This is a genomic window from Gordonia cholesterolivorans (assembly GCF_039531975.1).
GTDB lineage: Bacteria > Actinomycetota > Actinomycetes > Mycobacteriales > Mycobacteriaceae > Gordonia > Gordonia sihwensis.
The window spans coordinates 1-48,349 of sequence record NZ_BAAARB010000025.1 but is presented as its reverse complement, the minus strand read 5'-3'; the positions used below and the strand labels follow the sequence as shown (position 1 = coordinate 48,349).

Below are 48,349 nucleotides of genomic sequence, written 5' to 3'. Positions count from 1 at the left end.
CGGTGATGTGGAACCCGGACGTATCCGACGATCGGCGGCCTTGTCGTACCCGACAGGCACAATCAGCTCACAACCATCAATCCGAAACCGCACAGGCCAGGACGTCACCCCGATGAAATTTCGAGGCCAGGGCCGGAGGAACGGACGGTACGGGTACGGCGGGGGAGGACGCGGCGGTCATCGGAGGTTCCTTCTGTCGTTCGAGATCGACTGGGCGATCAGGTAGAGCCCGAGTACGAGAGCGGAGATGACGAACAGTGGTCCGAGCGAGAACCACGGATTGGTCTCCAGGTAGTTGTTTCCGGCGGCGATGAGGCCGCCGAGCGACGGAGTCGGTGGGACGACGCCGATCCCCAGATAGCCCAGCGCACCTTCGATGAAGACCCCGAGCGACAGCGACAGCGCGAACTGCACGCCGAGCGCCTCCACCGAGTTCGGCAGCACATGCCGCAGCAGGATCCGTCCGGTCCCGGCGCCGCTGACCCGCGCTGCTTCGACATACGGCTGCTCGCGTACTCGCAGTACCGAGGTCCGCACCAGTCGGCCGAAGACGGGGATCTCGGCGACCGCGATGACGATGCCGACCGTGAGCGCGCCGGGACCCAGGATCGCGGCCAGCGCGATGCCGAGGATCAGCGCCGGGAAAGCGAGGATCACGTCGAAGACGCGCTGCGCGACGCTGTCGGCGAGCGGCACGGTGACCGACACAAGCCCGACGAGCGTGCCGAGGGCGGCACCGATGGGGACGGCGATGAGAATGATGAGCAGGTCCACGCGGATGCCGACGAGCGTGCGTGCGAGGACGTCGCGGTTCACGTCGTCGGTGCCGAACCAGTGATCGGCGCTGGGCGCAAGCAGATACGCACCCTCGATCTGCTGGTCGGCGCCGTGCGAGAGGAAAAGGGGACCGAATACCCCGGCGGCGACGACAGCGAGGACGAGAACGGTCCCGACGAGGCCGGAGCCGCGTAGGAGGCTCCGGTAGAGCGGCAGCCGCGCGCGTGTCTCGTCACGGTCTGCGGGTGCCTCCGGCAGCAGTCCCGGACCGACGGGCAGGGCTTCGCCGGACGAACTGGATGGTGGCTGCGGTATCAGCACCCCGGGCCTGGGGTCGGATGGTCGGGCGTCGGAAGAACGAGTCACTGTGCACCTGCCAGTCGGATTCGAGGGTCGAGCCAGGCGTGTACGACGTCGGCGGCGAGCTGAATCAGCACGAACGCGGTGACCGACAGGAGCACGAGCACCTGGACGAGGGGGTAGTCGCGGGCGGAGATGCCCTCTTCGGTGAGCAACCCGAGCCCCGGCCAACCGAAGATCGATTCGACGAGCACCGCCCCGCCGAGCAATGCGCCGACGATCAGACCGAAAGCGGTGACGGTGGACGGCAGCGCGTTGCGCAGAGCGTGCTTGAGGACGACATCACGACGGGTCGCGCCGGTGGCGATCGCAGTGGTGGCGTACGGCTGTGCGAGTTCGGTCCGCAGGGCTTCGGTGAGGAACCGCGCCAGCATCGCCCCGGCGGGAAGCCCGAGGGTGAGGGCGGGCAACAGCAGATACTGCGCGGTGATCCCGAGGTCGTCGGTGAGTCCGTTGGGCGGGGTGCCGCCTGCGGGCAGTACTCGCCAGCGGATGCCGAAGAGGGCGATCAGGACAGTGCCGACCACGAAGGTGGGCAACGCTATCGCGACCGCGTTGATCCCGGTGAGGACCGCGTTGAGTACCCGTCCTCGCCAGATCACGGCGCTCAGCGACAACGCCAGCCCGAGGCTCACCGCCACCGCGGTCGCAGCCGCGGTCAGCACGAGGGTGTTGGTGAGGCCGAAGGAGATCAGATCGCCGATGTCGCCGCCCACCTGGTAGCTGGTTCCGAAGTCGAGGGTGACCAGGGCGCTGATCCATGCCCAGTACTGACTGAAGAAACCACGGTCGAGTCCGAGGTCATGACGGATGGCGGCGAGTTGCTCCGGCCCGGCGTCGGGACCCGCCAGAGCCGATTCCGGACCTCCGGGGATGAGCCGGAGCACGGCGAACACGAGCAGAGAGGCGGCCAGCAGAACGACGACGGCCGTCGGAATCCGGCGAATGAGATATCTGGTCATGGTCAGGACCTCCGATCAGAGGTGGCGAGGCTGGTGTGATCGAAATGGAGCTGGTCGCGGCGGTCCCAGTCGACGCCGTGGACCGTCGGCGCCGCGGTCACGCTCGAGATGACGACACCGATCTCGATCAGGAAGAGGTCGTCGAGCCAGACACGGTCGAGTCGGCGGTAGGCGTCCAGAGCCTGCGGAGACGCCGGATCGGCGATCTTCCAGGCGGCGTCGGCCGCCGACGAGTACTCGGCGCTCGAGTAGTTCGAGGAGTTCTTGGCTGCGTTGAACGGATACGCCGAGACCGCCAGCGTCGACGGTGTGAACTGTGCGAAGGCATGCTGCAGTATCCACAGCCCGGAGAACTGACCGCCGATCAGTTTGGTGGCCTGCACGGTCCGGTCATTGGGAACGAGATTCGCGGTGATCCCGACCTCGCGCAGGTTCGACTGGATGATCTCCGCAACGATCCGGTCCGAGCCGCCGGTGGTGTAGTCGAGGTCGATCGGCGGGACCGGCCCGGCCTCACGCAGGAGGTCGCGGGCCCGCTGGAGATCCCGGCGATAGGTACGGTTGCCCGACTCGTCGTAGGCGGGCGAGGTCCGGGGCCACGGCAGATTCACCGGATATCCGGAGCCGCGATAGACGTCCTTGATGATCCGATCCCTGTCGACCGCGTAGGCGATGGCGCGACGCACCCGGGGGTCGCCGAGCGCTGGGTTGGCCACATTGACGCCCACATACACCTGGGACTCGCCGCCGGTGAGCTGAATGTCGCTGAAGCCGTAACGGCGCGTGGCGATCTGGTGGTCGCTGTCGGTCAGTCCGCTGGCCACGTCGAGCTGTCCGGTGCGCAGCCGGGTGTAGAGCGACTTGGGATCGCGGGCTTCGACGAAGGTGACGGCGTCGAGCGGCGCCGCCCCGCCCCAGTACCCGGTGTTGCGGACCAGACGCACCGAGGAGTTCGGCGTCCACGAGTCGAACCGGAACGGGCCGGTGCCGTTGAACGACTTGCCGGCCTTGAGCTCATCGATCTTGGATCCGTCGAGGACGGGCGCGGAGTCGAGCAGGTCGAAGACGTTGCCCGTGGGGTGCGCGAACGTCAGCACGATGCGGTGGGGATCGCTGACGTCGTACGAGGTGATGGCGGCCGCGGTGCGCTTGAACTGCGGTGTCCACGGACCGCCCAGGTACGCCTGGAGCGACGCGCGAACGTCTGTCGAGGTGAACGGGCGCCCGTCGTGGAAGCGGACGTGCTCGCGCAGATTCAGCGTCAGTGTCTTGCCGTCCGGTGCCGTGCTCCACGGGGTCGCCAGTGAGGGCCGCGGCGTGAGGGTGGCGTGGTCGTAGGTGATCAGAGTGTCGTACACGTTCGCGAGAACGTGGCCGTTGACGCTGCCGGTACCGATCTGCAGGAAGGTCTTGGGCGAGAGGTCGCCGAGTACTCCCACGCGCAGATCACCGCCGGCCGCGACGGGGCCGGACGTCGCGGTGGTCTGCTGCGCCTCGACCGCGCTGCGGCAACCACCGAGGCCGAGCACGACGACGACGGTCAGGGCGAGCACCCACGGTTTTCGCGAGCGCGGAATCGGGAACATGCGAAGGTCTGCTTTCTCGAAGAGGACGGTGATCGCGGAAATGCGCGACTTCGAGGAATCATTCGCGGGTGGCGGCCGAATGTAATCGGTTGCGTTCAGCCCGAATCTAAACTTTGACCACAGATCGGAGAGTGAGGCATCTTCGCGCAAGCGCCGAAACGCTGATTCGGCGAATAACACGAACAGGAAGCAGGCAGATGTCCGGCAACGACGGCAATTCAATTCCCGCTCATGCGCGAGGTTACGAGGATTTCGGCGGCGCAGTCGGCCGCACCACCTCGGTGTCGACGCCGTGGTGGCCGCCCGAGCCCGAACCGCCGGCCGGCGCGCCGAACATCGTCGTGGTCTTGGTCGACGATCTCGGATACTCCGATGTCGGTCCCTTCGGCGCCGAGATCCCGACGCCGAACATCGACCGGCTCGCGCGGAGCGGGTTCCGGCTGAGCAACTACCACACCACACCGGTGTGCTCACCGGCGCGTGCGGCGCTGCTGACCGGCGTCAATCCGCACCGTGCGGGCTACGGCAGCGTCGCCAACTCCGACCCCGGCTTCCCCGGGCTGCGCCTGGAACTGGCCGACGACGTGCTCACGCTGCCGGAGATACTGCGGGAGTCCGGGTACGCCACCTTCGCTGTCGGCAAGTGGCATCTGGTGCGGGACGCCGACATGAGCCCGGGGCGATCGCGGAAGTCGTGGCCCCTGCAGCGCGGCTTCGACAGCTACTACGGTTCGCTGGAGGGCTTGAACTCGTTCTTCAACCCGAATCAGCTGATCGCCGACAACTCGGTGGTCGACGTCGACGAGTATCCCGACGGGTACTACGTCACCGACGATCTCACGGACCGGGCGATCGACCAGATCACAGCGTTGCGCGCACACGACTCGGACAAGCCCTTCTTCCTGTACTTCGCGCACATCGCGATGCATGGACCGCACCAGGCGAAAGCCGACGACCTGGCTCGTCACCGCGGCAGGTACGCCGAAGGCTGGGACGAGGTGCGCCGCAAACGCTTCGCGCGACAGATCGCCGACGGTCTGTTCGACCCCGGCACGCCGATCGCCGAGCGCAACACCGAACCCGGCTACGACGCGCCGTGCTGGGACGACTTGAACGACGACGAGAAGCGCCGCTACCAGCGTTACCAGGAGGTGTACGCGGCGCTCGTCGACAGCGTCGACCAGAGCGTCGGGCGGCTCATCGGCCTACTCGAGGATCTCGGTGAGCTCGAGGACACGATCATCGTGTTCACCTCCGACAACGGTGGCACCGCAGAGGGCGGGGCCACCGGAACACGGTCGTACTTCAGCCAGTTCGTGCACGGTCCGGTGCCCGATGACTGGGAGCGCGACGTGCCGCACGACGAGGAGCTGATCGGCTCGGCCGACCTCGGCGTTCATTATCCGCGCGGCTGGGGCCAGGCGTCCAACACCCCCTTCCGCTTCTACAAGGGGCAGACCTTCGCAGGCGGCGTGCGGGTGCCGTTCGTGATGTCGTGGCCGAGCGGGCTGCCGCGGACCGAGGGAGACAACGGCGTCCGGCGGCAGTTCTCGTACGTCACCGACCTCGCGCCGACTCTGCTGGAGCTGGCCGGCGTGCCGACTCCCGCGACACGTCAGGGCGTGCCCGCGGTGGAACGGGACGGCGTCAGCATCGCCGAGGTGCTCCGCGACCCGGCGGCGTCCTCGCCGCACATCGAGCAGTACGCGGAGTTCGGGGGCCATCGCGGTTTCTATCGTGACGGCTGGAAGCTGTTGTCGCTGCACGACCACCGCCCTGACCACGTCGACGCACCCCGCTGGCAGCTGTACGACGTGCGCACCGACCCCGCGGAGACGAACGACGTGGCCGCGGAACATCCCGACCTCGTGGCGGAACTGGCGCGAGCATGGGACGCCGCGGCCTGGCACAACACGGTGTTCCCGCTCTTCGACACCGCGGACGCACCGCAGCGGCGACGCCCGGCCGAGGACCGCCGGTACGCATCGCCGGTCCGGATCCTGGCCGGGACGCCGACGCTCGAACGGTACCGGTCGAGTCGGCTCATCGCCTACCGAGACTTCGACGTGATCGTCGAACTGCGGGGCTGGTCGGCCGAGGACGAAGGGGTGCTGGTCGCGCACGGCGACCAGCAGGGCGGCTACCTGCTGGCGGTGGAGGACGGGCGGCTGACGTTCACCTTCAATTCCTACGGCCGGATCCAGCGGGTCACCGGTGCTCTGCCGCCCGGAACGGACACCGTCACCCTCCGGGCGGCCGCGACACCGCGGGTGAGGTGGGACTTCACCGTGCTCGCCTCGGCCTCAGGCGATGAGACGGTGGTCGCGTCCCTGCCCGATGCGGTGCAACTGGTCGGAATGGCGCCGTGGACCGGGATCTCGGTGGGTCGCGACGCACGCGGCGCCGTCGACCCGCAGCTGCGCCGCCGTCGCGGCGTCTTCCGTGCCGGTCCCGCCCTGGTGGCCGTCACCTACCGGCCGGGCCCGGTGCGGGTCCCCGAAGACGTGCGGCGAGAGATCGACGATCACGCCGCCGACCACGCGGATTGAGGCTCTGCGTCCTTTCGATCAGGGTGAGTGAATATCTCGCGGCAGGTCGAGCCGACTGATTTCATTGAATTACCGAATCGGTATCTCATCAATCAGTTCCTCACTCACAGGCGAAGCATCGGCATTCGCCGATTCAGTGATGAATTCACACCATTCCAACCACATTCTTCGAGAGGGATCTCGCTATGACCGTCACGTCCATCTCCAATCGCGCCGACCGCGAAGAGGCCGCGCGAAAGATCTATTCCGAAGCAGGCATCACCGTCGACCGACTCGGCGAGAACATCGGCGCCAGAATCGGCGGAGTGCGCCTGGGCGGGGAGTTGCCCGCCGAACAGGTCGAGGCGATCCGCCTCGCCCTCGCCGCGAACAAGGTGGTCGTCTTCACCGACCAGCATCATCTCGACGACGACGGTCAGTACGCGTTCGCCGAACTGCTCGGCGATCCGACTCTTCCGCACCCCACGGTCACCTCCCGCGGTTCGCAGCTGTTGACGATCGAAGGCGCCGCCAACAGCTGGCATACGGACGTCTCCTTCGTCGACCGCGTCCCGAAGGCGTCCATCCTGCGTGCGGTGACGCTGCCGGCGTGGGGCGGAGCCACCACCTGGGCCTCGACCGTGGCGGCCTACGAGCAACTGCCCGCGCCGCTGCGGGCGCTGGTCGACGGGCTGTGGGCCAAGCACACCAACTTCTACGACTACGTGACCGCCGAACACGACGGCGGTGACGAGGAGACGCGCCGTCGCGCCGACCACTACCGCGAGTTCACGAGCGCCGCGTACGAGACGCTCCATCCGGTGGTGCGGGTGCATCCGGAGACCGGGGAGCGGAGTCTGCTGCTCGGACATTTCGTCAAGGAGTTCCCGGCGCTAAAGCCCGCCGAGTTCGGTCCGCTGTACCAGCTGCTGCAGAACCGAATCACCCGGCTCGAGAACACCTTCCGGTGGAATTGGAGTCTCGGCGATGTGGCGATCTGGGACAACCGTGCCACGCAGCACTACGGCATCGCCGACTTCGGCGGGCAGAAGCGGGAACTGCACCGGATCACGCTCGCCGGCGACGTCCCGGTGAGCATCGACGGCGAGAGCAGCCGGATCATCGCCGGCGACGCATCGCACTACTCGGTGGTGGAGGAGCCGCGCCGGTTGGGCGTATACGCGGCGTGACCTACGCTGCGTGACCTACGCGGCGGCGGCCCGGCACTGCGGTGTCGGGCCGCCTCGGGCTCACCGCGGCCGGGGTCCGACCGCCGTCTCACTACTCTCCCGCGCAAAAGAACGCCCACATCACGCCGAATCGGTCGAACACCTGGCCGTACCATCCGCCCCAGGGCGCGCGGGCGAAGGGCATGGCCTCGCGGCCGCCGCCCTCGACCAACCGCTGGAGGTAGGTGCGCGCCTGGTCCGGAGTGTCCGTCGTGTAGAGCAGCGAGTAGGCCGTTCCCTGCACGGCGTAGTCGTGACCGTCCGGCATCGCGTCGGCGCCGGCGATGATGCCTGCGTCCGTCACCAGAGTCGCGTGCGCTACCGCCTGCGGGTCGGGGTCGAAGGGCATTCCGGGCATCGGGTTGTCTCCGTAGCGGAGGATCTGGAGCTCCCCTCCGAAGACGTCGTGCCAGTGCTGCATTGCCTCGGCTGTGGTGCCGGGCAATGCGATGTACGTTGCGATCGACTCTGCCATGTCTCGCTCCTTCGGGGCCGGTGGTCTCTGTAGTATGCGCGCACCTCGAGGGCGCGGGGGAGGTGTCCGGCCGACCTGGCTCATACCGCGGCCCGTGAGTGAAACCGGACTCTTTCCGCGCCGGAGGCTAACGCGTGGTGCGTCGTCGACGACACTCTGGATAGGGAGTGAGCCTACTGCGGGCTCGGAGTGGAAAGGACAGACATGCCGACGAGTCGCCAACGACGCAAGACCCCGCGAACGATGCTCGCGCGTGTCGTCGGCAACTGGCGCCGTGTTCCCCGGGAGCTGTCTGAGCAGCGAGAACGTCTCGTCACTCAGCAGGAGCTCACGGAGTTGAAACTCGCACGCTGATTCCGCCCAGCTCGACCACGTCGCCGTCGCGCAGCTGACGGCCGCGGCGGATCTCCGGCCGGCCGTTGACCGTGACCAGCCCGTCGGCGATCACCGCCTTGGCGTCGGCCCCGGACTCGATCAGGTTCGCAAGCTTCAGGAACTGCCCGAGTCGGATGTTGTCATCCCGGATTTCGATCTGATCCACTCCTGCATTGTGCCGCGCGTCCTTCTCCGTCGGCCGGGCGCCCGGATAATTTGAAGGCATGCCAGAACTGGAGAACGGATCCCGTGACGCGATGCCGAGTGCGGCGACGCGGGAGGCGAGTCGACACGCGACCGCCAATCGTCGATCGTCCGCGATCGTCCGGCGCATCTCCAATCCCAGCGGCTTCGGCCGGCGGATACCGCGGATCGCGGGGACCGTCGTGGGGTTGCTCGCGACCGTCTCACTGCTGTCGACGCTGATCCCGCCGTTCCGGCATCTGATCCGCATTCCGCGGATGTTCGTCGACGACTACCTGTTCCCCATGCCCAGCACCAGCCTCGCGTGGACGGTGGTTCTGGGGCTGCTCGCGGTGTCGCTGTCGCTGCGCAAACGTGTGGCGTGGTGGATCACGGTCGCCTACTTATCGCTCTACACCGTGCTGAACCTGCTGGTGGTCCTGGTCGCCGCGTCGGACCCGGGCTGGGCGGACGAGTGGCGGCAGTCGGTGAGCGGTCTGATCGTCAACATCGCGCTGATGGTCGTGCTGATCGCGGGCTACCGGCAGTTCAACACCCGTGTCCGGCGCGGCGCCCTCCGGTGGGCGGCGGTGGTGCTGGTCGGCGGACTGGCCGCCGGAACCCTCGCCGGCTGGGCGCTGCTCAGCGTCGCACCCGGTACCGTGGCACCGAACGAACGGCTGCCGTACGCCTTCAACCACGTGGTCGCCTTCGCGACCATCGATGTGAAACCCTTCGCGAATCATCACGCGCCCTGGATGGTGAACTGGCTGCTCGGTCTGTTCGGGGCGCTCGCGCTGATCTGTGCGGCCGTCGTGCTGTTCCGGTCGCAGCGGCTCAGCTCGCTCATGACCGCTGAGGACGAACGCTTGGTGCGTGCGCTTGTGGACGCCTACGGCGACGAGGACTCGCTCGGCTACTTCTCGACGCGGCGCGACAAGGCGGTCGTCTTCTCCCCCGACGGACGTGCGGCGATCACCTATCGAGTGGAGATGTCGACAGCGCTCGCCGGCGGCGATCCCGTGGGCGATCCGGACTCCTGGACCGAGGCCATCGCCGAGTTCTTCGCGCTCTGCGAGACCTATGGGTGGCATCCGGCAGTGCTCGGCGCCAGCACCAGGGGAGCCGAAGTCCTGCACGCTGCCGGCCTCGACGCAATCAACCTCGGCGACGAGGCGATCCTGAACGCGGCCGACTTCAGCCTGTCCGGGCCCACCATGAAGGGTGTGCGGGGGTCGGTGTCGCGGGTCAGACGGCTCGGTGTGACCGTCCGGATGCGGCGCATGAGCGAACTGCCGTGGGCCGAGGTGGAAGGAGTGGTCCGGCGCGCCGACGAATGGCGCGACACCGAGCAGGAGCGCGGCTTCGCGATGGCGCTGGGCCGGGTGGGTGACCCGGCGGACGGCGATGCACTGCTCGTCGAGGCGGTGGAGGCCGAGGGCACCGCCGACGAGAAGGTCATCGGCATGCTGTCGTTCGTTCCCTGGGGCCGCAGCGGTGTCTCGCTGGACCTGATGCGGCGCGACCGCAACGGCCCGAACGGCGTGGTGGAGACCATGGTGTCCGAGCTGGCGCAGAACGCCGAGTCGGTCGGCGTCACGAAGATCTCCCTCAACTTCGCCACTTTCCGAGACGTCTTCGAGCACGGGCCGCAGGTGGGGGCCCGACCGGTGCTGCGGCTGGTGTACGCGGTGCTGAAGTTCTTCTCGAAGTTCTTCCAGATGGAGTCGCTGTACAAGTCGAATGCGAAGTATCAGCCCCGGTGGAAGCCGCGCTACATCTGCTACGAAGACGCCAAGGTGATTCCACGCGTCGCTCTGGCCGCGATGGTCGCCGAGGGATTCGTCCAGCTTCCCGGCAAGCACTGGCGGGCCAGGCACTATCGGAGCGGTGCGTCGTCGGTCCCGGACGGCATCGACGTCGACGAACTGGTCGCCGAACTCGAATCGGAGTCGCGGACCCGAGGGATCGCCGAGGTGCGTCGGCCCGAACAGGTGCGCGTGCGGCTGGACAAGCTGGAGCGGCTGATCGACGACGGAGTGGACCCGTACCCGGTGGCGCAACCGCCCACGCACACCGTGGCCCAGGCCGCGGCCGCGTCGCTCGGGACCGTGGTGCGCATCGCCGGAAGGCTCACGCGCAAACGCGACTTCGGTCGAGTCACGTTTGCCGACGTGCACGACCAGAGCGGCGAGATCCAGATCCTCGTGGAACCCGCGGCGATGGGGGAGCACTCGCTCGACTTCGCGTCCACCGTGGATCTGGGAGACCTCGTCGATATCACCGGAACCATCGGGACCAGCCGATCGGGCGAGCTGTCGGTGCTCGCGACGCAGTGGCGTCTGAACGGCAAGTGTCTGCACCCGCTTCCGGACAAATGGAGCGGTCTCACCGATCCGGAGGCCCGGGTGCGGCAGCGCTACCTCGACCTGGCGGTCAACGCTCGCAGCCGCGAACTGCTGGCGACCCGCAGCGCCGTGGTCCGCGCCCTCCGCGATCATCTCGCCTTGGAGGGATTCCTGGAGGTGGAGACGCCGATCCTGCAGCAGGTGCACGGAGGGGCGAACGCGACCCCGTTCCGTACGCACATCAACGCCTACGACATGGACCTGTACCTGCGCATCGCCCCCGAACTGTTCCTGAAACGACTGTGCGTGGGAGGCATCGAGAAGGTCTTCGAGATCGGCCGGAACTTCCGCAACGAAGGCGTCGATTTCTCGCACAACCCGGAGTTCACCAGTCTGGAAGCCTATGCGGCACACCATGATTACGAGTCGATGATGACGCTTGCGCGGGAGCTGATCGTCGCAGCGGCCACCGCCGCCAACGGGCGGGCGGTGATCGAGCGCACCGGGGACGGCGGCGTGGAGACGGTCGACATCTCCGGACAGTGGCCGGTGAAGTCCGTTCACGCCGCGGTGTCGGAGGCTGCGGGAGTGCAGATCACTCCGGAGACGGGGGTGGATGAGTTGCGGCACGTGTGCCGCGGGCTCGACATCGCGTTCCGCCCCGATTGGGACGCCGGGCATCTGGTCCTGGAACTGTACGAACACCTGGTGGAGGCACGGACCACGTTCCCGACGTTCTACAAGGACTTCCCGACCTCGACGTCGCCGCTCACCCGCGCACACCGCCTCGTCGACGGCCTCGCGGAGCGCTGGGATCTGGTGGCCTGGGGTGTGGAACTCGGCACCGCCTACACCGAACTGACGGACCCGGTGGAACAGCGCACGAGGCTCACCGAGCAGTCGATCCTGGCGGCGGGCGGTGACTCGGAGGCGATGGAGCTCGACGAGGACTTCCTCACCGCGCTCGAGTACGCGATGCCTCCGACCGGCGGCCTCGGCCTCGGCGTGGACCGCATCGTCATGTTGATCACCGGTCAGTCAATCCGCGAGTCGCTTGCGTTCCCGCTGGCCAAGCCGCACCAATAGACCCCGAAAACTTTGGCTCCCGGAACGGGCTGTGAGACCGGTCCGGGAGCCAAAGTTTTCGAGCGCGTGCGGTCAGACCGCGGCGAGCGACAGCGTGCTGTCTGCCGCGGCCATCACCTCGGGGTCGTGGGTCGCGATGACCGTGATGCAGCCGGACTCGGCGGTCACCTGCTTGATCAGGGCGGTGATGCGGCCGGCCTGGCTGCGGTCCACCGCAGCCGTCGGCTCGTCGATCAGCAGCAGTCGTGGCTCGTGGACCAGGGCGCGTGCGATCGCGACTCGCTGACGCTGGCCGCCGGAGAGTTCATCGGGCCGCTGCTTCTCGTGTCCGGCCAGCCCCACTTCATCGAGCAGGTGCAGGGCGCGGTCGCGGGCCTGCGACGGTCGGCGTCCGGAGATGACGGCCTGGGCCAGCACCTGGTCGAGAACGGTGAGTCCGGGAAACAGGTTGCCGGACTGGAACACGTATCCCACCCGGGTGCGCCGCATCCGGTCGCGGGCGCGGACCGACAGGCCCGTGACCTCGGTGTCGTCGAGGGTGACGCTCCCGCTGTCGGGCTGTCGCAGGATGCCGCACACACCGAGAAGGGTGGACTTGCCCGAGCCCGACGGGCCGACGATGGCCGTGGCCTCACCGGCTCGGAAGGTCGCGTCGAATCCGTCGAGGACGGTGAGACGCTCCTCACCCGAGTGGTATTCGACGCGGACGTCGCGGAGGTCGAGGCTCATCGGGATGCTCCCAGCATGGTCAGGGGATCGGCAGAGACCACCCAGCGGAGGGTGACGGCGGAGCCGACGAGCGATGCCGCGATCACCGCCAGCGTGGTCGTCGCCAGGGACGAGAACGAGAGGTCGAAGGGAACGGCGTCGCCGAGCAACAGGCCGAGCAGATACGCGACCGCCGAGCCGATGATGGTGGAGAGCGCGACGACCACCGCGGCCTGGGCGAGTGCGGAACCGATCAGCGACCAGCGAGACACGCCGAGCGCCCGCTGCAACGCGTACACGCCCTGACGCTGCAGCACCCAGACGGCGAAGAACGCGGCGACGATCAGCGGAGCGATCACGTAGAGGAAGGCGAGGATCGAGTTCATGGTGAGCCGCTCGCCGGAGTAGCCGGGAGCCGCGGCTAGCAGGACGTCCTCGCTCTGCGTGGTGGTGCCGCCGAGCGTATCGGGCGGTGTCCCGCCGACGATGACCACGGCGGCGGCGGTTCCCTGCTGGCGCGGGCCCAGATCGGTGGTGCCGTACCGGATGGTCCGCCAGGTGTCGAGCGAGGTGTACGCGGCGGGGACGTGTCCGTACGAGCGGGCCTCGGAGATACCGACCACCCGCAGTCGGACGTCGCTGTTGTCGATCGCGAGCACGTCGCCGATGCCGACGCCGTCGTCGTGCAGCTTGTCGGAGACGACCACTTCGCCGGGTGCCGGCGTCAGTCGATCACCGCTCTCGGTGTCCGGAGCCAGCGGACCGTCCGGATCGACGCCGAAGACCGCGAGGTCGACCATCGTGCCCTTCTCCGTCTCGCCGTGCGACATGGTGACGCCCATCGGCGCCGCCTCGACGCCGGACTGGAATCGCCAGGCGTCCACGTCTTTCGCCGAGATCACGCTCCGGTTGAAGTCGGAGGTTCCGTCGGCGAAGGCCACGGACTGGGCGTTGAGCGCACGCAGCGCCGACACCGTGTCGTTGCCCAGGCCGATCGTGAAGCCCGACACCATTCCGACCAGGGCCGCGACCAGCGCGACCACCAGGCCGATCATCGCGAAGCGGCCCCAGGCCGCTCGCAGTTCACGCAATGCGATGAACACCATCGCTCCCATCTTAGAGACACTATGTCGCGAAGGACGGTACATGATCGCGACAGGGTGTCCCTAACTGGGCTCAGTCGGAGTCGACGATCGCCTCCGCGGCGCCGCACATGAAGTCGATGACCGACTCCGAGTCCTGTTCCGGACCGACCAGGGCGAGTGAGGAGTCCACGAGCGCCCCGACCGCGGCGATGACCAGGTCGGGGTGCGCGGCGCCGGAACGCGCGACCGCCTCGTGCAGCACGGCTGCGATCTGTCCGTGCAGGTCGGAGATCCGCTCACGGGCCGACTCCGACAGGCCGGCGTGGGCGAGTGACCGCTGCAGAGCGTGCTCGCCGCCGGCCGCGAGTGTGAGGTTGCTGCGCACGTAGGCGACCACGGCGGCGCGCGGGTCGGCAGCGGCGGCGACGTCCGCGCGGACCTGCGACGCCCACTCCTCGAAGCCTCGCGCGACCACCATGTCCACCAGATCGTCGATCGAGGAGACGTAGCGGTAGATGCTGTTCCGGGCGATGCCCGCCTCGGCGGCGACCGAGGCCGCGGTGAGCCGTTCCCGGCTCAGCAGAATCCGCTCGGTTCCGTCGATCAACGCCGACAGCACTGCCTCGCGGTGCTCGGCGAGCGAGTCGGCACTGATCTTCGGCACGTCGGTCGGCCGCCTTTCCGGAAGTGGAGACTCGGGTCGTACGGATAGAACACGCTACCGCCGCCGCGCGGGCCGCCGAAGCCGGTGCCCGAAGCCGGTGCTCACCGGCTGCGGCAGCTGTGACGTAACCGGGCGTTACAGATAAGAGTCCGCCCGCCTAGAATCGATGGCCATGAGCACGTTGAACTTCACCCCGACCGCCGACCTCGTCGACGAGATCGGCGCCGATGTCCGGAGCTGCGACACCCAGTTCACCCAGTACGGCGGGAACCGTGAGTTCGTCGGTACCGTGACCACGGTCCGGTGCTTCCAGGACAACGCGCTGCTCAAGTCGATCCTGTCGGAGCCCAACCCGGGCGGCGTGCTCGTGATCGACGGCGACGCGTCGGTGCACACCGCGCTCGTCGGCGACATCATCGCCGAACTCGGTCGGTCCAACGGCTGGGTGGGAATCATCGCCAACGGCGCTATCCGCGACGCGAAGACCATTGGCGGCATGGCCATCGGCGTCAAGGCGCTCGGGACCAACCCGCGCAAGTCGACGAAGACCGGTGCGGGCGAACGGGACGTGCCGGTGGAGCTCGGCGGCGTCACCTTCAATCCGGGCGACATCGTCTACTCCGACGACGACGGCATCGTCCTCGTCGCGCCCCAAGCCTGACCGCAGGCCACAGAACTCTAGGAGCACATCATGCCGAAGCCCGCACCCGCATACTTCCAGCGTCTGGCCGCGCTGGCCGCGATCGACAACCCGGCCGACCGCCCGACCCGGCCGGTGCTCGAGGCCTACAGCGGCGTCGAGATGGCGACCGTGCCAGTGGGCACCGCCGAGGATCTCGAGTTGGCCGTGGCCCGCGCCCGCGCAGCTCAGAGCGCATGGGGCGATCGTTCGGCCGCCGACCGGGCCAAGGTGATCAACCGCTTCTCCGAGCTGGTCAACGACCACGCCGAGGAGCTCATGGACATCGCGCAGGCCGAGACCGGCAAGGCGCGGATCTATGCGCAGGAAGAGGTCATCGACGTCGCGCTGACCGCCCGCTTCTACGCGCAGCACGGTCCGAAGATGCTTGCCGATCGCAAGGTGCAGGGCATGCTTCCGGGCGCGACCGACACTCGGGTCCGCTACCAGCCCAAGGGCGTCGTCGGCGTCATCAGCCCGTGGAACTACCCGCTGACGCTGGCGGTCTCCGACGCGGTGGCCGCGCTCATCGCGGGCAACGCCGTCGTCATCAAGCCCGACAGCAACACCCCGTACTGCTGCCTCGCGCTGGCTGAACTCCTGTACCAGGCGGGACTCCCGCGCGAGCTGTACGCGGTGGTGCCCGGTCCGGGCTCGGTGGTCGGGCAGGCGATCGTCGCGCAGACCGACTACGTCATGTTCACCGGATCATCGGCCACCGGGTCGACTCTCGCGGCTCAGGCGGGCAAGCGGCTGATCGGTTTCTCGGCCGAGCTCGGTGGAAAGAATCCGCTGATCATCACCCGCAACGCCGATGTCGACCGGGCCGTCGCCGGTGCCGCCCGCGCGTGCTACTCGAACTCCGGGCAGCTGTGCATCTCGATCGAGCGGATCTACGTCGATCGGGCCATCGCCGACGAGTTCTCGGAGAAGTTCGCCGAGCACGTCAAGGGCATGAACCTGGCGGGCACCTATGACTTCAGCGCCGACATGGGCTCGCTCGCCTCGGCACAGCAGGTCGACACCGTCGACGCGCACGTCACCGACGCCGTCGCCAAGGGCGCCAAGGTGCTCGCCGGCGGACGCAAGCGCGCCGACCTGGGCCCGTTCTTCTACGAGCCGACCGTGCTCGCCGGCGTCACCGAACAGATGACCTGCTACGCGGACGAGACCTTCGGCCCGCTGGTGTCGATCTACCCGGTCGACTCCACCGACGAGGCGATCAAGCGCGCCAACGACACCGAGTACGGTCTCAACGCCAGCGTCTTCGCGGGCAGCAACGACGAAGCGCAGAAGATCGCCGAGCAGATCCACGCGGGCACGGTCAACATCAACGAGGGCTACGCCGCCGCATGGGGTTCCACGGCAGCTCCGATGGGCGGCATGGGCATCTCGGGCATGGGACGCCGACACGGTGAGGAGGGGCTGCTCAAGTACACCGAGCCGCAGACCATCGCCACCCAGCGGTTCATCGGTCTCGACGGCATCCGCGGGATCCCGCAGAGCCTGTACTTGAAGCTGACCCCGCAGATCATCAAGTCGCTCAAGTACCTGCCCGGCCGGTAAGCGAGGGTTCGAGGCCCGGTCGCCTGACCCTCAGGCGGCCAGGGCCGATCGGCCGGGGGCCAGGGACGCCGCCGTGATGCCGAAGTCGGCGAGGTCGGCGGGCAGATCGCCGGTGAGTGCCAGCGACGCTCCGGCGCGCGCGAGCGCCGGAGCCATCTGGATTCCGTAGCCGCCCTGGCCTGCGAACCAGAAGAGGCCGTCGACCGCGGGATCGGGTCCGACCACCGGCGTGCGGTCGGCGGTGAAGCTGCGGAGGCCGGCCCACGACGTCGAGACGCTGCGCACGGCCAGCAGCGTCGCCTCGTTGAGCCGTTCGATCGCGCGGGCGATCTCCAGATCGTCCGGTTTGGCGTCCGAGGGCGGCTGCGGTGTCTCCTCCGCGGGGGAACACAAGAAGCCTGCGCCGTCGGGTTTGAAGTAGAAGTCCTCGTTCGCCGACATCGTCATGGTGCGGCGCGCCGCGATGGAGCGGGCAGGGGTCTCCCGCGGGTCGGGAACCATGAACGCGGTCCGGCGGAGCGGAGCGATGCCGATCGGGGCGGCGCCGAACATGCCCGCGACTTCGTCGCACCACGCCCCCGCCGCGTTGACCACGGTGCGGGCGCGCAGTTCGTCGCCGGCCGCATCGCGCAGCACCCAGGACGACCGCTCGCGGCGGGCTTCGACGATGCCCGCCGACTTGAGCACGGTGCCGCCCCGGCGCCGGAGCCCGCGCAGAAAGCCCTGGTGCAGGCCGTGAACGTCGAGTTCCAGCGAACCGTAGTCGACCATCGCGAGGTCGGTGTAACCCGACCGGAGCATCGGATTCAGCTGTTCCGCCGCGTTCCCGTCGACCAGCTCGATGGTCTGGCTGCGTGGACTCACCGTCTCGTACAGGGCGCGAAGTCCGTCGACCTCGGTCTCCTCGGCGACGATCAGCAACGGCAGTTCGGCCACCAGCGGGCCGTCGACGATGTCGGGCGGCGCGACGAAGAAGTCGCGGCTGGCCCGGGTTAGCGCACGCACGGTGGCGTTGCCGTAGCTCTCCAGGAAGGTCGCGGCCGAACGGCCGGTGGTGTGGTAGGCCAGCGTCGATTCACGTTCGACGAGGGCGACCGATCGGTGGGCGGCCAGTTCGTACGCGATCGAGACGCCGGCGATTCCGCCGCCGACGACGATTGTGTCGAAGTCGGCGGCGGTGATCGAAGCGGTGTTGTCCATGGGGCTTCCCCTCGGCAGGTCGAAGAGGCGAGATGTGTCCTCCCCTCCGAGGGTAGGCACGAGATGTGATCCACGTCTTGGTCATCAGCACGAATCGGTAGGCCGCAGATCGGTGAGATCCACAAACCGACCAGTCGGAGAGGTCAGTCGGGCGGACGTCCGCCGGCGAGGCGCTCGATCAGCGGAAGGGTCCGATACCCGATCGCCTCGTGCATCACCACCGATACCGTCGTCCGTTCCACTCCCGGAACGGCCAGCACATGTCCGGCGATCCGGTAGAGATCGTCGGCGTCGGCGGCGACCACCAGCAGCTGCAGATCGGCGATGCCGGAGACGCCTACGGCTTCGAGTACTTCGGGAATCCCGTCGAGCGAGTCCAGCACCTGCTCCAGGCGATGCTGGTCGACCACCACGGCGATATAGGCGCGCAGGGGGAAGCCGAGGTCGCGCGGATGCACGCGACGGTCGAAAGGGGCCAGCACGCCTTCGGTCTCCCACCGCCCGATCCGCGCCTGGACGGTGTTGCGCGCCATGTCGACCAGTCCCGCCAACTGCACGCCGGTGGCGCGCGGGAACTCGCACAGAGCACGGAGAATCTTCGCGTCGGTTCGGTCCAGCCTGGCCATAGCGCACAGTATCGCTCGTCGAACGGTGCTGATGTTGGGCATTCTGATCAATTTCCCCGATGGACCTTGCGCAGGCTGCAATCTACTGAGACGGTGGCCACACGGACCAGGAAGCGTGCGATCCACGCGGACGTCCCGAAGGAGGCAGTCGTGTCCGACATCGACGAAATCGTTCAACTCGTCACCATCACCGGCGAGCGGCACATCCATCCCGACTTCTCGACCTACGTCGACGACATCGACATGGCCGAACTGCGGAGACTCTACGAGGACATGGTCGTCGTCCGACGCATCGACGCCGAGGCCACGGCGCTGCAACGCCAGGGGCAGCTCGGTCTGTGGGCGCCGCTGCTCGGGCAGGAGGCCGCTCAGATCGGTTCGGCCCGAGCGCTCGACGCCGAGGACTTCGTCTTCCCGAGCTACCGAGAACACGGCGTCGCCTACTGCCGCGGCGTGGCGCTCGAGGAGATGATGCCGTTCTGGCGCGGCACGTCACTGTCCGGCTGGGATCCGCACGAGCACAACATCGCGACTCCGGCGATCATCATCGGGGCGCAGACCCTGCACGCCGCGGGCTACGGGATGGGACTGAACCTCGAGGGTGCGGGCAGCGCGGTCATCACCTACTTCGGCGACGGCGCCACCAGCCAGGGCGATGTCTCGGAGGCGATGGGCTTCGCGGCGAGCTTCGCCGCGCCGGTGGTCTTCTTCTGCCAGAACAACCAGTGGGCCATCTCCGAGCCGGTGACCCTGCAGAGCAAGACGCCGATCGTCAACCGCGGCCGCGGCTACGGGATGCCGACCGTGCGGGTGGACGGAAACGACGTGCTGGCCGTGCTGGCGGTCACCCGGGCGGCTCTGGAACTGGCGCGAGAGGGCGGCGGCCCCACCTTCATCGAAGCGGTCACCTACCGCCGCGGACCGCACACCACGTCCGACGATCCCACCCGCTACCGCACCGCGGCCGATGATGCCGAGTGGATCCGGCGCGACCCGATCGAGCGCATCCGCCTGCTGCTCGAGGCCGCGGGTGCGCTGTCGGACGAGGACGCGAAGCTGATCGGTGAGCACGCCGACGCCGCGGCCGCCGAACTCCGGCGGGGATGCCTCGCGCTGGACGACCCGCCTGCGCTGTCGATCTTCGACGACGTGTACGCCGAACCGCACCCGTTGATCGACGCCGAACGGCGCGAGTACGCCGCCTACCTCGACACCCTGGAGGCATGATGACCGCCGCGGCGCCCGCCCCGACTCCACTCGGGAAGGCCGTCACCGCGGGTCTGCGAAAGGCGCTCGCCGACGATCCGAAGGTCGTCCTGATGGGCGAGGACATCGGTCGCCTCGGCGGGGTCTTCCGCATCACCGACGGATTGCAGGAGGAGTTCGGGACCGGCCGGGTCATCGACACCCCGCTCGCCGAGTCCGGCATCATCGGTACAGCGGTCGGGCTCGCCTTCCGCGGCTACCGCCCGGTGTGCGAGATCCAGTTCGACGGCTTCATCTATCCGGGGTTCGATCAGATCGTGTCGCAGGTGGCCAAACTGCACTACCGGACCGCGGGCCATGTCTCGATGCCCATCACCATCCGGGTCCCCTTCGGCGGCGGCATCGGCGCGGTGGAACATCACTCCGAGTCGCCCGAGGGCTACTTCGCGGCGACCGCCGGTCTGCGGGTGGTGACCTGCAGCAACGCGGCAGACGCCTACACGATGATCCAGCAGGCGATCGCCTCAGACGATCCGGTGCTGTTCTTCGAGCCCAAACGGCGCTACTGGGAGAAGGGCGAGACGGACTACCCGGCTCTGGACGCCGATCCGTATCCCCTCCACAAGGCGCGCGTCGCACGTCCCGGCGAGGATGTCACGCTGGTGGCCTACGGGCCGCTGGTCACCACCGCGCTGCAGGCGGCCGCCGTCGCAGAGGACGAGGGACGGTCCGTCGAAGTGGTCGATCTGCGATCGATCTCGCCCCTCGACACGGACACGCTCTCGGCCTCGGTCCGGCGCACCGGCCGGCTGGTGATCGCGCATGAGGCGCCGGTCTTCATGGGCGTCGGCGCCGAGATCGCCGCCCGCGTGATGTCGGAGTGCTTCTACCATCTGGAGGCACCGATCCAGCGGGTCGGCGGGTTCGCGACCCCCTATCCGCCGGCGAAACTCGAACGTCACTTTCTGCCCGACGTCGACCGCATCCTCGCCGCCGTCGACGCGGTACTCCTCGACTGACTCCTGCGGAAGGACCCGGCATGTCCGTCATCTCGACCTTCGATCTGCCCGACCTCGGTGAGGGGCTCACCGACGCCGAACTGGTGCGCTGGGAGGTGACGGTCGGTGACACCGTGGAACTCAACCAGGTGATCGCCGAGGTGGAGACCGCGAAGGCCGCCGTCGAACTGCCGTCGCCGTATGCGGGCACCGTGGTGAAACTGCACGTCCAGGAGGGGGAGACCGTCGACGTCGGCAGCCCGTTCATCGACATCCGGGTCGCCGGCGACGAGGCGGATGCGCCGGAGGCCGATGCCGTCGAGCCGCAGGCACCCGAACCCGTGCTCGTCGGGTACGGCGTCGCGGCGGAGAGCGGCACCCGGAGGCGGCGGAAGCCCGCGCCCGCCTCCGACGCGCGCGACACCGTCGGGGCGGTCGGCCACAGCGCTCCGGAACGACCGCTCGCCGCTCCGCCCGTCCGCAAACTCGCGCGCGAACACGGCGTGGACCTGACGGACGTGCGGCCGACCGGACGCTCGGGCGAAGTGACTCGAGCCGACCTCGACCGGCATCTGACCGCGGTGAAGGCCGGTGCGGTCGACGAGGCAGCGCCGACCGCGGCGGGGGCCGCCGGGCCGGACGAGGAGCGCACCGCGATCCGCGGCGTCCGGCGCCGCACCGCCGAGGCGATGGTGGCGAGCGCGTTCACGGCTCCGCACGTCACCGAGTTCGTGGACGTGGACGTGACGGCGATGACCGAACTCGTCGACGACCTCGCCGCTCACCGACGCTTCTCCGGAGTACGGCTGACACCTCTCGCACTCGTCGCGAAGGCGGCGCTGGTGGCGCTGCGCGGCAACCCGTCGCTCAACTCGACGTGGGACGAGGACGCGCAGGAGATCGTCACCAAGCACTATGTGAACCTCGGGATCGCGGCGGCCACGCCCCGCGGACTGCTGGTCCCCAACATCAAGAACGCCCACACGATGAGCCTGCTGGAACTCGCTCGGGCGCTGGGCGAACTGACGACCGTCGCGAAGGCCGGTGCGACGCCGCCCGCCGACCTGCTCGGCGGCACGTTCTCGATCACCAACGTGGGCGTCTTCGGCGTCGACTCGGGTACGCCGATCATCAACCCGGGTGAGGCGGCGATCCTCTGCTTCGGCGCGGTCCGGCCTCGACCCTGGGAATGGCAGGGTGAGATCGCGTTGCGGCAGGTGACGACCCTCAGCCTCTCCTTCGACCATCGGCTCGTCGACGGCGAGCAGGGCTCGGTCTTCCTGGCGACGGTCGCCGACGCGCTCTCGGACCCGCTGTCGCTGATCGCCCTGAGCTGAGCGGGGTACCGGGCCGGGGCTCGCGGGTCGCGCTACAGGTGCCGGGCGACGTAATCGGCGGCCTGATCGGCCATGCCGTTCACCGAGTACAGCAGGTGCAGCGCGTTCGGGCCGCCGAGCGGTGCGCCGTTGCAGATCGTGTCGCCCTGGATGCAGTACTCGACGGTCCGGTTCCGGTAGACCGCCTGCGGCTGGACCGGGGGAGCGCCTGCCTCGCGGAGGAAGCGCGCCGACGGCGGTGCGAACTCCACTACGGCGGCGATGTGGGGCGCGACGGCCGCGGGCAGGGGTTCGGGCACGTATGTGCGGTACTGCTGATAGCGATCGGGGACCCGGTAGGCCGAACTGATCGCGTATCCGGCGAGTGCGCCGCCCTGCGAGTAGCCACCGATGACGATCCGCGTGTCCGGGCACGCGGCGGCGATCGACTTCACCCGCCGCTGCGCGGTCTTGACTCCGTCGACGAAGGTGCGCGCGAACGCGAGCCGGTCGGTGAAGTTGCCGCTCGCGGCGTAGTCGACGGCTTCGATGCGGACAGACTTACCGGGCAACCGGTTCCTGACGGCGTTGCCGAACGCGATCCCGGTGACGCCCAGCGGGGGAGCCTCCTCGACGGTGCCGCGCGCGAACAGGACGTGCACGTCGACGCACCGCGGTGCCGCGGTCGAGGGGGCGCGGCCGAGGGTCGCGCCGCCGGTCAGCAGACCCGCGGCCGCAACGATCAGGCAGGACAGCAGCGCGAGTACCCGGCGCGTCACGGCTCAGCCCGCCTGGACCGGATGGACGTTGAGCCGCGCCAGCAGATCGTTGTCGATCGCCGTCAACTCGTTGTCGATGGCGCGCTGGGCGTTCTTGCGCTGCTGAGCGGGCATGGTGTCGGCGGCATCGGCAGCGACCTGGAGGTTGTCCAGGCGGCTGGACATCGCCGAGACGAAGGCCTTGCCCTCGGCCGACTGTTCGAGCGCCGCGACCTCGTCCGCGGTGGCGCGACACGCCGCGATGCGCGCCCGCAGCGATGCGCTGGGGCCGCCGTACTGGGTCAGGAGCGCCGGCGACACGCCCGCTCGGCGGGCCTGGACGGCGGTCACCTGGCTGCGGGCGCCGACCGCGGCCCGATACGCGATCGGAACCACGATCGGGGCCGCCATCCGGGCCACCGCGAGGTACCGCTTCATCTTCGCCGGCGTGAAGAACGCCGCGGCGGCGTCGGCCTTCGCCTGTTCGGCTATCGCCTTGGCCTCGGCGGCCGCCGCCTTCTGCTGGGCCTTGCCGGTGGCCTTGACCGTTTTGCGATCCTGTTTCTGCGCCCGCTTGTGGAACTTGTGCTCATCCTTGAGCCGACGCTTCTGCGCCTTGCGGCTCGCGCGGGACTCGGCCTCCGCCTGGACCTCGGCGCGCTTGCGGATCGCCTTCTCCTCCGCCTTGCGAACCTTCGCATCGGCCTTGCGCTGAGCCCTCTTCGAGCTCATAGATGAGAGCAGTCCCATGGCGACCTTCCCGTCGGATACCCGACACCTGCGATCAGTTGTCTCCAGCTTTGCATAGTCTCTGTGGGTAATGAACAACTCGGCCCCCGTGGCCGTGTTGCCGCTCGGAAACGGAAAGTCGAGGCCGATCACGTGGGATCTGCGATTCTCGGTGCGCGGAATCTCACGGGTTGCGAGCACCGGCTGGCGCTCGACTCCGCGGCTGCCGCGGACGGTGTCGCGAAGCCGGAGACCGCCGAGGCGAATCGACGGATCGAGGCAGCTCAGGCGCATCGACGTCACGTGCTCGATCTGATCCGCGGGTTCTGGAGCGACCGTCCGGAGGGAACGGTGGTCGTGGTGGAGGCGGCCGATCACCGAGACCGGGTGGCGGCGACCCGTGCGGCGATGGACCGCGGGGCGCAGTGGATTCTCCAGGCCGCACTGCCGACCGACGTGGAGCGCGGCCGTCGCGGTCACGCCGAGGCGCTGCTGCGGCATGGGGAGGGCTATCTCCCGATCATCGTCGTCAACCACCGTGTCACGACGACGATCGCCGAACCCCGCGAGGGCGAGGTGCCGACGTTGCGGACCAGTCCGTTGTTCGGCTGGCATCCCGAGCCGGATGCGACGCGGTCGTTCCGCAGCCGGCGCGGCGACGTGATGCGGCTGGCGCAGATCGCGGCGATGCTCGACGACCTCGGACGGCTGCACGCCCCGCGGGAGGAGGCGCTCGGCGGACTGATCGGTCTCGACGCCGACTGCATCGTCGTGGTCCCGCTCGGCGAATCGGCCCACGACTACGACGAGACCTTCGATCGCCGCCGGGCGATCGCCGCGGGGGACATCGCGACCTCGCCCCGACGGGTGAGCGAGTGCCGCAGTTGTCACTGGTGGCCGCGATGCGAGGCCGAACTCACCGAGAAACGTGACGTGAGTCTGGTGGTCGGCGGGAACCAGGGGCAGATTCTCCGCGACATCGGGGTCGTCACCATCGATCAGCTCGCCGATTATCGCGGCGCGGAGCCGGCCGAGTGGGTGGGTGCGGTGCGCTTCGACGACACCGTCGTGTCCGCGAAGTGCTGGGTCCGCGACATCCCGCTGGTCCGGCGGCACGACCGCCCGCGCGTCCAGCGGGCCGATGTCGAGGTCGACGTAGACATGGAGAGCTATTCCGAGCGCGGTGCGTACATGTGGGGCACACTCCTGACCGACAACACCGATCCGGCGCGGCCGGTGGCCTATCGTCCGTTCGTCACGTGGGATCCGCTGCCCACGCGCGACGAGGGGCGGTCGTTCGCGCAGTTCTGGGCGTGGCTGACAGCCGAACGCGATGCGGCGCGTGCCGCAGGCAAGACCTTCGCCGCCTACTGCTATTCGCAGCATGCCGAGAACCGGTGGCTGCGCGGCAGCGCCGACCGGTTCGCCGACATGCCGGGTGTTCCGTCGCGGACCGCGGTGGACGCCTTCATCGCATCCCGCGAGTGGGTGGACGTGTTCGAGGCCGTCAACGACAACTTCGTGTGCCCGAAGGGCAAGGGACTCAAGCGCATCGCTCCGGTGGCCGGATTCAACTGGCGCGACGACGAGGCGGGCGGCGAGGCGTCGATGGAGTGGTACGCCGCCGCGGTGGGTCTGGACGGCGCGGTGCGCGACGAGAGTCAGCGCGAGCGTCTGCTTCAGTACAACGAGGACGACGTCCGCGCCACCAAGGTGCTCCGCGAATGGATCGACTCGGACGAAGTGCTCGAGCTTCCGCTGGCCGCCGATCTGTTGGCCGAGAACGCCGGCGGCGGCGTTCTGCCCGGCGGGCGGTGACGGGCCGGCGTTCACCGGCCGGCCCGCCACCGCTGCGCGAGGTCCTCTAGCGCGGAGCCATGCGCAGTGCGCCGTCCATGCGGATGGTCTCGCCGTTGAGGTAGTCGTGGGAGACGATGAACGCCGCGAGGTCGGCGTACTCCGAAGGCTCGCCGAGACGCTGCGGGAACGGGATGCCCGCCTCGAGCGTCTTCTTGAACTCGTCGGTGACGCCGGCGAGCATCGGGGTGTTGATGGTGCCCGGGGCGATGGTGCACACGCGGACGCCGGCTCGAGCGAGGTCGCGGGCGGCGGAGATCGTCATGGCATGCACGGCACCCTTCGAGGCCGTGTAGGCGATCTGCCCGATCTGGCCCTCGAAGGCCGCGACCGACGCGGTGTTGACGATGACGCCGCGAGCGCCGTCGTCGGTGACCGCGGACTCATGCTGCATCCGGTTGGCGGCCAGGCGCATCACGTTGAACGTGCCGACGAGGTTGATGTCGATGACCTTGCGGAAGAGCTCCAGATCGTGCGGGCCCTCCTTGCCGAGGATGCGTGACGCCCAGCCCACGCCCGCGCAGTTGACCGCCGCGCGCAAGGGCAGACCGGCTTCGGCGATCTGATCGATGACGGCCTGGACCTCGGATTCGCTGGTGACGTCGGCGGCCACCAACTGCACGCCCGGGACGGACTCCGCCTTCTCGATCGACTGCGGCAGGTCGATGCCGAAGACGGTCGCTCCCTGCTCGGCGAACCGACGTGCCGTGGCGGCACCCAGGCCGGATGCGGCGCCGGTGACGATGACTGCGGAACCTGTGACGTCCATGGACGAATTCCTTTCAGGCGGGTGCGGCCCGCACCGGACCGGGCACCGTGACGGATTGATCGGCCACAACCCCGAGCGCTCGCTCGGTAGGGCCGATGCAATAGTACCCGCAAGCCTCTCTCAGTACAGTTCGCGGATCCGGTCGGCTTCGGCGACGTCGTGTTCGGCGACCTGCGAGCGCGCCTGCCTGCGCCGATGCGTCACCCGGATCCAGAACACACCCGCGACGACGATCAGGACCGCGGCCGGGACCGCGACGGCCACGAGGACTCCGGAAGCACCCGACAGACCCTCGACCAGCAGCCAGACGGCGAATCCGAAGAACAGGACCGCCGCGCCCACCGCGATGGCGCGCTCGGGGAGATGCCTGCCGAGCAGTCGGCCGACGGCGATCGCGAGCGCGTCGGCGGCGACCATGCCGACCGTCGAGCCGATCCACACGCCCACCCAGTCGTGATCGGTGGCGAGCGTGATGGTGGCGAGCATCGTCTTGTCGCCGAGTTCGGCCAGCATGAACGAGCTCATCACGGCCAGGAACACCGATGCACCGACCCGTCGCGCCCGGGCGGACTCCTCTTCGTCGAGCTCGTCGCCCCGCAACGTCCAGAGTCCGAAGACCAGCATCGACAGTCCGGCCAGCACCGACATGATGTCGGACGGTATCGACAGGCCCAGGAAATGACCGAAGAAGACCGAGACGGCGTGGACGAGGGTGGTCGCGGTCAGGATCGCGGCCAGTACCACCCACCAGCGGTATCGGAGAGCGTAAGTCATCGCCATGAGCTGAGACTTGTCGCCCAGCTCGGCGACGAAGATGATGCCCGAGCTGAGCATCAGAGCGGCGAACATATCGCTAGGTTAGGGCGGCCTATCTGCCGTACGCAACAGATCGACGGCCTGGAAAATCGCTGGTAGGGAGCCCAAAAGGGGTGATTCGGGTACCCGTACCGACCCGCCCCGGGAGCCCTGAGCGTCGGTGTCCGGCACCCCGACCGGGCACAATGGACAGGTGGTCAGCAAAGCAATCGACGTCCCGGCGACGCCGACAGGGGGCCTGCGTGCCCGTGAGATCGCGGCCATCGCGATCTTCAGTGGTCTGACGGTGGTGCCCGCCGTCATCGTCTCCGTGGTGCCGTTGGCGGCGGCGCTCGGGTTCATGACACCGGTGCCGGTCGCGCTGCTCGCGGCGCGCACCCGCCCGCGGGCGGTCCTGGCGGCGATCGTCACGACGGTGGCGGTGACCTTCGTGGTCGCCGGACTGGGGCCCGCCTTCGCGGTGCTCGTCTCGGCGGTGATGGGCGGATTGATCGGCGAGGTGCATCGGCGCGGCGGGCGGATGCCCGCCATGGCGCTGATGTCGCTGCTGGCCTCGCCGATCCTCGCCGGGGTGTCGGTACTGCTGATGTGGGTACTGGTGCCGCTGCGCAAACTGGCACTCGAAGTCCTCGACAACGTGCTGACCGGAATCGCGAAGACCGCGCGCGCGATCAGACTCGACGCCGTCGGCGACGCGATGGACGCGCTCTCGCGCAATGTGGTCGACAACTGGTGGCTGTGGATGTGGATTCCCGGCGTGATCGGAACGCTGGTGACGCTGCTGATCGCCGGGTGGCTGCTGGGCAAGGTGCTCGACCGCCTCGACGAGGTGCCGCTGGAGGACACCCTGGAGATCGCCGGGATCGCCGACGGCGATCGCCCCGTGGAGCCCCTTCCGCTGCGCATGGCCGGGGTCGGCTACACCTATCCGGGGTCGGACCGGCAGGTGCTCCACAACATCGACCTCTCGCTGATCAGCGGTGAGTTCGTGGCTGTCGTCGGCGCAAACGGTTCCGGGAAGTCGACGCTCGCCAAGCTCTTGGCCGGGGTGGATCCGACCATCGGTATCGTCGACCGCCCGGGTGCGCCCGGCCTCGGCCGAGAGGGCGGAACGGCACTCGTCCTGCAGCGGCCCGAAGCCCAGATGCTCGGTGCGCGGGTCGCGGACGACCTCGTGTGGGGACTGCCCGACGACGCGGAGGTCGACGTCGACGGACTGCTCGCGGAAGTGGGTCTCGCCGGACTCGGCGACCGCGAGACCACTGATCTGTCCGGCGGTCAGCAGCAGCGACTGGCGGTGGCCGCCGCGCTCGCGCGCAGCCCGCAGCTGCTCATCGCCGACGAGGTGACGTCGATGGTCGACCCGGTCGGGCGCGCCGAGTTGATCGAGATCCTCGCTGAACTCCCGCGCCGCCGGGCGATCACCGTCGTGCTGATCACCCACCGCGACTCCGAGGCCCGCGCCGCAGACCGCGTGATCCACCTCGAGGCGGGCCGGGTGGTGGAGCACCATCCGGAGTGGATGCGGCCGGAGGCGATCAGCCCCCCGCTACCGCAACGGCACGACGAGCACGGGCAGGCGCTGCTCGTGGTCCGCGATCTGGCGCACACCTATCTGCCCGGATCGCCGTGGGAGGTCACCGCGCTGAAATCGGTGAACTTCCAGGTCAATTCCGGTGACGGTGTCCTCATCGTCGGCGGCAACGGCTCCGGGAAGTCGACCCTCGCCTGGATTCTCGCCGGACTGATCACCCCCACCCGCGGCTCGGTGCTGCTCGGCGGTGAGCCGACGGCGGAGCGGGTGGGCGACGTGGGACTCGGCTTCCAGCACGCGCGACTGCAATTGCAGAAGACGACGGTCGCCGACGAGATCATGGCGGTGGGCGGTCTCGAAGTCGGTACCGCCGAGGTCGGGCATGTGCTCGACCTGGTCGCGTTGCCGAGGGAGATCGCCGCGCGGCGGGTAGACGCCCTCTCCGGAGGTCAGATGCGCCGCGTGGTGCTCGCCTCCCTGATCGCCTCGGGGCCGGAACTCCTGGTGCTCGACGAGCCGCTGGCCGGACTCGATCCGCAGGCGCGCGAGGAGGTCCTCGCCGTCCTCGCCGGACTGCGGGAGAAGGGCGCGACCATCATCATCATCTCGCACGATCTGGAGTCGCTCGATCGGGTGTGCAACCGTCGGATCGAACTGGTCGACGGTGTGCTGGAAGGCGGTCTGTGATGCAGATTCCGATGCTGCGCGAGATCCCCGGCGATTCGCCGGTGCACCGGCTGTGGGCCGGCAGCAAGCTGATCATCATCTTCGTCCTGGGGCTCATGACGTGGGTCCTTCCCTCCTGGCCCGGGCTCGGCTTCGTCGCGATCTGCCTGATCGCCTTCGTGCTGATCGCCAAGATCCCGCTCGGCGCGCTGCCGCGGCCGCCGTGGTGGTTCTGGGCGCTGATGGCGGCGACGGTGGTGTGGTCGTGGATCGCCCGCGGCAGCGACGGCGGCATCACGGCGTTGCGCGGGGTTCTCCTCGGCCTGCTGGTGGTGTCGATGTCGGTGCTCGTGATCTGGACGACTCCGATGGCCGAATTGGCGCCGGCGCTGGCGCGCCTGATGTCGCCGCTGCGGATCCTCCGGCTTCCCGTCGACGAATGGGCCGTCACCATCGCCCTGGCGCTCCGCGGCCTTCCGCTGCTCGTGGAGGAGATCCGGCTCCTGTGGGCCGCGCACCGACTGCGACCGCGGTCGAGTTCGGACTCCGGACACCCTTCGGCGGAGCTGTCGGTGCTCGACATCATCGTGGCCGCGATGTCGTCGGCCATGCGGCGCAGTTCGGAGATGGCCGAGGCCATCACCGCGCGCGGCGGCACCGGGCGGCTGACCGCGTATCCGTCCCGTCCCGGCCGCATCGATGCGCTGGTGCTCGGGGTGTTCGCGGTGGCGTGTGCGGCCGCGGTCACCGTGAGCGTGATCTACCTGTAGTCAGCGGCGGCCCGTCGAACACAGCAAGAACGGTCAAGCGTCCGGCCGAGCGCCCCGGGGATACTCGGTGCATGAGCGAACCGAGGCCCGATCCGCTGCGCATGCTCCTCGACGCGGTTCTCGACGACGCGAACGACGATCTCGATGCGATGGCGGGCGAGGCGTACACCTCGCAGTTCCACTTCGCGCGGCAGGTGCGGCAGGGAAGTGGCGAGTCGCCGGTGGCGCTGCGGCGCAGAGTGACCCTGGAACGAGCCGCGTGGCAACTGCAGCGCGGCGCCTCGGTGACCGAGACGGCCTTCGCCAACGGCTACGGATCGGTGGAGGGGTTCAGCCGGGCCTTCGCCCGCGCGTACGGACACCCCCCGACGGCTCTGCCGCCCGCCGATCGATCCGGCCACTGGCTGCCGGCCCCGAACGGCATCCACTTCCATTCGCCGACCGCGCTCTACGTGGACGCCGGCGACAGCCGCACGGCAGGCTCCGGACCGGCCGGGGACGTCGTCGAGATCATGTCCAGGCACGACGTCGCGGACATCGGTGTGCTGATCGACGCCGTCGCGCAACTCGGCGACGACGAGTACACGCGGCGCAGGCTGCCCGGGAGCCGTCCGCGTTCTTGGGACGGGCCGGACGAATCACGTCGGAGGTGATGTGGCATCTCGTGGTCAGCAAGCAGCCGTGGCTGGCGACGATCGCCGGCGAACAGATGCCCGACCTCACACCGGTCCGCGAGATCGGGGCGCTGAGGGACCGGCACGCCGATGTCTCCGCGCGCTGGCTCGCCACCGTCCGCGACATCGATCGTCGCGACGCTTGGTCGGACCGAGTGGTCGATGCGCTGTGTGTACCGCCCGAGTCCTTTCTGCTGGGCCAGATCGTGGCTCATGAACTGACGTTCTCGGCACACCGTCGGCTGCTGGTGCGATGGATGCTCCGCGACGCGGGCGTCGACGTCGACGTTCCGGCCCTCGACCCCGACCCGATCGTCTGGCACCGACGCCACACCGGAGGAGGAACCCCATGACCGACTACACGTACTACACCGCTTCCACACTCGATGGATTCCTCGCTGATCCGGACGATTCGCTCGACTGGTTGCTGTCGCAGCCGATCGACGAGGACGGTCCGTTCTCGATCGCCGACCTGATGGCGGCGACCGGCGTGATCGTGATGGGCGCGACCACTTACGAGTGGGTGCTCGAGCACACGCCCGACGAGCCGTGGCCCTATCCGGATCAGCAGACCTTCGTCTTCAGTCACCGCGAACTGCCCCTGGTGCATCCCACGGTGAGAGTGATCTCCGGAAGCCCTGCCGAGCACCGCGAACTCCTGGAGACCGCGGCCGGTGAACTCGGCGTGTGGGTGGTCGGCGGCGGCGGCCTCGCCGCCGCCTTCGCCGCGGACGGGATGCTCGACGAGATGGTGGTCTGCTACGCCCCGGTCGCGCTGGGAGCGGGGCGGCCGCTGTTCACCCGGCCCTTCGACTTCGAATTGCTCGAGACCGCCCGGAACAAGGCCTTCGTGATCGCGCGCTATCGCGTGGTGGGGGCCAGGGGCCCGTCGCAGTGACAGTCGGACCGGTCCCTTCCGGGCCGGCCCCTCCCGAGACGCAGAGCGGCCCGGCACCTTTCGGTGCCGGGCCGCCGTGCCGGGTATGTCGCCGGGCCCAGTGTCAGGCCGGGACGATGAGGCCCGCGCCCTGGGTGCGGGCGCGATCGAAGCGCTCGCCGGCGTCGGCCCAGTTCACAACGTTCCACCAAGCCTTGACGTAGTCCGGCTTGACGTTCTGGTAGTCGAGATAGAAGGCGTGCTCCCACATGTCGAGCATGACGACCGGGATGAGGGCGGCGGAGGTGTTGCCGCTCTGGTCGGTCAGCTGCTCGATGACCAGACGCTGTCCGATGGTGTCCCAGCCGAGGATGGCCCAGCCGCTGCCCTGCAGGGTGGTGGCCGCCGCGGTGAAGTGGGCCTGGAACTTGTCGAAGCTGCCGAAATCGTTGGCGATCGCGTCGGCGAGGTCGCCGACGGGCTTGTCGCCGCCGTTGGGCGACAGGTTCTTCCAGAAGATCGAGTGGTTGGTGTGGCCACCGAGATGGAACGAGAGGTTGGCCGACAGTCCGTAGACCTTGCCGGCGATGGTGCCGTCTTCGCGCGCCTCGGCCAGCTTCTCCAGAGCGGTGTTGGCACCGTTCACGTAGGTCTGGTGGTGCTTGCTGTGGTGGAGCTCCATGATCTTGCCGGAGATGTGCGGCTCCAGGGCGCCATAGTCGTAGTCCAGCTCAGGCAGAGTGTATTCAGCCACGATGGTCCTCTCTGTGGAAAGTGTGAAAGATCCGTACCCGGGTCTGGTTTCTACATTTCCGTAGACTGAGACGCTTTGCAACAGAGGGCGGCCGACTGCGCGAAACCCGCCGACCGCCCGGGCTCAGATGAGCACGACGAGCACGATCGCCACGATGATCGCCGCGATGGTGGCCGCGGTCGCGGCGCACTGCTGTCCGATGTGCAGGTCGAGACGTGAAGTGTCCTCCGCGGGCCGATCGAGTGCTGACCGTGCCTGTCCCGCCATCGTTGAGCCTCCCCGACTGTTGGACGTGATGTGCCTCACACCAGACTTCCTGGGTACCAGACGCTACTCGGGATCGACGGCCCCGACAACCGTCCGGATCGACGTACGCTGGAATGCATGAGCCTCTTCGATCGGATTCTGGCCGCAGCCGACGTCAAACGCGTGATGGTGGCTCGCGACGACGCACTTCCCGGCCGTCGGGCGCCGATGCCGATACCGGCGGAGCATCGGGTGCTGCATCGGCCGCTGCGCGGGGCGGCCGACGAGAACGGAGAGTTCGCTCCGGCGGGTATCGGCGATTGGGGCCCGGACCTGCGCGCCGTGGTGTTGGCCGGCGGATGCTTCTGGGGGTTCGAGGAGATCTTCTGGCAGCTGCCCGGAGTCCACACCACCGCCGTCGGGTACGCGGGCGGCTACACGCCGAATCCCACGTATGAGGAGGTGTGCACCGCACAGACCGGCCACACCGAGTCGGTGCTTGTGGTCTACGACCCGGAGGTGCTGACCTTCCAGAAGATCCTCGAGGTCTTCTTCACCTCGCACGACCCCACCCAGGAGATGCGGCAGGGCAACGACATCGGCACTCAGTACCGGTCGGCCGTCTTCACCTTCGACGAGGCCGAGGCCGACCAGGCCGCGGCCGCCGCACGCCGGTTCGAACCGGTCCTCGCCGCTGCCGGCTACGGTCCGGTGACCAGCCAGATCTCGCTGATGTCGGAGGCCGGCGACGGGATGTTCTACTACGCCGAGGACTACCACCAGCAGTATCTGTTCACGAACCCCAACGGATACCGCTGCCATGCCACCACGGGCCTGGAGTTCCCGGCGGCAGGCTGACTCGCGGCCGTGACCGGAGCGATCAGTCTGCGCCAATGGAACCGCACGCTGCTCGAGCGGCAACACCTGATCGAGCGGGTGGACGAGGACGCCGTGGAGGTCGTCGACCGGTGCGTCGGCCTGCAGTCGCAGGATCCGCAGGCCGCGTTCTATGCGCTCGCCTCCCGGATCGAGGACTTCGATCCAGCCGAATTGGACAGTCTGATCCAGGATCGATCGATGGTCCGGATGGCGCTTCAGCGGGGCACGGTCTTCCTGATGGACGCCCTCGACGCGCGGTGGATCAGGGCGCTGCTGAGCCCGACGCTGATCAGCGGCGCTCGCCATCACGTCCGACGACTCGACGGTCCGACCCCGGACGAGGTGGCGGCCGTGGGCGCGCGGATCATCGGCGGTGGACCCGAGCCCGTGACGGCGGCCCGGCTGCGTACGGCGCTCTCGGAGACCTGGCCGGCCGAACCCGTCGACGCGATGGCCGCGGTGGTCCGGGCGTGGATGCCGCTGGTCCAGACGCCCCCGCGGGGACTGTGGCGACGGCCGGGCGGCCCGGCCTTCCGCCTACTGGACGACTGGATCGGACCGGGGGAGCCGGCCGTCGCCGGTGATGAGGCGATTCGCGACCTGATCCGCCTCTACCTGAGGGGTTTCGGGCCGTCGACGGTCGCGGCGGTGCAGACCTGGTCCGGTCTGCGCGGACTGCGCCCGGTACTGGAGCAGATGACGGACGACTGGGAGTTGGTGCGTCTCACCGGACCCGACGGACGGACGCTGTACGACCTGGACGGGCTGGCGCTCGCTGATCCGGAAACCGCGGTGCCGATTCGGCTCGTCGCACCCTTCGACAACGTGATCTTCACCGCCGCCGACCGCGCCCGAGTCGCCGACCCGGACGTCTACGCGCGGACCGTGACACCCAACGGGCAGTCGCCGGGATTCATCCTGGCGGACGGGCGACTGGCCGGGACCTGGCGGCGGACGGCGGCCGGCGTCGAGCTCACCGAGCTCGTGGACCTGCGGCCGGCGCAGCGCCGTGAGTGTGAACGTGAGGCCCGCAGACTCGCCGAATTGGGCTGACGGACGCGTGGGGCAGTCGGGGGTGGTCTCACACACCGGTCCGCGGATTGCGCGCAGTGATGCAGTAGAGCCGGCCGCACGGGTCGGCCATCTGCACACAGTCGGCGGAGCGCGCGACGACCGTCGCGCCCCAGCCCTCGTGCCGCTCCACTTCGTCCGGCACGTTGGTGGCGGCGATCGCGGTGTGCGCGCTGGCGACGCTCTCGTCGGTCCGCATGATGACGACCTGCAGCGAGAGTCGGGGACTGTTGTTGAGAGCGACCGCATCGACGCCCTCGGTGGGGCCGGCGTCTTTGCCGGTGAGTCCGGCCCAGAACTGCACCTCGGTGCCGAAGTCGGCGGACGGCACCTGGAATCGGAGCTGATCGATGATGCTGATGCCTCCTCCGGGCCACCGGATGGGCCGGGCCCGGACTGATTCGTTCCGCCACGGGATGAGGCAGAACACACCGCCGGCGGGCGAGCGCATCGTCACGACACCGTCGGCGACGGACTCGACCGTCGCGCCCCTCGACTCGGCCTCGAGCATCGCCTGCGACGGATCGTCCACGTGGAGATCCAGATGCATCCCGCCCGGACCGTCGTCGACCCGCTGGACACGCAGATAAGGGTCGCCGTGGAACGGTTCGAGCGTCGCGAACTCCTTGAACTCGCCGCGCGGCGGGGACACCGTACTGCCGGAGATCGCGCGCCAGAAGGTCACCTCCGCGCCGAATTCGGAGGCCGGGAAGTCGAAGAAAGCGGTGAGCCAGCGCACGTGCACAACCTCGGAGTGTAGTGTGCCGCGATCAGCGCCCGAGCAAGTCGCAAGTAGAACTTGAGGGTTTGTTCGACTGGGTTATCCCCACGTTGTCCACAGTGCACTTGGGGAAGAATCGCTTGGCCGTCAGGCGACAATCCAGGGGAAATGCGATGAAGATTCAGGGAATTGTCAGCCGGAATGAGACGTGCGACACAGAAAGTCTTGCTTTCACCTCCCCTTATCCACAAATCCACAGGGCTGTCCACAGGACTGGCGGAGGTTGTGGGTATGTGTGGATCGACAGTGCGACACGCCGCTGTGGATAAAAATATGCAACCTTGCATATGGGTGAGCGCGTTGCGCCGCTGGGCGGTTGTGGTAGCGCCGAAGGCTCCGCGATGCGATCATCCGCGGCGGCTCCGCATCGAGTTCGGGGCACTTGTGGAAGCATGGGAACGGTGAGCATGGACGAGATCGAGACGGTGGCGGTCACCGACCTCCCCGACGACTTCAGCGATGTCACCGACAAGGTCCTTCTCGACGTTCGAGAGAACTACGAGTGGGAGGAAGCCCACGTGCGCGGGGCGCTGCACATCCCGCTCGACGACGTGCCCGCGCGGATCGACGAGATCGACCTCGACTCCGAACTCCTGGTGATATGCCGGACCAGTGGGCGATCGTTCCGCCTGCTCCAGTACCTGGCGATGCGCGGTATCGACGGAACCTGCGTGGAGGGCGGCATGGTGGCGTGGCAGGCGGCGGATAAGCCCGTCGACACCGGAACCGAAGGGATGTACGGGAGCGGCGACGCCTGATGCTCGACGTCTGCCCCAGCTGCCGCATCCAGGCGCCGCATCGCGAGGGACGTGAACTGTGCCCGCGCTGCGGCCGTCGGCTCATGGTGCTCGACGCACAGGGCCGCGTGGTTCAGCGGCCGCAGTCCGGTGCCGCGCGAGGGGCTTCGGCACCGCGCACGAGTGTCGCGCGGGCCGGTCTGCGCTGGGTCGCCGACCGTCCGGCCGAGGCGCGTCCGGCTCCGGTCACGGTCCGCGCGCACGAATGGACGCCGACCCCGTCGTACCGGTACATACCGCGCTGGGGTCTGTCGGATCGCGGGCCGATCTCGCCGGGGGAGAACCCGGAGCCCGCGGACCCCGGCGACGTGCTGCTGCGCGCGCTGCGGATGGCGACCTCCATGCTCGGCGCGGCGGCGGTGGTGCATCTGATCCGGTACGTCATCGCGGCCGTCAACCGCTCGACGCCGATTCCGATGTGGCTGGATCTGCTCTCGGGCGCCGCGGTGCTCGTCTTCGGAGTCTTCGCCTTCGTCGCAATGCTGGTGGCACTCGTGGCCTTCGTGCGCTGGCTGCTTCCGGCGCGGGCCGCAGCGTATCGGGCCGCCGACCGCCGGGACCCGCGGCCGGCCCGCGTGGTACTGGCGCTGGCGGCGGTGCCGCTGGCCAATGTCGTCGGAGTTCCCCTGCTGCTCAGCGAGGCCGCGCTGTGCGGCGACGCTCCGGCTCCGGCGATCGGACGCATCAAGCGTCTGGGGACCGCGTGGGCGATCGTCAATCTCGTCGCGCTGATCGCGGTCTGCTATCGAATCGGCTCATGGTTCAGCGACTCGGTCCAGGTGAGCGCCAATGCGCTCGCGCTGGTCACGTTCTCGCTCGCGGTCTCCGCGGTCTTCGCCCACTGGGTGGGTCCGCGGCTGGTGACGGTCCTCACCGGCCCGGTCGGTTCCAGCGCATCCGGACGACGACTGGTGGCGGCATGATGTCGGCGGGTATCTCGCGCTCGGGCAAGCCCGCGGTGGTCGCGCATCGCGGCGCCTCCGGCGAGCTGGCCGAGCACACGTTGGCCGCTTACGAGCTGGCGCTGTCGCAGGGCGCCGACGGCCTCGAATGCGACGTCCGGCTGACCGCCGACGGCGAACTGGTCTGCATCCACGACCGCACCATCGACCGGACGTCCGACGCGAGTGGTGTGGTGAGCGAGATGAGCCTGGCGCAACTGCGTGAATACGACTTCGGCTCGTGGCACCGAAGCGGCCGGGCGGCGTCGGTGCTCACCCTGCGCGAATTGCTCACCCTCACCCTGGACTGGCATCGGCCGGTGCGGTTGTTCATCGAGACCAAGCATCCGGTCCGCTTCGGCAGCATGGTGGAACTCAAACTCCTCGAAGTCCTCCACGAGTTCGGCGTCGCTGCGCCGCCGTCTGCCGACCACAGCCGTGCCGTCGTGATCTCGTTCTCCCCGGCGGGTGTGTGGCGGGTGCGGCGCACCGCACCGATACTCCCGACGATCCTCCTCGGCGACAGCATCCGCATCATCGGCGGGACGGCGGCCACGGCTGTCGGCGCCACCGGTGTCGGACCGTCCATCGAGACCCTGCGGCTGCACCCCGACCTCGTCGATCGGGCCGCCGCAGCAGGCCGCGTCACTTACGCGTGGACGTGCGACGACCAGGCCGACGTGCAGCTGTGCGCCGACCTCGGCGTGCGCTGGCTGGCGACCAACTACCCGGCCCGAGTGCGGGACTGGCTCGTCACGGTGGAGTGAGACGTCAGCGATCGGGTGCCCTCGTGCGCCGCGTCCCGGCGGATGAGAGGCTGGTCGCATGGGAAAGAAGAGCAAGCGCGGCAGCGGCCCGCGTCCGGGGAGCAATCGAGCCGAGCGGGTCGCCGCCCGCAAGGCGCGGCAGGAAGCCGCACTGGCGGCGCCGGCGCGCCCGTTCGAAGGACTCAAGGCGGAATGCGATCTGGTGGCGTTGCGCGCCTTCATCGCTTCCGCCACTGCCCGGGTGCCGTTCGCCGCAGGGTTCGACGCGGCGCACGAAGCCGACTTCGCGACCATTCTGCCCGGTGCGGTGCCGGTCCAGGTCCGGCAGCGCGACGCAGCGGTCTTCGGCGAGCGCGGAGCGGCGGAGGGGGACGAGGGCGGGAAGGTCACCGGAGGCCTCGTGGCCCTGCAGACCAACCCCGAGCCGGCCGACCTCGCCGGCTCGCTGGCCGCGGCGCTGACCTGGGCGAGTGCAGCCGCCGCCGGCGACACCTACCCGGGCGGCGTACTCGGTCGTCCGCTCACCGAGATCATCGACCCGGAGGCCGAGCTCCAGGTGGTCGTGCATGAGGACTTCGGGTGGTGGTTCGCCGGCGACTCCGACGTTCCGGCGGAGCTCTCGATGATGCTCGAGCGCGCCAACGCGACAATCCTTCCGACCGCCCGGCTGCACCCGTCGAGCGGGGTCGGTGCACCGTGGTGGGTCGACGCAGGCGATCGTGCACATCTGAGGTGGGTGCGTCCGGAGGAGGAGACCGCGTTGATGAACGCACTCGCCCGCGTGCACGCGGCCGGCGGGCTGACCTTGGGCGAGGGTTCGCGCTTCGCGGGTTCGTTCCGCACCCACGGTCTGGTGGTTCCGGTTTTCGACCTCGATCCCGAGGCGCACCACGAGGAATGGCACTCGGGAGTCGAGGAGTTCGACGCCCGGCTGACCGAGGCGCTGGCGGAGACCTCCGACCTCACCGCCGCCGAGCGAAGCTCCCGGGCGGGCATCATCGGGCGTCAGGTCACGCTGCGGTAGCCGCCGGAGCCGTCCCGCCGGCCGTCAGAGGTTTCCGCCCGCGGCCGGCGGTTCGGCGGCGTCGGGTGCGGGGCCGCCGTTGTTGACCTCGCGTTCCACGAAGTTCTCGAGATCGAAGATGTTGCCGTTGGCGCGGTCGGTCTTCGCCAGATCGACGATCTGCTGGGTGACGATCTTCTCCTGCTTCAGCGCGAGTTCGATCGGGCCGCGGTAGTCGTCGAACTCGGTGATCGGGGCGTCGGCGGCGGGGATCTTGACATCGATGTCGCGGTCCAGGAAGTACTGGACGATCATCATCGCGTGATTGCGCTCTTCCACGGACTGGGCGTAGAAATGCTTCGCCAGCTGCGGCATGTCGTGGCTGTCGTAGTACACCGCGAGCGCGATGTACTGCTGAGATGCGGAGAACTCGTTGCTGATCTGGTCGTGCAGCAGCTGATGGAACGGCGTGCGCGGCGTTTCGGTCATGGGACGAGTCTAATGGCCCGGCTCCGCACCCGGCTGGTGGCGACGGGCGGCGCCCGACTCCGATCCGGTGGCGGCGGCCACTACGACACGGCGCCGGTTCCTCCGCTCAGCAGATCGGCTGGGACCGCCCGGCCGCGCGCGATGTAGTCGAAGAAACTCTTCGTCGTCTCGCCCGGTATCAGCGAGTCGCCGTCGTCGGTGAACTCGTCGCCGTCGGCCGGCGCCGTCGTGGTGATCGGATCACCGCTGATCTTGTACGCGAGCCAGGCCAGGTTCCAGATGTGGTCGCCGCTGTCGACGGTGACCGCGTCGACCGCCCCGCTGACGAACGGGAACAGCCGGAACGGGTTGAGCAGCACCCCTGGGCTCGTGGCCTTCGACATCAGTGCCGCGAGGAACTTGCGCTGGTTCACCACTCGCTCCAGGTCGGCGTTGGGGAAGGCGCGGGTGCGCACCAGTCCGAGTGCCTGAGCGCCGTCGAGTCTCTGGCATCCCGCGGGCAGGTTCAGCCCGGCCTTGGGGTCGTGCAGGGGCTGATCGAGGCACATCTGAACCCCGCCGACGGAATCGACGAGGTTGTCGAAGCCGCCGAACCCGATCTCGGCGTAGTGGTCGATGCGGACGCCGGTGAACTCTTCGACGGTCTGGACCAGTAGTTGCGGCCCGCCGTTGTTGAAGGCGGCGTTGATCTTGTGGCTGCCCATTCCGGGGATCGGCACGTACAGGTCGCGGGGGATGCTGATGAGCATCGGCTTACCCGAGGTCGGCAGGTGCGCCATCATGATGGTGTCGGTGCGCGCTCCGTCGGCGTCACCGGTCGCCAGGTTCTTCTTCTGTTCCTCGGTGAGTCCCTGACGGGAGTCGGTTCCGACGATCAGCCAGTTGGTTCCGGGAGTATCGCCGATCCGTCCGGGATAGCCGGACAGGGCGTTGACCCGATGCAGCTTGCCGTCGTAATAGAACAGCAGCCCGACTGGAATCACGACGAGCAGGAGCACGATCACGAGCAGGATCCGGCCCAGCCGGAACCGCCTGCGCTTGCGCGGTTTGGGAGAGGTCGCGGCGCGGCCGCGGCGCCGGGGCGGAGTCGGCGGCGGTGTGGACCGCCTCTCGTCGGAGCGACGGCGAGGCGGTGCGTCACCTGCGGCCGGTGCGGGAGACGGAGGGCGCCGCCGCCCCGCCGGGACCGGCTGGGGCTCCTGGCGCGGGGCGTAGCCGACCGCGCCGGGAGCGGCCGGGCGGGGACCGGCGGGCGGCGCCTGCCGGTTCGGGGGCAGCGGGTTCTGGGGCGGCGGCGCGGGCGAACGTCGCCGCGAACGGGGGTCGGGTTCCTGCGACCACGCGAGTGGCGGCCGGTAGCCCGGCTCCCCGGGCGGCGGACCGGAGACCCTGCGGGTCGGCGCCTCCGGTCGAGGGCCTCCGCTCGGTCGCCGCTGGTACGGCGGCTCGGGTCGCTGGGAGTTCATCTGAACTACGCTACCGGTCCCGCCACCGTCGGTGCGGCCGCCGAGCGGCGCGGCACCTCGGGCGAGGTCGCCGGTCAGACCGTCGCCGCAGCCGTCGTCTCAGCGACGAGACTGTCAGGCTCGTCGTGAAAGGGCCTTGAGGACGACGAGGAGCAACACCGCACCGGCGAGCGCGGTGAGGAATGTGAACCACATCCCGGCGCTGGCGGTGTCGAGGAAGAAGCTCAGCACGAATCCGCCGATCAGAGCACCGACCACGCCCACGACGATGTTGGCGAACAGGCCCATCTGTGCGTCCACGCCGGTGATCTTGCTTGCGAGCCATCCCGCCACGCCGCCGATGATGATGTAGCCGATCCAGCCCACAGAGGTGAACATGGACGAGCGCGCCAGAACCTCGTCGGCGAGCAGTAGGTGGTCGGTCATGCCGGCTCCTTGAGTGAGATCTCGGTCTTTGCAGGTCGGTGGAGAACTTCACGGGGAATGCCCGCGGACCCCGGAGACGAAACATCCGTCGGCATCGGCTGTGCGCGCTCGTACGCCCACGTACGACCGCGAGAGCCTTCTCCTCGGGGAGTCGCGTCGAGATTCGCCGAGGTTTCAGAGCGGTTCGGTCGGGTACCCGCTGGGCAGCGACAGCGTTGTCAAGCAGGGGAGTGATGGCCGTGACCGACATCTGGGGGCCGCGCACCCCGTACAAGAGGGCCCAGATGTGGCCGCGACGGGTCGATACCGAGCTGGCGGCCGGCACGACGTCAGACGACGTGGACTGTTGGGTACCGACCGCGTCGGTTCTTCACTCGAATGGCGACGGCCTCGAGATCGCCGTCCGGAGAGGTCGGATCGTCGGAATCCGAGGCCGTGCCGACGACCGGATCAACCGCGGAAGGCTCGACGTCAAAGACCGCTACGGCTGGAAGGCCAACGCCTCCCCGGACCGGCTCAGCACGCCGATGGTGCGCAAGGACGGTGAACTCGTCCCCACCGACTGGGACACCGCGATGAGCCGGATCGCCGAACACGCCGAGGACCTGCTGATGTCGAGATGCAGCGAAGATTAGCAAGGTGGTCCCGCTTGTTTAACAAGCCTGATCACGGCGTAAGAATCGCCCTGACTAGGGCAAACATGGTCAGGCGAGCGTTGCCCGTAGCCCGCGTTTCGGTATGATTTCCTGCTAATTTTGCCGGGGAATCTATTCCTGGAAATCGCCGAGTGCGCGGGTGAAACCGGGCGACGAAGGGGCTGAAGTGACCGGCGGCTGGCGGCAGGCTATCGGCGATTGGCTTGTGGGATGAGCTCGTCTAATTCGCAGATGACGTTGGTGCTGGTTTTGGGGATGTGCTCGGCGGATTCGACGCTTGCTCGGTGACTCCGTGACCGGGCTTGGTCAGCGGAAGGGTTGCGAGGTGCTTCTGGAGCCGCTTCGACATCGGCATGAACGTGACGAAGGTCAGGCTTCCCGAGACAACCGCGCCTACCAGCGGCACGACCTTGGCTGCGCTCTTGGCGAAGACCTGCTTGGTCATCTGAATGCCCAGGAGCCCTGCAACCTTCTTGACCACCGGATATATCGCACCCTTGGTGAGAGCCTTCTGCGGCAGCTTCCTGGCCACTTCACTTGCGATCAACTTCGAGACTTGCGCCACGCCGGCCTGGGCCGCGTTCACGCCAAACATCACGCCGATGAACAGCGTGAGCATGCTTTCGGTCGCGGAGTCCATTCCGTCGGCGCTGTCGTCGAAGAGCTCCGGCCAGCTGTAGATGTAGGCGAGCTTCTGGACGACGCGAAGAAGGTGCCCATAGTACTGCGCGATATCAGCCGGGACCGTGCCGATCGCTGCGAGGCCTCCAGGGATGCCGGCTGCCGTGGAAAGTGTCGTCACCTTGCCGGTCTCGAACTTGATCACGCTGTTGGCGATCTTGTCGATCACTTGAGGTGTTACGCCTGCTTCGGCCGGTGTTGTGGCGATAGCGAGTTTGATCTGCTCGTCGGTGCAGTATCGCTTCAGCTCTCTGCGGAGGAAGGCCTCCCGGTTGATCTGCACACCCGGCAGCTGAGCCGATGCCTGCAGCGTCTGCTCGAACTTCGTCGACGGAGCGACCTGATTGCCTTTGGCCATGGGAGCAACCTATCGCAGCCTTCCGACACGGACCGCTGATGGGGCGAAGGAGACGTCGGCCTATCACCCGAAATGCCTCGCTGACCGATTGTCGACTTGCTCCCTTAGTAGCCCTTCGACCTCGATTTCTTGCTAGATTTGGTGCTAATTCCTGCGGAAGCGGAGGTGTCACTTGACCGAGAGTTCCCGCGCGGCGGTGACGTGGCGGTTCCGATTCGCTGGCGACAAGGTGTCCCGCGTGTTGAACTGGCGGTCCGACGGTCCGCCGGATCTCGCACGTGTAGTTCCGATTCGCAAGCCTCGATCCTCGGAACGTCACCGGCACATACCTGTCACTGCGTATTCACTGACCATGCGCGACCACCTAGAACTCGAGTCGGGCCTCGAGCATGACCTCTTGCGACGCCTGGACCGGCTCAACGATATCGTCGCGCTGATACCGCAACCGTGTCAGCTGAAGCGGGGCGGATCGTCCTCGGCGAAAAACACGCCCGACTTACTCAGCCTTGACGACACCGGGGCGGTAACGCTCTGGAATGCACGCCTGCCGCACAAGATGGACGACAAATTCAAGCTTCAGGTCGCAATGGTCGAGGCCGCCTGCGCGAATGTGGGATGGCGTCACGAGGTATTCAACGGACTCGACCGCGTAGAACGCCTAAACCTTCTGTGGCTGCACGGCTACCGCCGAAGGCCTTCCTGGTATGACCAGGTGGCTGGCGAGATCGGGAAGGAAGCAAGTAACGACGCCGCGACTCTGGGCTCCCTATTTCGTCTGGATACCGGAAACGGGGAGGCCATCGCCGTGGTCTGGCACATGGTCTGGTCCGGTGAGCTGGATACCAACCTCTCGAAGCGATTGACGATGGAAACGCCAGTGCGCGCGGGACTGGTGGCGTAGTGGACACAAGTCGCACAGTGGTTGAGGTCGGTGGCCGACTTCTGACTGAGTGGGGAACCGGTCTGGTGACAGCGGTATCAGCGGCCGGCGTAGACCTCCGCACCAGCGTCGGCGATTCCTTGCACGTCGATTGGCCCGAACTCGCAGAGGTGCGAGTCGTGGTCGATGGCGATGTAGCGCCAATCAGACCGGCGCTCCGCCCGTACTGGGATGGCCTGTCTGAGGAAACGCGCCGAGCCGCCCTCGACAAACTTGAAATCGTGCATGAGATACTGACCGGCTACCGGGACGGTCACGCCGAACTCGCGCGCGATGGCGAACCGCGCCCACCCTTCGGCGAAGGCTTCGGCGTCTCCGAGGCGGCGCGCTGTCGCGCGATGGCGGTCGCGTTGCAGCAAGAAGCTGTGGGAGATCGTGCCCTACAACGCCGCATCGCGAACGGTGAGATCAAGCGATCGGCTCCGGTCGACAGCACCATCCGCAACTGGGTGCGTGCATGGAAACGCGACGGACTACTCGGGCTCCTCGATGCCAGATCCCTGCGTCGCGAACAGACGTGGGAGCGAATCGATGAGCGCTATCGGACTGTTGCTGAGTTGGTCTTCGCCACCCTGGACGGAGATCGGGCGGACGCCAACATCAGCGAGCTTGATCGGCGGATCAAGGTTGAGCTCAAGCGTGCAGGGCACGTGGATGTCTCCACGCCGCAGCGTCTGACGGCAGAGTATCTCGCGCACCTCAAACGGGGCGCGGGCGCAACAACCCGCACCCAGAGAAGCCGGTCGCTACAGCGCGTGTCGGGCAAAGAGCACTTCCCCGCAATCAGGCCTGGGCAAATAGTCGCCATCGACGCCACGAGGGCGGACAACCTCGTATACGACCCGCTTCTCGGGCGACCCTTCAGCGTCGAAATCCTCACTGCAATCGACGTCGCCACCAGAGTGGTCCTCGCACTGCGCGTGGTGCCGAAGAGCGCCGATGGAATCGATGCCGGGCTACTTCTCTACGACATCTGCCGCCCGTTCTCGATGATGGTGGAGGGCACCACCATCAGTCACTGGCGCTGGGCCGGTTTGCCCCAAGTCGTCGACGCTTCTGATGTCGCGGTCAACGTTGGGCGCAGAAGTGTTGCACCCGATTTCACTACGCTTCAAGGAGAGCACCACATCCCTGGCGTCATGCCGGACGCGATCCGCGCCGACCACGGTTCGATCTTCGTGTCCGATCACTTCCGCGCGATTCTGCGCGACTTCGGGATTGACTTGTTGCTCAGTCGCGGGAAGAAGCCAACGGACAACCCCCACGTTGAACGCTGGCACGAGACGCTACAACGGGCCGTTCAACAGCTCCCCGGCTACAAAGGTCGCAATACCTCGGAGCGCGGTCGATTGGTCGCCGAGGAGGCATTGGTCACGGCCGCCGAACTGGAAGAACACCTTCGGCGATTCGTCGCCTTGGACTACCACCGGTCGTGGCACACAGGCTTGGTTATCGGTGGTGAGCCCACCGCTCGCACCAGTCCTTTGGAGCTCTGGGACATCATGCTCGACGTCACCGGCCGTATCGACGTACCGCAGCGTGCAGACATGATCTATCAGATGCTTCCGGTCAAGTGGGGCACAGTCGGAGTCGCAGGTGTCGAGTTTGCTGAGATGGTCTACGACGGCAAGCTGCTCGATGATTTTCGGAATGTCGCACGGGGCCAGTTCAGGGACGACGACAACAAGGTTCCCTTTCTTGTCGACCCGCACGACTTGTCGAGCATCTGGTTCCCGCACCCCGAGACCGGCCGTGTACGCCCCGTTGCGTGGCGAGGATCTTTCTTCACTGACGCGCCGATGACCGATACGATCGTTCAGGCTGTTAGGCGGCGCGTCCGCGAACGCGGCGGCAACCACATTCTGAGTCGGGGCTCAGCGCAGCGGCAGATCCTCGACGAGCTCACGGAACTCACCTCTGGGCCCGTTCCAACTGACTGGACTGCCAAACTGTCAGCCGCGCACCGCAGAGTTGAACAATCGCGCAAAGACCACGAAGAAGCTCAGGCAGCCCAAGGTGCAACCCGCGACGAAGCCACTCAGTCGGGCGGCAACGAAGCACGCACCAAGACGCCCCATACCGATTCACCCCAGGACGACGTTCCCTTGGACATCCTCGACGTCCCGTGGCCGACGATGCGGGCCGACTCCTGATGGACTCTCTCGCTTGGCATTTGGCTTGCACCAAAACGGAGTTGCCAGAACCACCTCTGTACACGTCGGCTGGTTGGGACAGGATGACATCCGAGGACCGCTCGCGGGCGGTCGATGCGCTGCGTCAATGGATGAATGGACTCTACGTCGAAACGGCCGAGACCCGCGCAGTCGCAGACCGACTCACTGAGATCGTGCAGGAGAATTCTGAAACGGGCCCCGGTGCGAAGGCAATAGCGTCGGTCACAGGCGCAAGCACGCTCGGGAAGAGCACGGCGGTCCGCCGCTGGGCCACAAGGAAATACGTGGAATGGATCGTAGGCGCACCGAAAGGCCCTGCAGAACTGCCCACGTGGAACCCTCAGCCAACGATCGACGCAGACCTATGCCCCGTCGTTTGGGTCAACCTGCAATCTGGCTCGATGGTCAAAGGATTCAACTCCCAAGTCCTTGACTTCTTCCGCTTATCCGCCAGCGGCGCCGCCCACCAGACGTCAACCGCCGCGGTCAGGGCATTGGCACGCCACGGCGTGCGCACCCTTCTCATCGACGACTTCCATCTACTGCGTACCAACTGGAAGGGCGGCCGGGAGGTCCTCGATCACGTGAAGTACATGAACACCGAGCTCGGCGAATTCAACGCCAGCTTAATTCTGGTTGGGACAGACCTCGAATCCAGTGAAGCCATGAGCGATGCCCAGCTTATCGGCCGCCTCCAGCCAATGAGCTTCAGTCCTTACGGAATCGAGACTTCGGAGGAGCAACACGCGTGGCAGCAACTGCTCTACGGGCTGGAAGGTTATCTCCTTCCGCATCTCCCTCGGGCAAGCGAAGGGCTTCTCACTTCACAGCTCGCGGGGCCCATCTGGAAGCGATCTCAGGGCTACGTCGGTGACGCGACACGCCTCCTCCGCATTGCGACACTTGCAGCGATCGCCGACGGCACGCACACGATCAACCCAGAACACCTGAAGGAAGTCCGCCTCAGTAAACGAGCGCACGCAGCAGAGGCGGAAATCGATCTTCGGCGCCGCAGCAAGCAGAGCAGGGTGTGATGTCACCGGCAGACAACGGAAGGGGGCTATCCATGCGAGAGCCTCGTATCGGCTATCTGCCTGCTCGACCGATTCCAGCCGACGATGAATCGCTGGAGTCCTTCGTATTGCGCGCGGCGACGGCGAATTGCACCACCGTCACCAAGATCCTTGGTCGAAGTCAGTTATCGCGATCAGCGTCTGACTACGAGCCGATTCTGCGGCACCTGGCCACGCTGACGCGCCAGCCATTCTCGCGCATTTCGGCGATGACCCTTGATGACTGCCATAGTCGAGTGCTCGCGAAGGAAGGCTGGCTGGCAAGTGAGTGGGGTCAGCATTGCCGTTGCGCCCCAAACGGAGTGGCACGGCGAGAGTGGGCTTTGGCTCTGTCTCCGGTCTGCTTCTACTGCGGGCACCTCATCGGGATGCCCGGTAGTGGCACTGCGCAGTTGACCAGAGTTCCCAATCGGATTCTGTCGGTCTGCAAGGAGGTCTCGTCCGCTGCACACAGATCTACGACTGACTTCGATGCACTCGACCGACTTGAGTGTCTCCGTGCGGAACTACCCTCGGTGGCTCGTCGGCTCAGTCGAGGATCTGCACACTGGATCCCAGCTGATGCTCAGTTGGTGACCACTGCGACGGCAGATCTTGCGACGAGTCACGAGTCCGAGGAAGAGCTACCGCGATCTCCTGCCGTTCGTGCACTGGCCATCGCAATGGCCTGGGAAGAACAGCGAACGTGGCTGACACCACGAGTATCTCCACATCCACGTCCCACTCCTGTCCGACCAGAGAATTCTGAAATACCCGATTCGCAGGTCTTCACTCGACGGGTACTCCGCACAGGCGCGAAGACTGTCAAGACCATGCGGTTACCGAAGAGCTCAGTCCGCCATCCACGCGGCGAAGATCTGATGCGGCTGGCGCTTGGCCATACGCAATTGACGCTTGACCACATCCCAGGGATCTACCGGCAAGAAGGCGAACCGTTCGTGCTCGACCCCGCCCAGTGGTTGTGGCGTTCCAGAGTCGCGCTACTTCTCAGTCAATGTGTTCGGTTGCGCGATCATTGGAGCCTTGCCGACGAGCCGACCTACCGTCTGACGAAAGCTGGTAGCTACTCGATTTGCATAGGGGCGTGGCCGAAATGGACTCCGATCTTCCACCGCGAGAGCGACATTGCCCATGCGATGAATCTGGCGCGAGCTCTATGCCTCGACGAGCTCGTCAACTACCGTGAGCGCCGCGACGCGTTAAGACGGATTGAAGCCGCCCCGCCGGACCTGGTCGGCACCCTGCCCGCAGCCGCCCGGAACTTCGATGGCTGCGCCCGGCTCGCCGCATCTTGGATGTGGTTCGATGCAACCGGCGGTGTCATACCGTCGTAGCAACACTGCAGGCCACGAGGGGTTGCGGGTAGCGCGGTAGGAGACCCTGGGTGGGGCTGGGACGGATGATGTTGACGGTGGCGGACCGGACGGAGATCGCGGTCGG

The 48,349-nt window shown here is 67.7% G+C and carries 43 protein-coding genes and 3 pseudogenes; 25 read left to right on the top strand and 21 right to left on the bottom strand.

The genetic code is table 11. From position 1 onward, the window contains the following. Window positions 1–177: 177 nt before the first annotated feature. The 3 genes from ABFX36_RS17260 to ABFX36_RS17250 are packed head-to-tail and all read right to left on the bottom strand — an operon-like array spanning window position 178 to window position 3,685. Window positions 178–1,098 (bottom strand): ABC transporter permease, encoded by a 921-nt coding sequence (locus ABFX36_RS17260; protein WP_006898116.1) that lies wholly within the window; start codon window positions 1,096–1,098, stop codon window positions 178–180. Between the two features lie 41 nt (window positions 1,099–1,139). Then, window positions 1,140–2,099 carry an ABC transporter permease gene (locus ABFX36_RS17255; protein ID WP_006898115.1) on the bottom strand — a complete coding sequence of 320 codons (960 nt, stop codon included), beginning with the start codon at window positions 2,097–2,099 and terminating at the stop codon, window positions 1,140–1,142. 2 nt (window positions 2,100–2,101) lie between these two features. Continuing rightward, complete coding sequence (locus ABFX36_RS17250) at window positions 2,102–3,685, bottom strand: ABC transporter substrate-binding protein (protein ID WP_346077552.1); 1,584 nt, start codon at window positions 3,683–3,685, stop codon at window positions 2,102–2,104. A 197-nt stretch (window positions 3,686–3,882) separates the two neighbouring features. Here ABFX36_RS17250 and ABFX36_RS17245 point away from each other — a divergent pair, with 197 nt between their 5' ends. Together ABFX36_RS17245 and ABFX36_RS17240 are read left to right on the top strand one after the other, a co-directional pair. After that, window positions 3,883–6,234, top strand: a complete 2,352-nt coding sequence (locus tag ABFX36_RS17245) for an arylsulfatase (RefSeq protein WP_278125698.1) — start codon at window positions 3,883–3,885, stop codon at window positions 6,232–6,234. Between the two features lie 185 nt (window positions 6,235–6,419). Then, window positions 6,420–7,403, top strand: coding sequence for a TauD/TfdA dioxygenase family protein (locus tag ABFX36_RS17240; RefSeq protein ID WP_006898112.1), 984 nt, complete (start codon window positions 6,420–6,422; stop codon window positions 7,401–7,403). 91 nt (window positions 7,404–7,494) lie between these two features. Here ABFX36_RS17240 and ABFX36_RS17235 read toward each other — a convergent pair whose 3' ends face one another. Next, window positions 7,495–7,917 carry a VOC family protein gene (locus ABFX36_RS17235; RefSeq protein WP_045538342.1) on the bottom strand — a complete coding sequence of 141 codons (423 nt, stop codon included), beginning with the start codon at window positions 7,915–7,917 and terminating at the stop codon, window positions 7,495–7,497. Between the two features lie 328 nt (window positions 7,918–8,245). After that, on the bottom strand, window positions 8,246–8,518 hold the full coding sequence (locus ABFX36_RS17230; RefSeq protein WP_006898109.1) for an RNA-binding S4 domain-containing protein: 273 nt from the start codon (window positions 8,516–8,518) through the stop codon (window positions 8,246–8,248). Between ABFX36_RS17230 and lysX the strand changes: the two genes are divergently transcribed. Further along, on the top strand, window positions 8,517–11,909 hold the full coding sequence (lysX, locus tag ABFX36_RS17225) for a bifunctional lysylphosphatidylglycerol synthetase/lysine--tRNA ligase LysX (RefSeq protein WP_346077550.1): 3,393 nt from the start codon (window positions 8,517–8,519) through the stop codon (window positions 11,907–11,909). The genes ABFX36_RS17230 and lysX overlap by 2 nt on opposite strands. A 72-nt stretch (window positions 11,910–11,981) precedes the next feature. Here the strand turns inward: lysX and ABFX36_RS17220 are convergent, their stop codons facing one another. The 3 genes from ABFX36_RS17220 to ABFX36_RS17210 all read right to left on the bottom strand — a co-directional run bounded on the left by ABFX36_RS17220 (window position 11,982) and on the right by ABFX36_RS17210 (window position 14,366). Then, window positions 11,982–12,638: an ABC transporter ATP-binding protein gene (locus ABFX36_RS17220; RefSeq protein ID WP_006898107.1), complete on the bottom strand. Its 657-nt coding sequence runs from the start codon at window positions 12,636–12,638 to the stop codon at window positions 11,982–11,984. Then, window positions 12,635–13,723: an FtsX-like permease family protein gene (locus ABFX36_RS17215; RefSeq protein WP_346077555.1), complete on the bottom strand. Its 1,089-nt coding sequence runs from the start codon at window positions 13,721–13,723 to the stop codon at window positions 12,635–12,637. The genes ABFX36_RS17220 and ABFX36_RS17215 overlap by 4 nt, the downstream gene beginning before the upstream one ends. Before the next feature lie 70 nt (window positions 13,724–13,793). Then, on the bottom strand, window positions 13,794–14,366 hold the full coding sequence (locus ABFX36_RS17210; RefSeq protein WP_006898105.1) for a TetR/AcrR family transcriptional regulator: 573 nt from the start codon (window positions 14,364–14,366) through the stop codon (window positions 13,794–13,796). A gap of 172 nt (window positions 14,367–14,538) precedes the next feature. On the opposite strand from ABFX36_RS17210, the gene rraA reads away from it, so the two are divergent. After that, a complete protein-coding gene (rraA, locus tag ABFX36_RS17205) occupies window positions 14,539–15,027 on the top strand; it encodes a ribonuclease E activity regulator RraA (protein WP_039868113.1) in 489 nt (162 codons plus the stop codon). Between the two features lie 30 nt (window positions 15,028–15,057). After that, window positions 15,058–16,611, top strand: a complete 1,554-nt coding sequence (locus ABFX36_RS17200; RefSeq protein ID WP_006898103.1) for a succinic semialdehyde dehydrogenase — start codon at window positions 15,058–15,060, stop codon at window positions 16,609–16,611. A 30-nt stretch (window positions 16,612–16,641) separates the two neighbouring features. Here the strand turns inward: ABFX36_RS17200 and ABFX36_RS17195 are convergent, their stop codons facing one another. Continuing rightward, window positions 16,642–17,811, bottom strand: a complete 1,170-nt coding sequence (locus ABFX36_RS17195; protein WP_346077546.1) for an NAD(P)/FAD-dependent oxidoreductase — start codon at window positions 17,809–17,811, stop codon at window positions 16,642–16,644. 143 nt (window positions 17,812–17,954) lie between these two features. Beyond that, entirely contained in the window at window positions 17,955–18,437 is a 483-nt protein-coding gene (locus ABFX36_RS17190; RefSeq protein WP_006898099.1) for an Lrp/AsnC family transcriptional regulator, read from the bottom strand. A gap of 150 nt (window positions 18,438–18,587) precedes the next feature. Here ABFX36_RS17190 and pdhA point away from each other — a divergent pair, with 150 nt between their 5' ends. From pdhA to ABFX36_RS17175, 3 genes are read left to right on the top strand one after another with little or no spacing between them, the layout of a single operon-like run. Continuing rightward, complete coding sequence (gene pdhA / locus ABFX36_RS17185; protein WP_346077544.1) at window positions 18,588–19,664, top strand: pyruvate dehydrogenase (acetyl-transferring) E1 component subunit alpha; 1,077 nt, start codon at window positions 18,588–18,590, stop codon at window positions 19,662–19,664. Continuing rightward, on the top strand, window positions 19,664–20,662 hold the full coding sequence (locus ABFX36_RS17180; protein WP_006898097.1) for an alpha-ketoacid dehydrogenase subunit beta: 999 nt from the start codon (window positions 19,664–19,666) through the stop codon (window positions 20,660–20,662). Before pdhA ends, ABFX36_RS17180 begins: the two co-directional genes overlap by 1 nt. 20 nt (window positions 20,663–20,682) lie before the next feature. Continuing rightward, a complete protein-coding gene (locus ABFX36_RS17175) occupies window positions 20,683–21,978 on the top strand; it encodes a dihydrolipoamide acetyltransferase family protein (RefSeq protein WP_346077542.1) in 1,296 nt (431 codons plus the stop codon). Window positions 21,979–22,010: 32 nt separating this feature from the next. Here ABFX36_RS17175 and ABFX36_RS17170 read toward each other — a convergent pair whose 3' ends face one another. Then, complete coding sequence (locus ABFX36_RS17170; protein ID WP_006898095.1) at window positions 22,011–22,736, bottom strand: cutinase family protein; 726 nt, start codon at window positions 22,734–22,736, stop codon at window positions 22,011–22,013. Window positions 22,737–22,739: 3 nt separating this feature from the next. Further along, the gene (locus ABFX36_RS17165) at window positions 22,740–23,465 is read right to left on the bottom strand and encodes a DUF6474 family protein (RefSeq protein WP_039868111.1); all 726 of its coding nucleotides are present in this window, start codon (window positions 23,463–23,465) and stop codon (window positions 22,740–22,742) included. A gap of 132 nt (window positions 23,466–23,597) precedes the next feature. On the opposite strand from ABFX36_RS17165, the gene ABFX36_RS17160 reads away from it, so the two are divergent. After that, window positions 23,598–25,262 carry a TM0106 family RecB-like putative nuclease gene (locus ABFX36_RS17160; protein WP_006898093.1) on the top strand — a complete coding sequence of 555 codons (1,665 nt, stop codon included), beginning with the start codon at window positions 23,598–23,600 and terminating at the stop codon, window positions 25,260–25,262. A gap of 46 nt (window positions 25,263–25,308) precedes the next feature. On the opposite strand, the gene ABFX36_RS17155 is transcribed toward ABFX36_RS17160, so the two are convergent. Then, window positions 25,309–26,070 (bottom strand): SDR family oxidoreductase, encoded by a 762-nt coding sequence (locus tag ABFX36_RS17155; protein WP_006898092.1) that lies wholly within the window; start codon window positions 26,068–26,070, stop codon window positions 25,309–25,311. A gap of 120 nt (window positions 26,071–26,190) precedes the next feature. Next, on the bottom strand, window positions 26,191–26,919 hold the full coding sequence (locus ABFX36_RS17150) for a TMEM165/GDT1 family protein (protein ID WP_006898091.1): 729 nt from the start codon (window positions 26,917–26,919) through the stop codon (window positions 26,191–26,193). A 160-nt stretch (window positions 26,920–27,079) separates the two neighbouring features. Here ABFX36_RS17150 and ABFX36_RS17145 point away from each other — a divergent pair, with 160 nt between their 5' ends. The 4 genes and pseudogenes from ABFX36_RS17145 to ABFX36_RS17130 all read left to right on the top strand — a co-directional run bounded on the left by ABFX36_RS17145 (window position 27,080) and on the right by ABFX36_RS17130 (window position 31,428). Beyond that, entirely contained in the window at window positions 27,080–29,107 is a 2,028-nt protein-coding gene (locus tag ABFX36_RS17145) for an ABC transporter ATP-binding protein (protein ID WP_045539365.1), read from the top strand. Next, window positions 29,107–29,856 carry an energy-coupling factor transporter transmembrane component T family protein gene (locus ABFX36_RS17140; RefSeq protein WP_006898089.1) on the top strand — a complete coding sequence of 250 codons (750 nt, stop codon included), beginning with the start codon at window positions 29,107–29,109 and terminating at the stop codon, window positions 29,854–29,856. The genes ABFX36_RS17145 and ABFX36_RS17140 overlap by 1 nt, the downstream gene beginning before the upstream one ends. Window positions 29,857–29,927: 71 nt before the next feature. Beyond that, window positions 29,928–30,883 (top strand): annotated as a pseudogene (locus ABFX36_RS17135) (helix-turn-helix domain-containing protein). Further along, entirely contained in the window at window positions 30,880–31,428 is a 549-nt protein-coding gene (locus ABFX36_RS17130) for a dihydrofolate reductase family protein (protein WP_006898087.1), read from the top strand. The pseudogene ABFX36_RS17135 and the gene ABFX36_RS17130 overlap by 4 nt, the downstream one beginning before the upstream one ends. Before the next feature lie 103 nt (window positions 31,429–31,531). On the opposite strand, the gene ABFX36_RS17125 is transcribed toward ABFX36_RS17130, so the two are convergent. Together ABFX36_RS17125 and ABFX36_RS17120 are read right to left on the bottom strand one after the other, a co-directional pair. Continuing rightward, window positions 31,532–32,161, bottom strand: a complete 630-nt coding sequence (locus ABFX36_RS17125) for a superoxide dismutase (protein WP_045539355.1) — start codon at window positions 32,159–32,161, stop codon at window positions 31,532–31,534. A 123-nt stretch (window positions 32,162–32,284) separates the two neighbouring features. Then, entirely contained in the window at window positions 32,285–32,428 is a 144-nt protein-coding gene (locus ABFX36_RS17120) for a hypothetical protein (RefSeq protein WP_156150494.1), read from the bottom strand. 117 nt (window positions 32,429–32,545) lie between these two features. Here ABFX36_RS17120 and msrA point away from each other — a divergent pair, with 117 nt between their 5' ends. After that, on the top strand, window positions 32,546–33,265 hold the full coding sequence (gene msrA, locus ABFX36_RS17115; RefSeq protein WP_006898085.1) for a peptide-methionine (S)-S-oxide reductase MsrA: 720 nt from the start codon (window positions 32,546–32,548) through the stop codon (window positions 33,263–33,265). A gap of 9 nt (window positions 33,266–33,274) precedes the next feature. After that, entirely contained in the window at window positions 33,275–34,339 is a 1,065-nt protein-coding gene (locus ABFX36_RS17110; RefSeq protein WP_346077537.1) for a winged helix DNA-binding domain-containing protein, read from the top strand. 28 nt (window positions 34,340–34,367) lie between these two features. On the opposite strand, the gene ABFX36_RS17105 is transcribed toward ABFX36_RS17110, so the two are convergent. Next, on the bottom strand, window positions 34,368–35,102 hold the full coding sequence (locus tag ABFX36_RS17105; RefSeq protein ID WP_006898083.1) for a VOC family protein: 735 nt from the start codon (window positions 35,100–35,102) through the stop codon (window positions 34,368–34,370). A gap of 443 nt (window positions 35,103–35,545) precedes the next feature. On the opposite strand from ABFX36_RS17105, the gene ABFX36_RS17100 reads away from it, so the two are divergent. Genes ABFX36_RS17100 through ABFX36_RS17085 form a run of 4 tightly spaced genes read left to right on the top strand, consistent with a single transcriptional unit; the run spans window position 35,546 to window position 38,667 of the window. Then, window positions 35,546–35,896, top strand: a complete 351-nt coding sequence (locus ABFX36_RS17100) for a rhodanese-like domain-containing protein (RefSeq protein ID WP_006898082.1) — start codon at window positions 35,546–35,548, stop codon at window positions 35,894–35,896. Continuing rightward, window positions 35,896–36,858, top strand: coding sequence for a DUF4328 domain-containing protein (locus tag ABFX36_RS17095; RefSeq protein ID WP_278125729.1), 963 nt, complete (start codon window positions 35,896–35,898; stop codon window positions 36,856–36,858). Before ABFX36_RS17100 ends, ABFX36_RS17095 begins: the two co-directional genes overlap by 1 nt. Then, window positions 36,855–37,643: a glycerophosphodiester phosphodiesterase family protein gene (locus ABFX36_RS17090; protein ID WP_085950764.1), complete on the top strand. Its 789-nt coding sequence runs from the start codon at window positions 36,855–36,857 to the stop codon at window positions 37,641–37,643. The genes ABFX36_RS17095 and ABFX36_RS17090 overlap by 4 nt, the downstream gene beginning before the upstream one ends. Before the next feature lie 58 nt (window positions 37,644–37,701). Then, a complete protein-coding gene (locus ABFX36_RS17085; protein ID WP_346077535.1) occupies window positions 37,702–38,667 on the top strand; it encodes a DUF5926 family protein in 966 nt (321 codons plus the stop codon). A gap of 24 nt (window positions 38,668–38,691) precedes the next feature. Here the strand turns inward: ABFX36_RS17085 and ABFX36_RS17080 are convergent, their stop codons facing one another. From ABFX36_RS17080 to ABFX36_RS17070, 3 genes are all read right to left on the bottom strand, one after another. Continuing rightward, window positions 38,692–39,135, bottom strand: a complete 444-nt coding sequence (locus ABFX36_RS17080; protein WP_346077533.1) for a ferritin — start codon at window positions 39,133–39,135, stop codon at window positions 38,692–38,694. An 80-nt stretch (window positions 39,136–39,215) separates the two neighbouring features. Next, window positions 39,216–40,601, bottom strand: a complete 1,386-nt coding sequence (locus ABFX36_RS17075; protein WP_346077531.1) for an LCP family protein — start codon at window positions 40,599–40,601, stop codon at window positions 39,216–39,218. A gap of 114 nt (window positions 40,602–40,715) precedes the next feature. Then, complete coding sequence (locus ABFX36_RS17070) at window positions 40,716–41,027, bottom strand: GlsB/YeaQ/YmgE family stress response membrane protein (protein WP_006897154.1); 312 nt, start codon at window positions 41,025–41,027, stop codon at window positions 40,716–40,718. 233 nt (window positions 41,028–41,260) lie between these two features. Between ABFX36_RS17070 and ABFX36_RS17065 the strand changes: the two are divergent. Further along, window positions 41,261–41,638: pseudogene (locus tag ABFX36_RS17065) on the top strand (nitrate reductase); the annotation flags it as partial. Window positions 41,639–41,903: 265 nt separating this feature from the next. Here the strand turns inward: ABFX36_RS17065 and ABFX36_RS17060 are convergent. Then, window positions 41,904–42,722, bottom strand: coding sequence for a hypothetical protein (locus tag ABFX36_RS17060; RefSeq protein WP_006896694.1), 819 nt, complete (start codon window positions 42,720–42,722; stop codon window positions 41,904–41,906). A 196-nt stretch (window positions 42,723–42,918) separates the two neighbouring features. Here ABFX36_RS17060 and ABFX36_RS17055 point away from each other — a divergent pair, with 196 nt between their 5' ends. The 5 genes and pseudogenes from ABFX36_RS17055 (at window position 42,919) to ABFX36_RS17035 (ending at window position 48,243) form a co-directional block, all read left to right on the top strand. Then, window positions 42,919–43,623: a TnsA-like heteromeric transposase endonuclease subunit gene (locus ABFX36_RS17055; protein WP_306302654.1), complete on the top strand. Its 705-nt coding sequence runs from the start codon at window positions 42,919–42,921 to the stop codon at window positions 43,621–43,623. A gap of 377 nt (window positions 43,624–44,000) precedes the next feature. Then, window positions 44,001–45,815 (top strand): DDE-type integrase/transposase/recombinase, encoded by a 1,815-nt coding sequence (locus ABFX36_RS17050; RefSeq protein ID WP_020173033.1) that lies wholly within the window; start codon window positions 44,001–44,003, stop codon window positions 45,813–45,815. 83 nt (window positions 45,816–45,898) lie between these two features. Beyond that, the gene (locus tag ABFX36_RS17045; protein ID WP_223259049.1) at window positions 45,899–46,870 is read left to right on the top strand and encodes a TniB family NTP-binding protein; all 972 of its coding nucleotides are present in this window, start codon (window positions 45,899–45,901) and stop codon (window positions 46,868–46,870) included. Then, window positions 46,870–47,241, top strand: a pseudogene (locus ABFX36_RS17040) (TniQ family protein); the annotation flags it as partial. The gene ABFX36_RS17045 and the pseudogene ABFX36_RS17040, both read left to right, overlap by 1 nt. A gap of 480 nt (window positions 47,242–47,721) precedes the next feature. Further along, window positions 47,722–48,243, top strand: coding sequence for a hypothetical protein (locus ABFX36_RS17035; RefSeq protein WP_346077557.1), 522 nt, complete (start codon window positions 47,722–47,724; stop codon window positions 48,241–48,243). Window positions 48,244–48,349: the final 106 nt, after the last annotated feature.

What these genes read in the sequence shown, in the direction of transcription:
- ABFX36_RS17235 (WP_045538342.1), bottom strand. Translation starts at nt 7,917, where the DNA reads ATGGCAGAGTCGATCGCAACGTACATCGCATTGCCCGGCACCACAGCC.
- ABFX36_RS17165 (WP_039868111.1), bottom strand. Translation starts at nt 23,465, where the DNA reads ATGGGACTGCTCTCATCTATGAGCTCGAAGAGGGCTCAGCGCAAGGCC.
- ABFX36_RS17180 (WP_006898097.1), top strand. Translation starts at nt 19,664, where the DNA reads ATGACCGCCGCGGCGCCCGCCCCGACTCCACTCGGGAAGGCCGTCACC.
- ABFX36_RS17230 (WP_006898109.1), bottom strand. Translation starts at nt 8,518, where the DNA reads ATGCCTTCAAATTATCCGGGCGCCCGGCCGACGGAGAAGGACGCGCGG.
- ABFX36_RS17215 (WP_346077555.1), bottom strand. Translation starts at nt 13,723, where the DNA reads ATGGTGTTCATCGCATTGCGTGAACTGCGAGCGGCCTGGGGCCGCTTC.
- ABFX36_RS17080 (WP_346077533.1), bottom strand. Translation starts at nt 39,135, where the DNA reads ATGACCGAAACGCCGCGCACGCCGTTCCATCAGCTGCTGCACGACCAG.
- ABFX36_RS17140 (WP_006898089.1), top strand. Translation starts at nt 29,107, where the DNA reads ATGCAGATTCCGATGCTGCGCGAGATCCCCGGCGATTCGCCGGTGCAC.
- ABFX36_RS17250 (WP_346077552.1), bottom strand. Translation starts at nt 3,685, where the DNA reads ATGTTCCCGATTCCGCGCTCGCGAAAACCGTGGGTGCTCGCCCTGACC.
- ABFX36_RS17195 (WP_346077546.1), bottom strand. Translation starts at nt 17,811, where the DNA reads ATGGACAACACCGCTTCGATCACCGCCGCCGACTTCGACACAATCGTC.
- ABFX36_RS17190 (WP_006898099.1), bottom strand. Translation starts at nt 18,437, where the DNA reads ATGGCCAGGCTGGACCGAACCGACGCGAAGATTCTCCGTGCTCTGTGC.
- ABFX36_RS17120 (WP_156150494.1), bottom strand. Translation starts at nt 32,428, where the DNA reads ATGGCGGGACAGGCACGGTCAGCACTCGATCGGCCCGCGGAGGACACT.
- ABFX36_RS17035 (WP_346077557.1), top strand. Translation starts at nt 47,722, where the DNA reads ATGCGGTTACCGAAGAGCTCAGTCCGCCATCCACGCGGCGAAGATCTG.
- ABFX36_RS17045 (WP_223259049.1), top strand. Translation starts at nt 45,899, where the DNA reads ATGACATCCGAGGACCGCTCGCGGGCGGTCGATGCGCTGCGTCAATGG.
- ABFX36_RS17150 (WP_006898091.1), bottom strand. Translation starts at nt 26,919, where the DNA reads ATGTTCGCCGCTCTGATGCTCAGCTCGGGCATCATCTTCGTCGCCGAG.
- ABFX36_RS17245 (WP_278125698.1), top strand. Translation starts at nt 3,883, where the DNA reads ATGTCCGGCAACGACGGCAATTCAATTCCCGCTCATGCGCGAGGTTAC.
- ABFX36_RS17070 (WP_006897154.1), bottom strand. Translation starts at nt 41,027, where the DNA reads ATGACCGACCACCTACTGCTCGCCGACGAGGTTCTGGCGCGCTCGTCC.
- ABFX36_RS17095 (WP_278125729.1), top strand. Translation starts at nt 35,896, where the DNA reads ATGCTCGACGTCTGCCCCAGCTGCCGCATCCAGGCGCCGCATCGCGAG.
- ABFX36_RS17155 (WP_006898092.1), bottom strand. Translation starts at nt 26,070, where the DNA reads ATGGACGTCACAGGTTCCGCAGTCATCGTCACCGGCGCCGCATCCGGC.
- ABFX36_RS17130 (WP_006898087.1), top strand. Translation starts at nt 30,880, where the DNA reads ATGACCGACTACACGTACTACACCGCTTCCACACTCGATGGATTCCTC.
- ABFX36_RS17050 (WP_020173033.1), top strand. Translation starts at nt 44,001, where the DNA reads ATGGCGGTCGCGTTGCAGCAAGAAGCTGTGGGAGATCGTGCCCTACAA.
- msrA (WP_006898085.1), top strand. Translation starts at nt 32,546, where the DNA reads ATGAGCCTCTTCGATCGGATTCTGGCCGCAGCCGACGTCAAACGCGTG.
- ABFX36_RS17220 (WP_006898107.1), bottom strand. Translation starts at nt 12,638, where the DNA reads ATGAGCCTCGACCTCCGCGACGTCCGCGTCGAATACCACTCGGGTGAG.
- ABFX36_RS17085 (WP_346077535.1), top strand. Translation starts at nt 37,702, where the DNA reads ATGGGAAAGAAGAGCAAGCGCGGCAGCGGCCCGCGTCCGGGGAGCAAT.
- lysX (WP_346077550.1), top strand. Translation starts at nt 8,517, where the DNA reads ATGCCAGAACTGGAGAACGGATCCCGTGACGCGATGCCGAGTGCGGCG.
- ABFX36_RS17060 (WP_006896694.1), bottom strand. Translation starts at nt 42,722, where the DNA reads ATGGCCAAAGGCAATCAGGTCGCTCCGTCGACGAAGTTCGAGCAGACG.
- ABFX36_RS17075 (WP_346077531.1), bottom strand. Translation starts at nt 40,601, where the DNA reads ATGAACTCCCAGCGACCCGAGCCGCCGTACCAGCGGCGACCGAGCGGA.
- ABFX36_RS17200 (WP_006898103.1), top strand. Translation starts at nt 15,058, where the DNA reads ATGCCGAAGCCCGCACCCGCATACTTCCAGCGTCTGGCCGCGCTGGCC.
- ABFX36_RS17255 (WP_006898115.1), bottom strand. Translation starts at nt 2,099, where the DNA reads ATGACCAGATATCTCATTCGCCGGATTCCGACGGCCGTCGTCGTTCTG.
- ABFX36_RS17240 (WP_006898112.1), top strand. Translation starts at nt 6,420, where the DNA reads ATGACCGTCACGTCCATCTCCAATCGCGCCGACCGCGAAGAGGCCGCG.
- rraA (WP_039868113.1), top strand. Translation starts at nt 14,539, where the DNA reads ATGAGCACGTTGAACTTCACCCCGACCGCCGACCTCGTCGACGAGATC.
- ABFX36_RS17175 (WP_346077542.1), top strand. Translation starts at nt 20,683, where the DNA reads ATGTCCGTCATCTCGACCTTCGATCTGCCCGACCTCGGTGAGGGGCTC.
- ABFX36_RS17090 (WP_085950764.1), top strand. Translation starts at nt 36,855, where the DNA reads ATGATGTCGGCGGGTATCTCGCGCTCGGGCAAGCCCGCGGTGGTCGCG.
- ABFX36_RS17100 (WP_006898082.1), top strand. Translation starts at nt 35,546, where the DNA reads ATGGACGAGATCGAGACGGTGGCGGTCACCGACCTCCCCGACGACTTC.